A 57,671-nucleotide genomic window follows, 5' to 3' on the forward strand; every position below is an offset into this window, starting at 1 on the left:
GGGAACCGAGCGGGGGATGGCCGAATCATTTGCCGATCTGAACGATTTCGAGTGAATCCATAATCGACTCGGTCGTTCAGGTCGGCGGACAGCGCCAGACAACGCGGTCGGTCCCCTCTCCCTCCGGGAGAGGGAACCGAGCGGGGGATGGCCGAATCATTTGCCGATCTGAACGATTTCGAGTGAATCCATAATCGACTCGGTCGTTCAGGTCGGCGGACAGCGCAAGACAACGCGGTCGGTCCCCTCTCCCTCCGGGAGAGGGCTAGGGTGAGGGGCCCTTGATTTGCAGCGAAAATTTCAGCCCAGCAACTCACTCATGGCAATGATCTGCTCCGCCACCTGAATCAGCTTCTGCTGGCGGCTCATCGCCTGGCGGCGCATCAGCGTATAGGCCTCTTCCTCGTTGCAGTCCTTCATCTTCATCAGCAAACCCTTGGCCAGTTCAATGCGCTTGCGCTCGGCCAGTTGCTGATCGCGCGCCTGCAATTGCGCGCGCAAGGCCTGGTCACTCTCGAAGCGCGCCATCGCCACGTCGAGAATCGGCTGCAACCGTTGTGCGTGAATGCCTTCGACGATGTAGGCACTGACCCCGGACTTGATCGCCTGACGCATCACCCCCGGGTCATGTTCGTCGGTAAACATCACGATCGGCCGGGGCTGGTCGCGGCTGACCAGTACCACTTGCTCCATCACATCGCGGCTCGGTGACTCGGTATCGATCAGGATCACGTCCGGGCGCACCGTTTCGACGCGCGCCGGCAGGTCGATGGTCAGGCCGGACTCGTCGATTACCTCGAAGCCGGCCTCGGTCAGCGCCGCTTTCAGGCGTCCGACTTTTTTCGCGGTGTCGTTGATCAGCAGAATGCGCAACATGTTCGCGGTCTCCTGTCAGCGCTGGGCGAGAAGGGGGGCGGTGTCGCTCAGGGCATGCAGCTTGAAACTGCGCGCATAGCCCGCCGGGTCGCTGCCGTCCCAGACCTTGCCGTCGAGCAACTGGCTGCTGCGCAGGTCTGCGTACGAAGTCGCAACGCCGACCGCGCTGGCGGCCTCGCGATACAGATCCAGACGCTGAACCTGACGGGCGACGGCCAGATAATCCGGATCCTCGCGCAACAGACCCCAGCGACGAAACTGGGTCATGAACCACATGCCGTCGGACAGGTAGGGCAGATTGACCTCGCCATCGCCATGAAAACGCAGCGCATGCGGATCCTGCCAGCGATTACCGAGGCCATCGGCGTAGTCGCCCATAAAACGCGGCTCGATGCACGCGGCGGGGGTGTCGAGGTATTCGGTGGCGCTGAGTAATTGCGCGGTACTGCGGCGGTTTTCCGGGCCTTCTTCGATGAATCGGCTGGCCTCAAGAATGGCCATGACCAGCGCCCGCGCGGTGTTGGGGTATTGCTCGACAAATTCGCGGGTGCAGCCGAGGACTTTTTCCGGGTGATCGGGCCAGATGCTCTGGCTGGTCGCCAGGGTGAAACCGAGATTCTGCTGCACGGCGCTGGCCGCCCACGGTTCGCCGACGCAAAAGCCGTCGATGCGCCCGGCTTGCAGGTGCGCGACCATTTGCGGCGGCGGCACTACCACGCTGTCGACGTCCTGCAACGGATGAATGCCCTGGCTCGCCAGCCAGTAATAAAGCCACATCGCATGGGTGCCGGTGGGGAAGGTCTGGGCGAAGGTCAGTTTTGCGCGGCTTTGGTGCACGTGCCGATCGAGCGCTTCAGGACTGTTCACGCCAGCCTGTTGCAAACCATGGGACAGGTTCAGGCTCTGGCCATTCTGGTTCAGGCCCATCAGCACTGCCATGTCGGTCGGGGCGACGCCGCCGATGCCCAGGTGCACCGCATAAATCAGCCCGTACAGACTGTGCGCGGCATCCAGTTCGCCGCTGACCAGTTTGTCGCGCAGGTTGGCCCATGAGGCCTGACGTTTGAGGTTCAGCGTCAGGCCGTAGGGTTGGGCGAAGCCCTGGGTGGCGGCGACCACCACCGAGGCGCAGTCGCTCAGCGCCATGAATCCGAGATTGATCGCGCTCTTTTCCGGCGCATCGCTGCCATTGACCCAGGCCAGAGGCCCCAAGGACGTTTCGTTCATACCCTACCTCAAAAAAAACGTCGTCCCGGATTCTGCGCAGGCAAAACCCGGGGACGACGCCATTGTCCTGGCCTGCGCGCCGTCATTGGTCGGCAGACTGATGAGCGGGGTGGTGCAAGGCATATGCCAGTCGCCTGATTCGCGCAGGCGCCTCGCGCCGGGGGACGATGCCCGGCTATAATCGCCGCCTCTTTTCGCCGCCCGAGTCATTGCCGCCCATGTACACCCTGGCCCGTCAGCTGTTGTTCAAACTTTCCCCGGAAACCTCCCACGATCTGTCGCTGGATCTGATCGGCGCGGGTGGACGTTTGGGCCTCAACGGCTTGCTGTGCAAGGCACCGGCGAAAATGCCGGTGACCGTCATGGGGCTCGAATTCCCGAACCCGGTAGGGCTGGCGGCAGGTCTGGACAAGAACGGCGCGGCCATCGATGGCTTTGCGCAACTGGGTTTCGGTTTTGTCGAAATCGGCACCGTGACCCCGCGTCCGCAGCCGGGTAACCCGAAACCACGAATCTTCCGCCTGCCGGAAGCCGAGGCGATCATCAACCGCATGGGTTTCAACAACCTTGGCGTGGATAACCTGCTGGCGCGGGTCGCTGCGGCGAAATACCAAGGCGTGCTGGGCATCAACATCGGCAAGAACTTCGATACCCCGGTCGAGCGCGCGGTGGATGATTACCTGATCTGCCTGGACAAGGTCTACGCCCACGCCAGTTACATCACGGTCAACGTCAGCTCGCCGAATACCCCGGGCCTGCGCAGCCTGCAGTTCGGCGACTCGCTCAAACAATTGCTCGCGGACCTGGCCACGCGCCGCGCCGAACTGGCCCTGCGTCACGGCAAGCATGTGCCGCTGGCGATCAAGATCGCGCCGGACATGACCGACGAAGAAACTGCGCAGGTCGCCCAGGCGTTGATCGAAACCGGCATGGATGCGGTGATCGCCACCAATACGACTTTGAGCCGTGTCGGCGTCGAAGGCATGGAGCATGGCGACGAGGCGGGCGGTCTGTCGGGTGCGCCGGTGCGTGAAAAGAGCACCCATACCGTGAAAGTGCTGGCGGGCGAATTGGCCGGGCGTTTGCCGATCATTGCTGCGGGCGGGATTACCGAGGGCAAGCACGCGGCGGAGAAGATCACGGCCGGTGCAAGCCTGGTGCAGATCTATTCGGGCTTCATCTACAAAGGCCCGGCGCTGATTCGTGAATCGGTAGACGCCATCGCCGCGTTGCGCTGAGGATTGCCGAGGCCTTGGGGAGCCTTTGTGGCGAGGGGATTTATCCCCGCTGGGCTGCTCAGCAGCCCCAAACCTTCCACAGTGATATGCCAGGTAGATTGAAGTTCGGACTTCGCGACTGCTGCGCAGCCGAGCGGGGATAAATCCCCTCGCCACGTGGATCCCGGTTAACCCTTTTTGCAGGCATAAAAAAGGGCTCCTCGAAGGAGCCCCTGGGCCGTAGCCCGCCGTCCGGGAGGGACGTGCGTGGTTAATTCAGTGCAGATTCAGATTGTCGTGTCGGAATAAATGCCCTGTGTCAGCCGACGGCGTGAAGTTCGTTGAGTCTGTGGATTCCCGCAGTGCCGGTCATACCGTCCCAGTTGTCGCCGCGTCCTTCTCGCCAGCCGTTGATCCAGGCTTGACGTACCGACGGTAGAGTAAATGGGCAAAGCTCACGGGATTTGCCACCAACGCCATATTGATATCCGCGCAAAAATGCTCTTTCCAACGGATCACGCTTAAGTCTTCTCATAGGGTGTTTCCCTCACTTGTTGACTGTAGTGTCGCGTTGACCTCAATTGAGGTCTGGCAGAAAAAACCTGCCATCGTGCGGCTCGCTGCCGGCGTGGCGAGCCAAGGTGTTGACGCCGTTGCGACGTCAACCTGTGCTCAGTTCTAACCAATGAGTCACACCGAGGGAATGATCGTTTTGTCATAAGCACGTAACGTAAAGGATGCTATGGCGATAAGTAACCGCGTATTTATTCAACGTTCATTGCGCAAACCCCGGTATGATCGGCGCCCCGCTGACTCAGGGGGTTAATCCTTTAGTGAGAATGACCCACGTTTGCGCTTGGGTAATATTCGACGAAGGGTCGCTTTCAGTCTTTTTGTTTCACCAACTTTTTTATCTGTCCCGGCATCTAAGCTCTTTTAACCCGAGCAGCGGGGATGGAACGGCACACCTTCGTGCCACGCGGGCGCTCTTTCAGAAAAGCGCCTGATTGAAAACCGGGTCGGCAATGCGTTGCCGGCCCACTAGCCAAAGGCTCTGGAATTACCATGTCCGATCGTTTCGAACTCTTCCTCACTTGCCCCAAAGGCCTTGAAGGCCTGCTCATCGAGGAAGCCGTCGGGCTTGGCCTTGAAGAAGCGCGCGAGCACACCTCCGCCGTGCGTGGCATGGCGACCATGGAAACCGCTTATCGCCTGTGCCTCTGGTCGCGTCTGGCCAACCGTGTGTTGCTGGTGCTCAAGCGTTTCCCGATGAAGGACGCCGAAGACCTCTACCACGGCGTGCTCGACATCGACTGGCAGGATCACATGCTCAGCGACGGCACCCTGGCCGTCGAATTCAGCGGCCACGGCTCGGGCATCGACAACACCCACTTCGGCGCGCTGAAAGTCAAAGATGCCATCGTCGACAAACTGCGCACGCCACAGGGTGATCGTCCATCCATCGACAAGCTCAACCCGGACCTGCGCATTCACCTGCGTCTGGATCGCGGCGAAGCGATTCTCTCCCTCGACCTCTCCGGCCACAGCCTGCACCAGCGCGGCTATCGCTTGCAGCAGGGCGCGGCGCCGCTGAAGGAAAACCTCGCGGCGGCAATCCTCATCCGTTCCGGCTGGCCGCGAATTGCCGCCGAAGGTGGCGCACTGGCTGACCCGATGTGCGGTGTCGGTACGTTTCTCGTCGAAGCGGGGATGATTGCCGCCGACATGGCGCCGAACCTGCGTCGCGAGCAGTGGGGCTTTACCGCGTGGCTCGGTCATGTGCCGGCACTGTGGAAAAAACTCCACGAAGAAGCCGTCGAGCGTGCTGCCGCCGGTCTGGCCAAACCGCCGCTGTGGATTCGCGGTTACGAAGCCGATCCACGACTGATTCAGCCAGGCCGCAATAACGTTGAGCGCGCCGGCCTCAGCGAGTGGATCAAGATCTACCAGGGCGAAGTGGCGACCTTCGAGCCGCGCCCGGATCAGAACCAGAAAGGTCTGGTCATCTGCAACCCGCCGTACGGCGAGCGTCTCGGTGACGAAGCCAGCCTGCTGTATCTCTACCAGAACCTCGGCGAGCGTCTGCGTCAGGCCTGCCTGAACTGGGAAGCGGCGGTGTTCACCGGCGCCCCGGATCTGGGCAAGCGCATGGGCATTCGCAGCCATAAACAGTATTCGTTCTGGAACGGCGCGCTGCCGTGCAAGCTGCTGCTGATCAAGGTCCTGCCCGATCAGTTCGTCACTGGCGAACGCCGCACTCCGGAACAGCGTCAGGCCGAGCGCGAGCAAGCGGCTTACGACCAGACCCCCGACGAGCCGCAAGAGCGCAAGTTCAACAAGAACGGCAACCCGATCAAGCCGACGCCAGCCCCGGCGCCAGTGATCGAACAACCGCGCCTGAGCGAAGGCGGGCAGATGTTTGCCAACCGCTTGCAGAAAAATCTCAAGGCGATGGGCAAGTGGGTCAAGCGCGAAGGCATCGATTGCTACCGCGTCTATGATGCCGACATGCCTGAATACGCAATGGCCATCGACCTGTACCACGACTGGGTGCACGTTCAGGAATACGCCGCGCCGAAATCCATCGACCCGGAAAAAGCCTCGGCGCGCATGTTCGATGCGCTGGCGGCCATACCGCAGGCGTTGAACGTCGACAAGAACCGCGTGGTGGTCAAGCGCCGCGAGCGGCAGAGCGGCACCAAGCAGTACGAGCGTCAGGCTGCGCAGGGCAAGTTCGTCGAGGTCAATGAAGGTGGCGTGAAGCTGCTGGTCAACCTCACCGATTACCTCGACACCGGCCTGTTCCTCGATCACCGGCCGATGCGCATGCGTATCCAGAAAGAGGCGGCCGGCAAACGCTTCCTCAATCTGTTTTGCTACACCGCGACCGCCAGCGTGCACGCGGCCAAGGGCGGCGCGCGCAGCACCACCAGCGTCGACCTGTCGAAAACCTATCTGGACTGGGCGCGACGCAACCTGTCGCTGAACGGCTTCTCGGACAAGAACCGTCTGGAGCAGGGTGATGTGATGTCGTGGCTGGAAAGCAGCCGTGACGAATACGACCTGATCTTCATCGACCCGCCGACGTTCTCCAACTCCAAGCGCATGGAAGGCATCTTCGACGTACAGCGCGATCAGGTGCAGTTGATCGACTTGGCGATGGCGCGGCTGGCACCGGGTGGCGTGCTGTATTTCTCCAACAACTTCCGCAAGTTCCAGTTGGAGGAAAACCTCGCCGAGCGTTATGCGGTCGAGGAAATCAGTGCGCAGACCATTGATCCGGATTTCGCCCGCAATACCAAGATCCACCGCGCCTGGAAAATCACGGCTCGTTGACGCTTTCACTGGTTGGATCCACAGAGCCTTGATTTTTAACGGCTCGGTGGATCCAGCGGTGCTGGCTAAATTAGTGGCTAATAGCTATAACTCACACACCGCCAATGGGGTTTTCCCGTGAATCTGGCGGAGTGAGTCGTGCTTATGCCGTTGCACCCCGTGCGCCCGAAAATCCTCGGTTTCATCAGTGAAGACGTCTCAGCCTGGCTGGTCGCTTTGCTGGTGTTGCTTGCCGGCGGGATTCTCACCGGGCTGCTCGCGTGGGGCACCTTCAACCAGTTTCAGCAACAATCGCGTCAGCGCTTTCAACTGCTGGCCAACGAACGCTACAGCCGTATCGCCGAACGTTTTCAGGACCAGGAGCAACGTCTCGATGGTCTGCGGCGGTTCTTCGCCAACTCCGAATCGGTGTCCCGCGCCGAATTCGACGGCTACTCCCGCCCTTTATTGCTGCGCACCCAAGCCTATACCTATGCCCCGAGAGTCAGTGGTGCCGAACGCGCCGCGTTCGAACAGCAGGTGCGTGACGAAGGCCTGAGCAACTTCACCATTCGCGAGCTCGACGCCAATGGCGAGCTGCAACTGGCGGCAGCGCGCGACGCATATGTGCCGGTGCTGTACACCCAGACCCAAAGCCGATTGGCGCCACCACTGGGTTATGACTTGCTCGCCCAACCCTTGCGCCGCGAAACCCTGCAACGCGCCGACCAGCTCGGCAGCATGGCGGTGTCGCAACCGATGCATCTTGTCGGGATTGAGCCGTCCTACGCGCGTGGGGTGTTGCTACTGGCGCCGGTCAGTCGCGCCGGAGAATCGCAGCCGTTCGGCTATGTGATGGCGGTGATCAGCATGCGCCAGTTGCTCGCCGACGGTTTGCCCGATGCCCTGCACGATTACCTGTCGGTGCGCATTCTCGACCTGTCGACCCAGGATCAGCACGAGGCGCTGTTCGAATCGAGCAACGAGGCGGTGCCCGGCGATCTGGCAGCGACGCGCTTGCTGCGCATGGCCGACCACGACTATCAGGTCGATATCCTTCCGAGCGAGGCGTTCATGCAGGCCAACCATTCGTCGGTGGGCAGCGTGATCATTCTTGGCGGCTTGCTCAGCGCATTGCTCAGCGCCTTGCTTTACGTGCTGGTCAGCCAGCGCCAGCGCGCGGTGCGGCTGGTCGAGGTGCGCACCCAGGAATTGCACGAGCGCGAGCAGGAACTGCGCGGCACCCACGGTCAGTTGCGCGGCGTGCTGAATGCCGCCACTCAGGTCGCGATCATTGCCACCGACCTGCGCGGCGTGATCAACACTTTCAACCCCGGTGCCGAGCAAATGCTCGGCTACAGCAGCGCCGAAGTGGTCGGGCGCATGACCCTGGAGAACCTGCATTTACCCAGGGAACTGGCGGCGCGTTCGGCCGAGTTGAGTGCGCGCTACGGCAAAAGCATCCCGACTTGCCACGCGATGCTGGTCGAGGGCGGCGAAGTCGGCGGTCATGAAGCACGCGAATGGACCATGGTGCGCAGCGATGGCAGTCATCTGCCGGTGAACATGCTCGCCACGCCGGTGCTTGACGAGCAAGGCCTGTGGGTCGGTCATCTGGCGATCTGCATCGACATCACCGAGCGCAAACGCGTGCACGAAGTGCTGGCAGCACGCGACACGTTGCTGAAGAAGCTCAGCGCCCATGTTCCGGGCGGCATTTACCAATTCAAAATGGAATTCGACGGACGCTTCAGCGTGATCTACGCCAGCGATGGCATCCGCGAAATCTACGAGTTGGAGCCGGATGTGCTGCTGCTCGACTCCGAGGCGATTTTCAGTCGCATTCACCCGCAGGACGCGATTCGCGTGCGCTCATCCATCCGCGAATCGGCGGAAAATCTCAGCCCGTGGCGCGAGGAATACCGCGTGCAACTGCCTGAACGCGGCCTGCGCTGGGTGCGCGGCGAGGCGACACCGGAAGAGCTGCCGGGCGGCGGGGTGCTGTGGCACGGCTACATCTCGGATATCTCCGATCTCAAGCGCGTGGAAGAAGAATTGCGCGCGTTGTCGATCACCGATTCGCTGACCGGCATACACAACCGCCGCTATTTCCAGGAACGCCTGACCACCGAAATGGCCCGGGTCGAGCGTGGCGGCGGTGAGTTGTCGGTGATCATGCTCGACATCGACCACTTCAAACGCATCAACGATCAGTTCGGCCACGCTGTCGGCGACCGCGTGCTGCAAGCAGTTTGCGAACGGATCGGCCATCGCTTGCGCCGCACCGACGTATTCTGCCGTTTGGGCGGCGAAGAATTCATGGTGCTGTGCCCGGACATCGACGGTGAACACGCCTACATGCTGGCGATGGAGTTGTGGGAAGGTTTGCGTAGCGCGCCGGTGGATGTGGTCGGCTTGGTCACCGCGAGTTTCGGCATCGCCAGCTGGCGCCCGGGGGAGGGCGCGGATGCGCTGTTGCTGCGCGCTGACTCAGGGGTTTATGCAGCGAAGCAGAATGGCCGGGATCGGGTTGAGCGGGAGATGAGCTGATTCGAACCTGACACCTGACCCTGTGGGGCAGAGGGGACCTGGCGCTGATTTTCTGTGGGAGCGAGCCTGCTCGCGAAAGCGGTGCGACAGTCACTGAACATGCTGACTGAACCGACGCCTTCGCGAGCAGGCTCGCTCCCACAAATGAATCTGCCGCGCTTACAGCACCGAAGCGGTCTGCGGCAGTTTCGGCTGTTTGTACAGATCCAGCAGCACCTGATCGAGCACCGACGAGGCGCCGAACGGGGCCTTGTCGTTGAGGATCGCTACCACCGCCCAGGTATTGCCATTCACATCACGGCTGAAACCGGCGATCGCGCGCACGGTGTTCAGGGTGCCGGTCTTGACGTGGGCTTCGCCGCGCATCGCCGTGGTTTTCAGACGTTTGCGCATGGTGCCGTCGGTGCCGGCAATCGGCAGCGAGCTGATGTATTCGGCGGCGTACGGGCTGTGCCAGGCGGCCTGCAGCATGTTGGCCATTTCCCGCGCACTGACCCGCTCGGCCCGCGACAGACCAGAACCATTCTCCATCACCAGATGCGGCGCGGTGATGCCTTTCTTCGCCAGCCACTGACGCACCACGCGCTGCGCAGCCCGGGCGTCGTCACCGTCGGCATCGTTGCGGAAACGCTGGCCAAGGCTGAGGAACAGCTGCTGGGCCATGGTGTTGTTACTGTATTTGTTGATGTCGCGGATGATCTCGGCCAGATCCGGCGAGTACGCGCGGGCAAGCAGTTTGGCGCTGCTCGGCGTCGGCGCCAGACGATCCTTGCCCTGAATGCTGCCACCCAGTTCCTTCCAGATCGCCCGCACGGCGCCGGCGGTGTAGGTCGCGTGGTCGAGCAGCGACAGGTAAGTCTGCGAGCTGCAGCCTTCGCCCAACTGGCCGCCAACGGTCACGGTCACGCTGCCATCGGCCTGCGGCACCGGGTTGTAGCGCACGCCGCCGGTGCATTGCTTGGACGGCAGGGCTTTGACGGTGTTTTCGATGCGGATGTTCGCGATCGGCGGCTCCACGGAAATCAACACGCGGCCACCGTCATTACGTGCGACGAAGCGCAGGGCCTTGAGGTTGACCAGCAGCGAGTCGGGCTTGACCAGGAACGGCTTGTTGTCGTCGTTGCCGTCATCGTTGAATTCCGGCAATTGCGGCTGCACGAAGAAGTTGCGGTCGAGGATCAGGTCGCCGGTAATCTGGGTCACGCCATTGGCGCGCAGGTCACGCATCAGCAGCCAGAGTTTTTCCATGTTCAGCTTCGGGTCACCGCCGCCCTTGAGGTAAAGGTTGCCGTTGAGAATGCCGCCGCTCAGGGTGCCATCGGTGTAGAACTCGGTCTTCCACTGATGGTTGGGGCCGAGCATTTCCAGCGCCGCATAAGTGGTGACCAGTTTCATCGTCGAGGCCGGATTGACCGAGACGTCGGCGTTGAACACCGTCGGCGTGCCCGGACCGTCGAGCGGCACCATCACCAGCGACAGCGCAGTGGGCTGCAACTTGCTGGCCTTAAGGGCTTTTTCGACGTTCGGGGTGAGGGAAGTGTTGATGGTGGCAGCGGAGACAGGCAGGGCCAGAGGCAGAAGAAGGCCGGCGAGAAACAGTGGACGCAACGATTTGATCATATGCAATAAAACCCTGCAAAAGAGGGGAAAAAAGACGAGGACATGGATGAAAAGGCCCTCAGTGGTCATGAAAGTGTCGGCATTATGCCCCAAGCTGTAACAGCTTGTGCCGTGTCGGGGCCGGCCAAGTGGTTATTTTTTTACAGGCGGTCGGCCGCAGCGACCAGAGAGTCGGGCAATCGCTGGCTTAAACTGGTAAAGTGCCGGCCGTTATTACTTAAGAGGATTGTTCCAATGGCGACTAACCGTTCCCAGCGTCTGCGCAAAAAACTGTGCGTAGATGAATTTCAAGAGCTGGGTTTCGAACTGAACCTGGACTTCAAAGAAGACTTGTCCGAAGAAGCCATTGACGCTTTCCTCGAAGCATTCATCAAAGAAGCCATGGAAGCCAACGGTCTGGGTTATGTTGGCGGCGACGACTTCGGTCTGGTGTGCCTGCAGAAGCGTGGCTCGGTCAACGAAGAGCAGCGCGCTGCCGTTGAAGCCTGGCTGAAAAACCGCTCCGAGCTGACCAAGTACGAAGTCAGCCCGCTGCTGGATGTGTGGTATCCGGAAAAGCCGATCAACGCGGCTAAGTGATACTGAAAAAAACGGCGACCTGAGGGTCGCCGTTTTTTTTCGTCTGGTGTTTAGGTGATACGGCTTGGATTTGATGGTGGACTCGCCCCTCACCCCAGCCCTCTCCCGAGGGAGAGGGAGCCGATCTGTGGGCTTTTCGGGATGTGAGTTCGACTTGATATCCCTCGTCGGCGTATATCTTCCGAGCACCTTGGTCAGTCCCCTCTCCCTTTGGGAGAGGGTTAGGGTGAGGGGCTTTTGATCTTAAGCTCTGCGCCAATTCAAAATCACCAGCGTCAAAACCCCCGCCACAATCCCCCAAAACGCCGAACCAATGGAATACAGCGTCAGCCCGGACGCCGTGACCATGAAGGTGATCAACGCCGCTTCCCGTTCTTTCACCTCGCTCATGGCAATGCTCAAGCCATTGATGATCGAGCCGAACAGCGCCAGCGCAGCAATCGACAGCACCAGTTCTTTCGGCAACGCGGCAAACAACGCCGCCAATGTGGCACCGAACACCCCGGCAATCCCGTAGAACACCCCGCACCACACCGCTGCGGTGTAACGCTTGTTGCGATCTTCATGGGCATGCGGACCGGTGCAGATCGCCGCGCTGATCGCCGCGAGGTTAATACCGTGTGAGCCGAACGGCGCCAGCAACAGGGAGGCAATGCCGGTGGTGGTGATCAGTGGCGAGGCCGGGACGTTATAGCCATCGGCGCGCAGCACAGCGATGCCGGGCATGTTCTGCGAGGTCATCGCCACCACGAACAGCGGAATGCCGATGCTGATGGTTGCGGCCAGGGAGAAGTGCGGCGTGGTCCACACCGGGGTGGCCACTTCCAGATGAAAACCGTTGAAATCCAGCAGCCCCATGAAGCCCGACAGCGCGGTGCCGATCAGCAGCGCCGCGAGCACCGCATAGCGCGGCGACAGGCGCTTGACCAGCAGATAAGTGAAGAACATCCCCAACACCAGACCGGTACGGTGTTGCGCGGCGACGAAGATTTCGCTGCCGATCTTGAACAGAATCCCTGCCAGCAGAGCTGCCGCCAAAGAGGCCGGGATCTTTTTCACCAGCCGTTCGAAGCTGCCGGTCAGGCCGCAGATCGTCACCAGTACCGCGCACGTGATGTAGGCGCCGATCGCCTCGCCGTAACTGACTCCGCCCAGGCTGGTGATCAGCAACGCCGCGCCGGGTGTCGACCAGGCGATGGTGATCGGTGTGCGATAGCGCAGCGACAGGCCAATCGAACACACCGCCATGCCGATCGAAATCGCCCAGATCCACGAGGAAATCTGCCCGCTGCTCAGGCCGGCCGCTTGCCCGGCCTGGAACATCAGCACCAGCGAACTGGTGTAACCGGTCATCATCGCGATGAAACCGGCGACGATGGCGGAAGGCGAAGTGTCGGCAAGAGGGCGCAGGCGGGCGTGGGTAGCGTCGGTCATGACGGCGGTGTTCCTTATACCAATGGAGATGTCCGCCACAACACAGAACCTCTGTGGGAGCGAGCCTGCTCGCGAAAGCGCTATGTCAGTCAACATTCATAGTGAATGTGAAATGGCTTTCGCGAGCAGGCTCGCTCCCACGGGGGATTGCGGTCATGCAGCGGATTCTGCGATCAAGCCTAAACTCAAACCTGACAAACCGTTGCAATACAGCCGCAGGCGCAAATAGCCGTACAGTCGTGTTGCCACCATTCATTGTGTACAATCGCGCTGTTTTTTACGCGATACTTGCCAGCGACCTACTGTGCCGTATTACAGTCACGGTCTATTCGCCGCAGTTTTCCCGACTCGAGTGCCCATGAACGAACAGTTGCAACCCCTCAAGAAACAACCGCGAGCAGGCAAAGCCGGTCGCAGCGGAACCCAGGACGATATTGTCTACGCGCATATCTTCGAGGCCATCCTCGAACAGCGTCTGGCGCCCGGTACCAAGTTGAGCGAAGAGGCGCTGGGGGAAATCTTCGGGGTCAGCCGCACCATCATTCGCCGCGCGCTGTCGCGTCTGGCCCATGAAGGCGTGGTGCTGTTGCGGCCGAATCGTGGCGCCGTGGTCGCCAGCCCGAGTGTTGAAGAAGCGCGTCAAGTGTTCCTCGCCCGCCGTCTGGTCGAGCGTGCGATCACTGAATTGGCCGTGCAGCACGCCACGGCCGAGCAGATCGCCGAATTGCGGCAGATGGTCAACGATGAGCGGGACAGTTTCTCGCGCGGCGATCGCGGTGCCGGTATTCGTCTGTCAGGCGAATTCCACCTGAAACTGGCGGAAGCGGCGATGAACGCACCGTTGATCAGCTTCCAGCGCAGCCTGGTTTCGCAGACCTCGCTGATCATCGCCCAGTATGAAAGCGGCAACCGCTCGCACTGCTCGTACGATGAACACACGCAGTTGATCGACGCCATTGAAAAGCGCGACGGTGAACTGGCGGTGAACCTGATGATGCATCACATGGATCACATCGACAGCAAGCTCAACCTCGACGAGGAAGGCGCGTCGGATGATCTGCATGCGGTGTTCTCGCACTTGTTGCAGACCAAGAAGCCGGGGCGTCCAGCGGCCAAGCTCTAAGCTGAAACCGAGTCGCGGCTTTCGCGAGCAGGCTCGCTCCCACAGGGGAATGCATTTCAAAGGTGGGAGCGAGCCTGCTCGCGAAGACAACCTGACCGGTAACAAAAATCCTCCGTGGTAAACACCACCGGGGATGATCGTTCCCACGCTCTGCGTGGGAACGCCTCTAGGGACGCTCCGCGTCCAGTGACGCGGAGCGTCACGGGCTGCATTCCCACGCAGAGCGTGGGAACGATCAGTGCGAAGAGGTTAGCGCTGATGCACCAGCGCCCCCGCCGCATACGTCTGCGCCACCGTGCGGTCATCCCCCAGCGTCATCAGTACAAACAACGTCTCGGCAATGTTATTGGACTGCTTCAAGCGATAGCTCAGCAGCGGCGTGGCGTTGTAATCCAGCACCAGGAAGTCGGCATCGGAGCCCGGTTGCAGGTTACCGATCTTGTCTTCCAGGCGCAGCGCCCGCGCACCACCGAGGGTCGCCAGATACAACGATTTGAACGGACTCAGGCGCGCGCCTTGCAGTTGCATCACTTTGTACGCTTCGTTCAGCGTCTGCAGCAGCGAGAAACTGGTACCGCCGCCGACGTCGGTGCCGAGGCCGACATTGAGCTTGTGCTTTTCCGCCATCGGCAGGTTGAACAGGCCGCTGCCGAGGAACAGGTTCGAGGTCGGGCAGAACGAGATCGCCGAGCCGGTTTCCGCCAGTCGCGCGCATTCTTCGTCACACAGGTGCACGCCGTGGGCGAATACCGAGCGTTCGCCAAGCAACTGGTAGTGATCGTAGACGTCGAGGTAACCCTTGCGCTCCGGGAACAGCTCTTTGACCCACTCGATTTCCTTGAGGTTTTCGCTGATGTGGGTCTGCATATACAGATCCGGGTATTCCGTCAGCAATTGCCCGGCCAGGGTCAGTTGTTCCGGGGTGCTGGTGGGGGCGAAGCGCGGCGTCACCGCATAGTGCAAGCGACCCTTGCCGTGCCAGCGCTCGATCAGCGCCTTGCTGTCGACGTAGCTGGATTCGGCGGTATCGACCAGATAGTTCGGGGCATTGCGGTCCATCATCACCTTGCCGGCGATCATGCGCAGATCAAGCTTCTCGGCGGCCTCGAAAAACGAATTCACCGATTGCGGATGCACGCTGCCGAACACCAGCGCCGTGGTGGTGCCGTTGCGCAGCAGTTCCTTGATGAAAATATCGGCCACTTCGTCGGCGTGAGCCTTGTCGCCAAACTGGCTTTCGCAGGGAAAGGTGTAGGTGTTCAGCCAGTCGAGCAGTTGCTCGCCGTAGGAGCCGACCATGCCGGTTTGCGGCAGGTGAATGTGCGTGTCGATAAAGCCGGGGGTGATCAGCGCATCCTGATAATGGTTGATCTCGATATCTGCCGGCAGGGTTGGCAGCAGTTCGCTGGCGTGGCCGAGGGCACTGATCTTGCCGTCGTCGACCACCAGCAGGCCGTCCTCGAAATATTCATAAGAGGCTTCGATGCCGACTTCGGCAGGGTCGGCAATGCTGTGCAGGATGGCGGCGCGGTAGGCTTTGCGAGTCAGAGGCATGAGGTTTCTCTAATCAGTTTGAGGCTTTGAGTTTGGCGGACTGGCTGCGGCGCGAGGCGGGCAGCAGTCGGGCAATCGGTTCGGCGCGGGCGCTGTGCTGGCCGAAATTGGCGTTGTAAGTGGCGATGATTTCGCCGGCGATGGAGATGGCGATTTCCACAGGCAATTTGCCTTTGACTTCGCCGATGCCCATCGGGCAGCGCATGCGCTGCACCACGCTCGGGTCGAAACCACGATCACGCAGACGGTGTTCGAATTTGGCGCGTTTGGTTTTCGAGCCGATCAGGCCGAACCAAGTGAAATCGTTACGCTTGAGAATCGCCGCGGTCAGCTCCAGATCGAGCTGATGGTTGTGGGTCATGACGATGCAGTAGCTGCCGGCGGGCAGATCATCGACTTCGTCCACCGGCTCTTCGCTGACGATTTTACGCACGCCGTGGGGGATGTGTTCAGGGAACTCGGCCGCGCGCGAATCGATCCAGCGCACCCGGCAGGGCAGGCTGGCCAGCAGCGGCACGAGGGCGCGACCAACATGGCCGGCACCGAACACGGCAATCTGCGCCTGGACCTGGCCCATCGGTTCGAACAGCAACACCGTGGCGCCGCCGCAGCACTGGCCGAGACTGGCACCGAGGCTGAAGCGCTCCAGATGGGTGTCCTGCTTGCCGCTGGCGAGCATTTCGCGGGCGATCTGCATGGCTTTGAATTCCAGATGCCCGCCACCAATGGTGTCGAACATGCGGTCGGCACTGACGACCATTTTCGAGCCGGCGTTGCGTGGCGTCGAACCGAGTTCTTCGATGATCGTCACCAGCACACAGGGCTCGCCCTGATTCTGCAGGTCGGCGAGGGCGTCGATCCAGTTGTACATGTTCACCTCGACATCTTCGTTGTCTGTGCCGGCCTCTTCGCGAGCAGGCTCGCTCCCACATTGGCAATGCATTCCAAATGTGGGAGCGAGCCTGCTCGCGAATGGCCGCGCCTCGGTCCTAGAGCGGAGCCAGCTCGGTTTCAGCTTCGACAGCCTTCACCGCTTTGAGCTGACGCATCTGCTCGCAGCCCCACAACACCCGCTCCGGCGTGGCCGGGGCGTCGATTTTCGGCTGATGCTGATAATCACCGAGGCTCGCCACCGCGTCCTTGATTGCGCACCACGCGGCGATCCCGAGCATGAACGGCGGTTCACCGACAGCTTTGGAATGGAACACCGTGTCTTCCGGGTTCTTGCGGTTTTCCACCAGCTTCACTCGCAGATCCAGCGGCATGTCCGCCACCGCCGGGATCTTGTAGCTGGCCGGGCCGTTGGTCATCAGCTTGCCCTTGTTGTTCCATACCAGCTCTTCCATGGTCAGCCAGCCCATGCCTTGCACGAAACCACCCTCGACCTGACCGATGTCGATCGACGGGTTCAGCGAGGCGCCGACGTCATGCAGGATGTCGGTGCGCAGCATCTTGTACTCGCCGGTCAGGGTGTCGACGATCACTTCGCAGCAGGCTGCGCCAAAGGCGAAGTAATAGAACGGACGGCCCCGCGCCTGACTGCGGTCGTAGTAGATTTTCGGGGTCTTGTAGAAGCCGGTGCTCGACAGCGAGACCTGATTGAAATACGCCTGCTGGATCAGCGCTTCGAAGGTCAGGATCTGCTCGCGCACCCGCACGTGGCCGTTGCGGAATTCGACGTCTTCTTCGCTGACCTTGTAGTGCCGCGCGGCGAATTCGACCAGGCGTTGCTTGATGGTCTGTGCTGCGTTCTGCGCGGCTTTGCCGTTCAGGTCAGCACCGCTGGAAGCAGCGGTCGGCGAAGTGTTCGGCACTTTGTCGGTGTTGGTCGCAGTGATCTGCACACGATCGATTTCGACCTGGAACACTTCCGCCACGACCTGAGCGACTTTGGTGTTCAGGCCCTGGCCCATTTCCGTACCGCCGTGGTTCAGGTGGATGCTGCCGTCGGTGTAGATGTGGATCAGCGCACCGGCCTGGTTCAAGAAGCTCGCGGTGAAGGAAATGCCGAATTTCACCGGAGTCAGCGCGAGGCCTTTTTTCAGGATCGGGCTGTTGGCGTTGTAGCGACGGATCGCTTCGCGGCGCTCGGCGTACTGGCTGCTTTCTTCCAGTTCGGCGGTCATCTCTTCGAGCATGTTGTGCTCGACGGTCTGGTAGTAGTGGGTGACGTTGCGCTCGGTCTTGCCGTAGTAGTTGGCCTTGCGCACCGCCAGCGGGTCGAGCTTCAGATGCCGGGCAATCGCGTCCATCACTTCTTCGATGGCGACCATGCCTTGCGGGCCGCCGAAGCCGCGATAAGCGGTGTTCGACGCTGTGTTGGTTTTGCAACGGTGACCGTTGATGGTTGCATCGCCGAGATAGTAAGAGTTGTCCGAGTGGAACATCGCGCGGTCAACGATCGAGGCGGACAAGTCCGGCGAGCAGCCGCAGTTGCCGGCCAGCTCCATGTTGATCCCGTGCAGACGGCCGCTGCTGTCGAAGCCGACGTCGTATTCAACGTAGAACGGGTGGCGCTTGCCCGTCATCAGCATGTCTTCGACACGCGGCAGGCGCATCTTGGTCGGTTGGCCGGTGAGGTGCGCGACCACTGCGCACAGGCACGCCGGGCTCGCGGCCTGGGTTTCCTTGCCGCCGAAACCACCGCCCATGCGGCGCATGTCGACGACGATTTTGTTCATCGACACGTCGAGCACTTCGGCGACCAGTTTCTGCACTTCGGTCGGGTTCTGCGTCGAGCAGTAGACGATCATCCCGCCGTCTTCAGTAGGCATCACCGAGGAGATCTGTGTCTCCAGATAGAAGTGCTCCTGGCCGCCGATGTGCAGCGTGCCCTGAATACGGTGTTCAGCCGTGGCCAGCGCCGAAGCCGAGTCGCCGCGCTGATGGGTGTGGCTGTCGAGCACGAAATGGCGCTTGCGCAGGGCTTCGACGACGTCGAGCACCGGTTCCAGATCTTCGTATTCGATGATCGCCGCCATCGCTGCCTTGCGCGCGGTTTCCAGATCTTTCGCCGCGACTGCCAGCACTGGCTGGCCGACGAACTGCACGTCATCGATGGCCAGCAGCGGGTCACCCGGCATCAGCGGGCCGATGTCCTTCAGGCCCGGCACGTCTTCGTGGGTGATGACGATGCGCACGCCTTCGAAGGCGTAGCACGGCGACGTGTCGATGCTGAGGATTTTCGCGTGGGCACGGTCCGACAGGCGCGCATACAGGTGCAATTGGTTGGGGAATTCCAGCCGATCATCGATGTACTGCGCTTCACCGGACACATGCTTGGCGGCGCTGTCGTGCTTGACGCTGCGGCCGACACCGGTGGTCAGATCCTTGGCGAACAGTTCGGCCAATTCAGCTTGAGTCTTCTCTACGGCGTGATGGTTAGACATAAGCGGTCACCCGAGTCTCGATGTGCGGTGTTTGCAGTTCGATGAAGTATTTGCGCAGCAGATTCTGCGCGCTGAGCAGGCGATATTCCTTGCTGGCGCGGAAGTCCGAGAGTGGCGTGAAGTCTTCGGCCAGCGCGGCGCAGGCGCGTTCGATCACGGCGTTATTGAACGGCTGACCAAGCAGCACGGCTTCGCAATGCGCAGCGCGTTTGGGGATTGCCGCCATGCCGCCGAAGGCCACCCGGGCGTCGCTGATCACGCCATTTTCCACGCGCAGATTGAACGCAGCACAGACGGCGGAGATGTCGTCGTCCAGTCGCTTCGACACTTTATAGGCGCGGAACAACTGCTCGGCGCTGGCGCGCGGGACGATGATTTTTTCAATGAACTCGCTTTCCTGCCGCGCGGTGACGCGGTAGTCGATGAAGTAATCTTCCAGGTTCAAGGTGCGGCGGGTTTCGCCTTTGCACAGCACGATCTGCGCGCCAAGGGCGATCAGCAGCGGTGGCGAGTCACCGATCGGCGAGGCGTTGCCGATGTTGCCGCCGAGGGTGCCTTGATTGCGGATCTGCAACGAGGCGAAGCGGTGCAGCAGTTCGCCGAAGTCCGGGTACTCGGCATTCAACGCCTCGTAGCAGTCGGAGAGGGCAGTGGCGGCGCCGATTTCGATGCGGTCATCGAAGGTTTCGATGCGCTTCATCTCGGCGACGTTGCCGACATAGATCATCACCGGCAGAGTGCGGTGGAACTGGGTGACTTCCAGCGCCAGATCGGTGCCGCCGGCGAGCAGCCGCGCTTGTGGATAAGCGTCGTAGAGGTCGGCCAGGTCAGCGACGGTCAGCGGCACCAGGCAGCGTTTGTCGCCGCTGTTGAGTTCACCGATATCGGTCGGCGCGATGGCCTTGAGGCGGGCAATGGTTTCGGCTTCGCGGGCGTCGAACTGATCCGCTGGCTTGGCGCAGCAGGATTGTTCGGCAGCGGCGAGAATAGGGCGGTAGCCGGTGCAGCGGCAGAGGTTGCCGGCCAGCGCTTCGTGGGCCTTGGCCTGATCCGGCGCATCGCTGTTCTTTTGCAGGGCGAACAACGACATCACAAAACCGGGGGTGCAGAAACCGCACTGCGAACCGTGGCACTCGACCATGGCTTTCTGCACGCTGTGCAGTTCGCCCTTGTGCTTGAGGTCTTCGACGCTGATCAGTTGTTTGCCGTGCAACGACGAAACGAAGGTCAGGCACGAGTTGAGGCTGCGATAGCGAATATGTTCACGCCCGGTGTCATCGGTCTGCAACTCGCCAACCACCACGGTGCAGGCGCCGCAGTCGCCACTGGCACAACCTTCTTTGGTGCCGGGCTTGCCCACGTGTTCACGCAGGTAATTGAGCACAGTCAGATTCGGGTCCAGGGCGTGCTCGCTACGGAGTTCCTGGTTAAGTAAAAACTGGATCACGGAAGGCCTCGCAGACTCATTATTGTTGTTAACCGACGTGAACCGAATTTAGCAGGTCTGACTTTTCGGTCAATGGTTTTCTGACTTAAAGGTCAGGAAAATCCGTTTCGTCGATCAACAGCGTGTCTATTCAGTATTGACCTTCATCGGTCACCGCGCTTTTTTGCGGGATTCGTGCCAAAAACCGCTGAGTGGGCACTCCGCCATGACCGTGCATTTGCGCTACACTGCGCCGCTTGTGCAGATCGATAGAGTTTGAAGGACAACCATGACGTTCAAGGCGCCGGACAGCCTCGCCGAGCAAATCGCTCACCACCTCGCCGAACGCATCATTCGTGGCGAAATGAAGCCAGGAGAGCGCATCCAGGAGCAGAAGGTCACGCTGGCGCTCAACGTCAGCCGCGGTTCGGTCCGCGAAGCCTTGCTGATCCTCGAGCGCCGTCACCTGATCGCGATCCTGCCGCGTCGTGGCGCCCACGTTACCGAGCTGACGCCGCACAAGGTGCAGAGCCTGTGCACGCTGATGAGCGAGCTGTACATCCTGCTCGGCAATTCCGTGGCCAACGGCTGGCAAGTGCAGTCGGACATGGCGCCCTTCGTGCAGATCCAGCAGCGCCTGACCGCCAATTACGAACGCGGCGATATCCGCAGCTTCGTCGATGACAGCTTCGCGGTGATGCGCGCCGCCTATCCGTTTGCCAACAATCCGTACCTGCAAGAAACCGTCGAGAACCTCCAGCCGGCGATGAGCCGTGCGTATTTCCTCGCCCTCGAACAGCGCAAGGCGGAAATGAGCGAGTTCCTCGAACTGTTCGAACGCTTGCTCGCCGCCGTACTCGCCCGTGATTTGCCGCAGATCCGCATCGTGCTCACGGCGTATGCCCAGCGCAGCTGCGATCTGGTGGTGTCTGCGCTGACGGTTGCCTGAGCGTGCGGCTGAAGTGCATCAAACTGGCGGGGTTCAAATCCTTCGTCGACCCGACCACGGTGAACTTCCCCAGTAACATGGCGGCGGTCGTCGGGCCGAACGGTTGCGGCAAGTCGAACATCATCGACGCCGTGCGCTGGGTGATGGGCGAAAGTTCGGCGAAGAACCTCCGTGGCGAGTCGATGACCGATGTCATCTTCAACGGCTCGACCAGCCGCAAACCGGTGAGCCAGGCCAGCATCGAGCTGGTGTTCGACAACTCCGACGGCACGCTGCTCGGCGAATACGCCGCCTACGCGGAAATTTCCATCCGCCGCAAAGTCACCCGCGACAGCCAGACCACGTATTACCTCAACGGCACCAAATGCCGTCGGCGCGACATCACCGATATTTTCCTCGGCACCGGCCTCGGTCCGCGCAGCTACTCGATCATCGAACAGGGGATGATCTCCAAGCTGATCGAATCCAAGCCCGAAGACCTGCGTAACTTCATCGAAGAAGCCGCCGGCATCTCGAAATATAAAGAGCGCCGCCGCGAGACCGAGAACCGCATCCGCCGCACCCACGAAAACCTCGCCCGACTCACCGACCTGCGCGAAGAACTGGAGCGCCAGCTCGAACGACTGCACCGTCAGGCCGAGGCGGCGAAAAAGTATCAGGAACTCAAGGCCGAAGAGCGTCAGCTCAAGGCGCAACTGTCGGCGCTGCGCTGGCAGGACCTCAACGAGCAGGTCGGCCAGCGCGAGTCGATCATCGGCAACCAGGAAGTCAGCTTCGAAGCGTTGGTCGCTGAACAGCGTAACGCTGACGCCGCCATCGAACGCCTGCGTGACGGTCACCACGACCTGTCCGAGCGCTTCAATCTGGTGCAGGGCCGCTTCTATTCGGTCGGCGGCGACATCGCCCGGGTCGAGCAGAGCATCCAGCACGGCCAGCAGCGTTTGCGTCAGTTGCAGGACGATCTGAAAGAAGCCGAGCGCGCGCGTCTGGAAACCGAATCGCACCTGGGCCACGACCGCACGTTGCTGCTGACTCTCGGCGAAGAACTGGACATGCTCACCCCCGAGCAGGAAGTCACCAGCGCCGCCGCCGAGGAAGCCGCCGCTGCGCTTGAAGAAGCCGAAACCACCATGCACGGCTGGCAGGAGCAGTGGGACGCTTTCAACCTGACCGCTGCCGAACCGCGCCGTCAGGCTGAAGTCCAGCAATCGCGGATCCAGCAGTTGGAAAGCAGCATGGAGCGTCTGGCTGACCGACAGAAGCGCCTCGCTGAAGAGCGCGGGTTGCTGTCCGCCGACCCGGAAGACGCGGCGATCATGGCGCTCAATGAGCAGCTCGCCGAGTCTGAAGCGACCCTGGAAGATTTACAGACCAGCGAAGAAGCGCAGGTCGAAAAGCTCGAACAACTGCGTCAGGAATTACAGCAGGCGTTGACTGCGCAGCAGCAGGCGCAGGGCGATCTGCAGCGGCTCAACGGTCGTTTGGCGTCGCTGGAAGCCTTGCAACAGGCCGCGCTCGACCCGGGCACCGGCACCGCCGAATGGTTGAAGGAACACAATCTCGCCGAGCGTCCGCGCCTGGCCGAAGGCCTTAAGGTCGAGGCCGGTTGGGAGCTGGCGGTGGAAACCGTGCTCGGCGCCGATCTGCAAGCGGTGCTGGTCGACGATTTCAGCGGCTTCGATCTGTCCGGTTTCACCCAAGGCGATTTGCGCCTGCTCAGCCCGGCCAGTGATGGCGTGCGGGTGGCGGGCAGCCTGCTGGACAAGGTCGAGGCGCAGATCGATCTGTCGCCGTGGCTTGGTCAGGTCAAACCGGTCGACAGCCTTGAACAGGCGCTGGCGTTGCGCGGTCAGTTGAGCGCCGGGCAGAGCCTGATCAGCCGCGATGGCTATTGGGTCGGACGACACTTTTTACGCGTACGTCGCGCCAGCGAAGCGGAAAGCGGCATGCTCGCCCGTGGCCAGGAAATCGAAGACTTGCAGCTTGAACGCGAAGAGCGCGAAGCCACCGTCGAGGCCATGGAAACCCGCCTGCAAACCTTGCGCGCGCAACAGCGCCAGCAGGAAAACGGCCGCGAACATCTGCGCCGCTTGCTGCAGGACGAAGCGCGCCAGCAAGGCGAACTGAAAGCGCAGTTGTCCGCCGGTAAGGCCAAAGCCGAACAGCTGACATTGCGCCGCACCCGTCTCGATGAAGAACTGGTCGAACTCGCCGAACAGCGCGAGCTTGAGCACGAACAGGTCGGCGAAGCGCGCATGCAATTGCAGGAAGCGCTGGACGCCATGGCGCTCGACACCGAGCAGCGCGAGTTGCTGCTGGCCCAGCGCGACAGCCTGCGCGAGCGCCTTGATCGCGTGCGTCAGGAAGCCCGGCAGCACAAGGATCACGCCCATCAATTGGCCGTGCGTCTCGGCTCGCTGCGTGCCCAGCACGATTCCACCCGGCAGGCGCTGGAGCGTCTGGAAATGCAGGCCGAACGCCTGACTGAAAAGCGCGAACAGTTGAGTCTGAATCTGGAGGAGGGCGAGGCACCGCTGGAAGAGTTGCGCCTCAAGCTCGAAGAGTTGCTCGACAAGCGCATGACCGTCGATGAAGAACTCAAGACTGCGCAGATCGCCCTGGAAGACGCCGATCGTGAATTGCGCGACGCGGAAAAACGCCGCACCCAGGCCGAGCAGCAATCGCAGTTGATTCGCGGCCAGCTCGAACAGCAACGCATGGAATGGCAGGCGCTGACCGTACGGCGCAAGGCTTTGCAGGATCAATTGCTCGAAGATGGCTACGATCTCAACGGCGTGCTCGCCACATTGACCGCACAAGCCAGTGAACGCGAAGCCGAAGAAGAACTCGAACGCATCAACGCGCGGATTCAGCGCCTGGGTGCGATCAACCTCGCGGCCATCGACGAATACACGCAACAATCGGAGCGTAAACGTTATCTGGATGCGCAGGACGCCGATCTGGTCGAGGCGCTGGAGACCCTGGAAAACGTCATCCGCAAGATCGACAAGGAAACCCGCAACCGTTTCAAAGATACCTTTGATCAGATCAACGGCGGTTTGCAGGCACTTTTCCCGAAAGTTTTCGGTGGCGGGCGCGCGTATTTGGAACTGACGGGCGAAGATCTACTCGATACAGGGGTGACGATCATGGCGCAGCCGCCCGGGAAGAAGAACAGCACCATCCATTTGCTTTCCGGCGGCGAAAAAGCCTTGACTGCACTGGCCCTGGTTTTTGCCATCTTCAAGTTGAACCCGGCGCCGTTCTGCATGCTCGATGAGGTTGACGCGCCACTGGATGACGCTAACGTTGGACGCTACGCACGCCTGGTCAAAGAGATGTCGCAGACCGTGCAGTTCATCTACATCACCCACAACAAGATCGCCATGGAAATGGCCGAGCAGTTGATGGGTGTGACGATGCATGAACCGGGCTGCTCGCGACTGGTGGCGGTGGATGTCGAGGAGGCGATGGCGATGGTGGACGCCTGAGTCGGTGTGGTGTCGGAATAGTTTTGGAGGTCTGTAGGACTTTTTACTGACATCGGCCGGATGGCCAATCGACATATTCGCGCAAGCCAAATGAGACAGACGGTGTAAAGTTGTCTTTGGTCGTGCTAGTTTAATGTCAATTTTTCGTATACGTGGGCAAAACGCCTGTCAGAACATAGAGTTGGCGCCACGTTTTAAAGCGGTTTACGCAGTGTAAACCCCTTATTTTTCAGCATTTTTTATAGAGGCACGGGATTACATGGAAATCGGTCTGCGCGAGTGGCTGATCGTCATCGGCATCATTGTGATAGCCGGTATTCTTTTCGATGGCTGGCGCCGTATGCGCGGCGGCAAGGGAAAGCTGAAATTCCGTCTCGACCGGAGCCTGTCCAATCTGCCGGACGAGGACACCAGCGCCGAGCTGTTGGGCCCGGCCCGCGTGCTGGACACGCACAAAGAGCCACAACTGGACGAGCACGATCTGCCGTCGGTGAGCATGCCCAACCGCGAAGCCCGCGAGCCGCGTGAATCCGGTTCGAAACGTGGCAAGCGCGGCAGCAACGGCCCGGCGCAGGGCGACCTCAACCTCGACCTCGATCTGGACGGCGGCCCGAGCTTCAGCAGCCGTGACGACGATTTCGCCGAAGACAGTAAGCCTGCAGCGGCCGTGGCGGAAAAAGATCAGCCGCAAGCCGAAGAAGTCCTGGTGATCAGCGTGATCTGCCGCGACCCGGCCGGCTTCAAAGGCCCGGCGCTGTTGCAGAACATTCTCGAAAGCGGCCTGCGTTTCGGCGAGATGGACATTTTTCACCGCCACGAAAGCATGGCCGGCAACGGCGAAGTGCTGTTCTCCATGGCCAACGCGGTCAAGCCGGGTATCTTCGATCTGGACGACATTGACCACTTCAGCACTCCGGCGGTGAGCTTCTTCCTCGGTCTGCCAGGCCCGCGTCATCCGAAGCAGGCCTTCGACGTGATGGTCGCGGCAGCCCGCAAGCTGTCCCAGGAATTGAACGGCGAATTGAAAGACGATCAGCGCAGCGTACTGACCGCGCAGACGATTGAGCATTACCGTCAGCGCATCGTCGAATTCGAACGCCGCGCATTGACCCAGAAGCGCTAAGGCCAGATCAAAAGATCGCAGCCTTCGGCAGCTCCTACAGAGGATCGCGATACTGTAGGAGCTGACGAGTGCAACGAGGCTGCGATCTTCTGGCCCCGCCGCCGATAATGGAATAAAACTGGAGCAGCCTCGGCTGCTCTTTTGCTTTATGAGAGAACACCCATGACCGCCGCCAAAACCCGCATTCTAGAGCTGCGCGCTGAGCTGGATCAGCACAACTATCGCTATCACGTTCTCGACGAGCCGAGCATTCCCGATGCCGAATACGACCGCTTGTTTCACGAGCTCAAGGCACTGGAAGCGGCCAACCCGGAACTCATCACCAGCGATTCGCCGACCCAGCGCGTCGGTAGCATGGCGTTGACCGCGTTCACTCAGGTGCGTCACGAAATCCCGATGCTCAGTCTCGGCAACGCCTTCGAAGAATCCGACATGCGCGAGTTCGATCGCCGCGTCAACGAAGGCCTCGACGTGCCGGCCGGCGATCTGTTTGGTGGCGGCGCGGCGGTGGAATACAGCTGCGAGCCGAAGCTTGATGGCCTGGCGGTCAGCTTGCTGTATAAGGACGGTCTGCTGGTGCGCGGCGCCACCCGGGGCGATGGCACCACCGGCGAGGACATCAGCGTCAACGTGCGCACTGTGCGCAATATTCCGCTGAAGCTGCATGGCGAAGGCTGGCCGGCGACGCTGGAAGTGCGCGGTGAAGTGTTCATGTCCAAGGCCGGTTTCGAGCGCCTCAATGCTTCGCAGCTGGAAATCGGCGGCAAGACCTTTGCCAACCCGCGCAACGCGGCAGCAGGCAGCCTGCGCCAGCTCGACTCGAAGATCACCGCCAACCGGCCGCTGGAATTCTGCTGCTATGGCATCGGCCAGGTGTCTCACGATATCGCCGACACCCACATCGGTAACCTCAAGCAGTTGCAGAAGTGGGGCATGCCGATCAGTCACGAACTGAAGCTGGCCAAGGGCATCGACGAGTGCCTGGAGTATTACCGCGACATCGGCGCGCGCCGTAACTCGCTGGCCTATGAAATCGATGGCGTGGTGTTCAAGGTCAACAGCATTGCCGACCAGCGTGAACTGGGCTTTCGTGCGCGCGAGCCGCGCTGGGCGATCGCGCACAAATTCCCGGCGATGGAAGAACTCACCGAGCTGCTCGACGTGGAATTCCAGGTCGGCCGCACCGGTGCGGTAACTCCCGTGGCGCGCCTGAAACCGGTGAAAGTCGCCGGCGTCACCGTGGCCAACGCCACGTTGCACAACATGGACGAAGTCGCGCGTCTGGGCCTGATGATCGGCGACACGGTGATCATTCGCCGCGCCGGCGATGTGATTCCGCAAGTGGTGCAGGTAGTTACCGAGCGTCGCCCCGATGACGCGCGCCCGGTGGCCATTCCTGAAAGTTGCCCGGTGTGCGGCTCCCACGTTGAACGCACGCAACTGGTCAAGCGCAGCAAGGGCAAGGAAACCTTCAGCGAAGGCGCGGTGTATCGCTGCGTCGGCCGACTGGCCTGCGGTGCGCAACTGAAACAGGCGATCATTCACTTCGTCTCGCGCCGGGCCATGGACATCGAAGGCTTGGGCGACAAGAGCGTCGAACAACTGGTCGACGAAGGCCTGGTCAGCTCGCCGGCCGATCTGTATGCGCTGAAGTTCGACGACATCGTCGATCTGGAAGGCTTCGCCGAGGTATCGAGCAACAAGCTTCTCAAAGCCATTGAAGACAGCAAGCAACCGAGCCTGGCACGTTTCATCTACGCCCTCGGCATTCCCGATGTCGGCGAAGAGACGGCGAAGGTGCTGGCGCGTTCGCTGGGTTCACTGGAGCGCGTGCAACAGGCTTTGCCGCATGTGCTGACCTATCTGCCGGATGTCGGCCTGGAAGTGGCGCACGAGATTCACAGTTTCTTTGAGGATGCGCACAACCAGCAGGTCATCAGCGAATTGCTCGGCCATGGTTTGCAGATTCAGGATCAAGGCGAGTTGGGCGCCGAATTCGCCGCCAGTACCACGCTGGGCGGCTTGCTCGACAAACTGCACATTCCTTTCGTCGGCCCCGGTGGTGCGCAAAAACTCGCCGACCGCTTTGGCTCGCTGGAAGCGGTGATGAACGCTGACTGGCTGGATATGCGCCAGGCATTGCCAGAGAAGCAGGCCAACTCCGTGCGCGAGTTCTTCGCCTCGCCTGAGCATCGGCAACTGGCCGAGCGGGCCGAGCAGCAGTTGCGCGATTTCGGCATGCATTGGCAGAGCGAGAAGAAAGTCGTCGAAGGTCTGCCGCTGTCCGGGGAAACCTGGGTGCTGACCGGCAAGGTCGAACTGATGAGCCGGGATGTGGCCAAGGATCATCTCGAAAGCCTGGGTGCCAAGGTCGCCGGTTCGGTGTCGGCGAAAACCCATTGCGTGGTCGCAGGCCCGGGTGCCGGCTCGAAACTGACCAAGGCCAACGAGCTGGGTGTGAAGGTCATGGACGAGGAAGCGTTTATCGCCTTCCTCAAAACCCACGGCGTCGCTGTCTGACCGGATGAACCCCTGTGGTGAGGGGATTTATCCCTGTCCGGATGGACACCTGTGGCGAGGGGATTTATTCCCGCTGGGTTGCGCAGCGACCCCAGAACCCTGCGGCCGATCATTTTATCTGTATCGCGTGTACGGTTTTTTGCGACTGCTGCGCAGTCGAGCGGGGATAAATCCCCTCACCACAATGCTGCTATCACCCGGCTGCGCGGTTATGGGTGGGAACGATGTTGTCTTCCGGATGATCTAGTCTTGGCCAGTCCCAGGGAGAGATCGCCATGCACCGCTTTTTCGAGCAGCTCAGTTCCCGCATCATCGCGCCGTTCGTGGCCGGATCCTCGCGCAACAGCAAAGTCTGGCCGTGCCGTTGCGGCCAGTCGCTGTTCTTTCGCAACAGTCAGTGCCTGGCCTGTAACGCCTTGCTTGGTTATCAACCTGAACAAAGTCGCCTGACCTCGCTGCAGCCGGGGCCGGAAGAGGGCACCTGGACGCTCGACGCCGATCCCGACGCCGGACTGTTCCGCCGCTGCGCCAACCTCGACATGCCCGCCGCGTGCAACTGGCTGCTGCCGGCCAACGATCACGACACCTTGTGCATCGCTTGCAGCCTCAACCGCACCATTCCCGACCTGTCCGTCGCGGAAAATCCCGAACGCTGGCGCAAGGTCGAAATCGCCAAGCGTCGACTGGTCGCGCAACTGATCACCCTCGGCTTGCCGGTCATCCCGAAAACCGTCGACGAAGAAACCGGATTGGCTTTCGACTTCATCGGTGTCGACCTTGAAGGCAACGCGCCGATGACCGGCCACGCCAATGGCCTGATCACCCTCGATATCAAAGAGGCCGACGATGCGCACCGTGAACAGGTCAGGGCGGCGATGCACGAACCTTACCGCACGCTGCTCGGGCATTTTCGCCATGAGGTCGGCCACTACTACTGGGATCGCCTCATCGCCAACGGCCCTTGGCTGGAGGCGTTCCGTAACCTGTTCGGCGACGAGCGCGCCAGTTACGCCGACGCGCTGGACCGGCATTACCAGCAAGGCGCACCGCTGGACTGGCCGCAGCACTACGTCAGTGCCTACGCGACCATGCACCCGTGGGAAGACTGGGCGGAAACCTGGGCGCACTACCTGCACATGATGGACGCCGTGGATACTGCGCTGGGCTTCGGCATGAGCGCGCGGGAAATGGACTTCGACTATCAGCCGTTTCCGACCAGCACCCTGTACGACCCGGAGCACCCCGGCGGTGGCGCTTTCCTGTCATTCGTCAATGCGTGGATCGAGCTGGCGGGCATGCTCAACGAACTGTCGCGCAGCATGGGCCAGCCGGATTTCTATCCGTTCGTACTGCCGGCAGCGGCGATCGCCAAGCTGCACTTCATTCATCTGGTGATCCAGGATGCGGGCGGTCGCGCAGACGAAGTCCTGGCCCTGTAGAAGCTGGCGCAGGCTGCGATCTTTTGGCGTCACCGCATGTCCTTGAACCTGTTGGTATTTTTTATCTGCAACCAACGGTTGTAACTTCATCTCAGACAGGTACAATGGCGCGGCTCGCCGACAGGCAAGCGTCGTTATGGTGACCCCATCGGTCCCCCCGCAACGATTACCCGTGAACCTGGTCAGATCCGGAAGGAAGCAGCCACAGCGGGAACATTGTGTGCCGGGGTGTGGCTGGTGGGGGCACCACCTTAACGAACCTACCGAGAATTCAGAGAACTGCATGGGTTTGCCCACTGCGGTTTTTTTATGCCTGCGATTTGGCTAGTGGCGTTGATCCGCCAGCAAAAATGCTCGGATCAGCCGGGCAGCTTCCAGTGCCCGTGCGGCTGTCGACAGCGAACAGTGGCATACTCCCCCGCCTGGCAACGAGAGGTAAGGCAAGTGGGTGAAATTGACGATCTGACCCGGGAAAAGCTGCGCGAATGGCAGTTGCGTCGTCTGGAAGTCAAAGCACAGATGCAGGATCAGCCCGCGCGCACGCTGGAACTGTCGCGAGTGCTCGACCTGATGGATGAAGAACACGCTGCGATTCTGGCGGCATCTGCTGTTTTCAACGCGGCAGACGAGCCTGAACAGTCGGTCCCGGTCGAGGCACAATCGGCGATCGTCGAGCACGCATCAGCCTCGCCGACCGCAAAGTACGACCTGCAACTGCAAGCCACCGCTCATAGCCCTGAACACCTGCGCAAACTGCTCGAAATGGCGCTCTACGAAGTGCAGGCGCAGATCGATGCGGCGGCGGTGGCCAGCGGCACTGAACGACGCGGCATGTCCGGCACGCTCGGCGGTTACTCCTTCGAGCTGCGCATCAGCCCCGAGGCCGGCAGTGAAGGAAACTTGCCGCAGTCTCATGAAATGCCCGACGAGAATGACCAGGACTGATCTGGTGTTGTATTAAAGCCCAGGCGGCGAGGTTGTATGCACCCGGAACATTTTGATTTGGCCACCCCGGTATTTCTGCCCATCACCCATGATGTGTGTACGGCGCTGTTGCAGCCCGAGGGTGACGCGACACTCGCCAACCTGAGCGACCCGGAACTGGCGGCGGTGCTGGTCATCCAGAACCTTGCCCAGGCCACGGAAAAGGACCTGAGCGCCAGCGCAGCGGAGAAAATTCTCGCCAGACTCATTGACTGGTCTGTCACCTCCCGGCGCTCCGGATCGGCGGGACTGCTTGCAGAGGCGCGGCGTCTTTTCGATTCGCGCAAATTGTACTTCGGCCTCAATGCGCTCAAAGCCCTGAACCTGCGGTTTCTCATGGCCGATGAAGTCGCCGCACAGGAATATCTGTTGCCCGGCGGGCAGTGGGATGTGGACTACAAAGTCCGCCACCAGCAACAGAACAACCCGTTTCGGCAGCAAATGGTCACGCCACGCGAGCGCGAGCACTGGTTGAGCGCGGCGCAGGACAAGCTGCTGCGAACCTTTCGCGCCAACCTCGACGAAGACCTGCACGTGCAGGGTTATGCGGGCATCGGCAAGAGTTACATGCTCAGCGCGCTGATCGAATGCCTGCGCTCGAAACGCACCCTGGTGCTGGCGCGCACCCCGGCGAAACTGGCGACGTTGCGCAAGCACATCGTGCAAGTGCACGACACGGAAATTGGCCAGACCTTCTACGATTTTGCCCAGGCCCAGTTGCTTGGCCCCCGATCGCACATGGCCAGGACGCCAGCGCGTATCCCGAGCAGGCAGGCGCTGGCGCAGGAACTGAATATGTTCGGCTTTCGCCACCACGATGGGCAGGGCACTCTGGAGGTTTGTCTGCGCGTGCTGGAGCTGTATTGCGCCTCAAGAGATCACACGCTATCCGCCAGGCACCTGCCGCATTTTCAGCAGCCGTTGAGCGGCGCAGACTCACAGGCGCTGCTGGAATATTCCAGTCGCCTGTGGGTGTATCTGGAAGCCAATCCGGCCTGGGCCAGCCAGAGCGGTTTTCCGACGTTGCTCATGATCAAGCGCGCCAGTCTGGCCGGTTGCCGCGTCCCGCCGCGCTACACCCATGTGATCATCGACGAAAGCCAGGACGTGCCGGCGTCGCTGCTGCAAATCATCGAGCGCGGGCAGCAGGTGCTGATCACCCTCGGCGATGAATATCAGCAGGCCACGGGCGAGGCGCCCAAGCGCAAGCGTGAAGTCCGTCAGAGCGATATCTGCTATTCGGTGCGTTCGGGGCGCAATGTCGAGCGCCTGGTCAATCCGCTGATCTCGCGCCACACGCACAAGAGCAAAGTGCCGTTCGAAGGCGCTCGTCACGCCGACGTCGATATCGAGTACTACCCGCAAGCCTTCGTGCCGCCCGAAGGTTGCGTGGTGCTGACCGCGTCACCCTGGGACACGATGATGTGGGCCATCCATCTGCACGACTCCAGTTGCGCCTTCAGTTTTCCCGACCGGGAAGCGCAGGACGACATCAAGCATTTCATGACCACCGCCATCGAGCTGTTCCGCCGCGATTTCTACAACGCCGGGTCCAGCGAGAAAGGACCGCACCCGTATTTCAGCGACATGGCTGATTGGCAGCAGGTGCGTGAGGCCAACCGTTTCGACGAGGCGTTTTTGTGGATCGAAGCGCAACTGCAAAACGGCTTCATGATTGCCGACCTGACTCGCCTGAGCCAAAAGATCATCGAGCCAGGCAAAGCCTGTCTGTTGATGATGGCCGAGCGGGCTGGCGGCATGGAGTTCAAGCGCGTGCTGTTGACCCGGACGTTGCTCAGTAACGAGAAATTCAAGGATGCCTACGAGTTCGATCAGCGCATCTGTGCCGTGTACATCGCCGTGTCCCGTGCCCGGCAGCAGCTCTATCTGCCTTACGACGTGGTCGAGTGGATCGATTATCACCACAGCCGCGAGCCGAAATTCCGCGAATCGCACGGTTATTGACCCGGCCAACCCTGTGGGAGCTAGGGTGTGGTTGAAGAGGCGCCGGTGTACAACCTGATTATGTCGTCGATCTCGCCGGACATTTTCATGCGCAGCAACGTTCGTAAAATCCGCTGCACCGGCACGTTCGGGTCGTTCCTCACATAGCAGCCGATATTCTGTTCCTGCAGCACCGCGACCCCTTGCAACTGCTGCTCCGGCAGCAGGCGTTGATTGATCCAGTCCAGTGTCCACTGATTGCTCACCGCATAGCGGTATCGCCCGGCCAGCAGCTTTTCCAGTACCTGTTCCTGATTGCGCGCGTCTTCGCGTTGCAACTGGTCGGCGTCGAACAGCGGTTGCAGGGTAGGGTAGCTGTAACCGAGGACGGTGCCGATGGCCTGGCGCGGCAACTGGGCGGGATTGATCTGCGCCGGTTGTTCCTTGCGGCTGATCAGCAGGTCGCGCTGAAACCACAACGGCACGCTCCAGATGTAATCGCCGGACTGATTCGGCAGCCACGACTGTGCGGCATAGCAGCGCACGTCGATGTCGCCGTGTTCCATGGCGCTCTGTACCCGCGCGCGCGGCAGGACGACGAACTGTGCCGGCGCGCCAACCTGGGTCGCCAGGCTGAGCAGGACGTCGTGCAGTATCCCCTGGGTCGGTCTGCCGCCTTGCAGTTGCACCATCGGCATCGCCCAACTGTCCGGCACGGCGAAACGCAACGGTGCCTGCGTTGCCATCGCGTTGAGGCTGATTCCCAGCAATGCCGCCACGGCCCACCGCATAAACGCTCCGGTAATTCCTCGTCCCGAGCCGATAAAAGCCTCTGCTGATGCAGCTTAGCCATATTAGACGAGGACACCGGATGCAATTTTGCCCTTGCTCCGCTAGCATTAGCCGCTTCTGCTTCCTTCGCTGCGACGGTTTTCGATGAGTTATCAGGTTCTTGCACGTAAATGGCGTCCGCGCTCGTTCCGCGAAATGGTCGGCCAGACCCATGTGCTCAAGGCTCTGATCAATGCCTTGGACAGCCAGCGGCTGCACCACGCTTACCTGTTCACCGGGACGCGCGGGGTCGGCAAGACCACCATCGCGCGGATCATTGCCAAGTGCCTGAACTGCGAGACAGGTATCACCTCCAGCCCCTGCGGCGAGTGCTCGGTGTGCCGCGAGATCGATGAAGGCCGTTTTGTCGACCTGATCGAGATCGACGCCGCCAGCCGCACCAAGGTCGAAGACACCCGCGAACTGCTCGATAACGTGCAGTACGCGCCAAGCCGTGGGCGCTTCAAGGTCTACCTGATCGACGAAGTGCACATGCTTTCCAGCCATTCCTTCAATGCGCTGTTGAAAACCCTCGAAGAGCCGCCGCCCTACGTCAAGTTCATCCTGGCGACCACCGATCCGCAGAAACTTCCGGCAACGATTCTTTCGCGCTGCCTGCAGTTCTCCCTGAAGAACATGACGCCCGAGCGTGTGGTCGAGCATTTGACCCACGTCCTGACCGCAGAAAACGTACCGTTCGAAGACGATGCACTGTGGCTGCTTGGTCGCGCTGCTGACGGCTCGATGCGCGACGCCATGAGCCTGACCGATCAGGCCATCGCGTTCGGTGAAGGCAAGGTCCTCGCGACCGACGTGCGCGCGATGCTCGGCACGCTGGATCACGGTCAGGTCTATGACGTGCTGCATGCGCTGATCGAAGGCGATGCCAAGGCGCTGCTCGAAGCCGTGCGGCATCTGGCCGAGCAAGGCCCGGACTGGAACGGCGTGCTCTCGGAAATTCTCAACGTGCTGCACCGCGTGGCCATCGCTCAGGCGTTGCCGGAAGGCGTCGACAATGGCCACGGCGACCGTGATCGCGTATTGGCCCTGGCTCAGGCGCTGCCGGCCGAAGACGTGCAGTTCTATTACCAGATGGGCCTGATCGGTCGCCGCGACTTGCCGCTCGCGCCGGACCCGCGTGGCGGTTTCGAGATGGTCTTGCTGCGGATGCTCGCGTTCCGACCGGCGGATACGGCGGACGCGCCGAGGCAACCGCTAAAGCCAGTGGGGATCAGCCAGGCCACAGTTGATTCCGCAAACTCAGTGGCTGCCGCGCCGAAGCCTGCGCCGGTGGTCGCTGCGGCTGCTGCGCCAGCACCCGCGCCCGCACCGGTAGCAGCGCCGGCTGCCGAGCCAGAACCGGATGTGCCGGTTGTCGAAGCGCACCCGGAGCCTGAGCCAGTCGCCGTCGAAACCGTGGTCGATCTGCCATGGAACGACCCGGTGGAAGCCGAGGCCGAGCCGGCGCCAGTTCAGCAACCCGCCGTCGAACCGGTGCTGGAAACTGCTGGCGAGCAGCCTGAATTGCCGCCGATGCCGCTGCCGACCCCGGACAGCGTGGTCCCGGATGCGCCGGAGTGGGCCGCTGCGCCGATTCCCGAGCCTTCCGTCGCCGAGGTCGATGCCGCTACGCCGGGCATGGACATGGACGACGAACCGCCGCTGGATGAAGACTACATCGAGCCGGACATGGATTCGGCCTACAGCTACCTCGACGAACTGGCCAGCGAACACGCCGCCGATCCCGAGCCTGAGCCCGAGCCGGAGCCTGCTGCCGCGCCGGCCACCGGCCTGGCCCTGCAATGGCTGGAGCTGTTCCCGAAGCTGCCGATTTCCGGCATGACCGGCAGCATCGCCGCCAACTGCACGTTGATTGCGGTCGACGGCGATCATTGGTTGATGCACCTCGATCCGGCCCACAGCGCGCTGTTCAACGCCACGCAACAGCGTCGTCTCAACGACGCGTTGAACCAGTTCCACGGGCGCACGCTGACGCTGACCATCGAGCTGATCAAGCCCGAGCAGGAAACCCCGGCCCAGGCCGCCTCCCGCCGCCGCGCCAATCGCCAGCGTGAGGCGGAGGAATCGATCCATGGTGATCCGTTCATCCAGCAGATGGTTCAGCAGTTCGGCGCGGTGGTGCGAAGCGATACTATTGAACCTGTCGACGCCTTGGTCACCCAAGGCTAATAACTGAAGGTGCTCGGCCAAGATGGCCGGGCGCTGTTTTATCCAAGTACGTTTGAGGTGATTCCCATGATGAAAGGTGGCATGGCCGGCCTGATGAAGCAGGCGCAGCAGATGCAGGAAAAAATGGCCAAGATGCAGGAAGAACTGGCCAACGCCGAAGTCACCGGTAAGGCCGGCGGCGACATGGTCACCGTGGTGATGACCGGTCGTCACGACGTCAAGAGCGTGAGCATCGACCCAAGCCTGGTCGAAGGCCTGAGCGAAGACGACAAAGAAATGCTGGAAGCCGTGGTCGCTGCCGCCGTCAACGACGCCGTGCGCAAGATCGAAGCCAACAGCCAGGAAAAAATGGGCAGCATGACCGCCGGCATGAACCTGCCAGCGGGTATGAAACTGCCATTCTGATTCGCCTTTGGGCGGCAGATGAGCTACACAAAATGCCAGGCATTGTGCCTGGCATTTTTGTTTCTGCCTGATGGGCATGTGCCGCAGACTGACGCTTTCGCGAGCAGGCTCGCTCCCACAGGGATTGCATTTCCAAGTGTGGGAGCGAGCCTGCTCGCGAATGAAGTCACCTCGGTCAAAACTGCAGAAACATCGAACACACCACCGCTACCAAGGTCTGCTCCCTATACACCGAATTCCCCATTCACAGGAGACGCTGACATGTCCGACCCTCTCACCCTCAATCAACGCTTCGTCCTCGCCTCGCGCCCGAGCGGCGCGCCGACCCCGGAGAACTTCCGTCTGGAGCGCGAGGCGCTGCCGGACCTGCGGGACGGTCAGGTATTGCTGAAAACCCTGTACCTGTCGCTTGACCCGTACATGCGCGGACGTATGAGCGACGCACCGTCCTACGCTGCGCCAGTGCAAATCGGCGAAGTCATGACCGGTGGTGCGGTCAGCCGGGTCGAGCAGTCCAATCATCCGAAATTCCACGTAGGTGATCTGGTGGTTGGCGCCACCGGTTGGCAGAGCCACAGCATCAGCGACGGTCGCAACATCATGCCGATCCCGGCCGGCCTGCCGAGCCCGTCGATGGCCCTCGGCGTACTGGGCATGCCGGGCATGACCGCGTACATGGGCCTGATGGACATCGGCCAGCCGAAAGAGGGCGAAACCCTGGTAGTGGCTGCAGCGTCCGGTGCCGTCGGCTCGGTGGTCGGGCAAGTGGCGAAGATCAAAGGCCTGCGCGCGGTCGGCGTGGCCGGTGGTGCCGAGAAGTGCAAATACGTGGTCGAGGAGCTGGGTTTTGATGCCTGCATCGACCACAAGGCCGATGACTTCGCCGAGCAACTTGCCAAGGCCTGTCCGAACGGCATCGACATTTACTACGAGAACGTCGGCGGCCATGTCTTCGATGCCGTCGTGCCGTTGCTCAATCCCAAGGCGCGCATCCCGTTGTGCGGCCTGATCGCCGGCTACAACGCCGCCGAGGCGCCGACCGGACCGGATCGTTTGCCGATGCTGCAACGCACTTTGCTCACCAAGCGTGTGCGGATTCAGGGCTTCATCGTCTTCGACGATTACGGTGATCGTCAGCCGGAATTCATCAGCCACATGGTGCCGTGGGTTCGCGACGGCAAAGTGAAATTCCGTGAGGACGTGGTCGAAGGCCTGGAGCAGGCGCCCGAGGCGTTCATCGGTCTGCTGGAAGGGCGCAACTTCGGCAAACTGGTGGTCCGGGTCGCCCAGGACTGAGGATTTGACGCTGGCCAGAGGCGCGGGTATAAACCGCGTCTCGTTGTTTAGTCGGACTGTTTACCCATGAGCTTCAGCCCTTTGATTCGCCAACTGATCGACGCTCTGCGCACCTTGCCGGGCGTGGGTCAGAAAACCGCTCAGCGCATGGCGTTGCAGTTGCTCGAACGTGATCGCAGCGGCGGTACGCGTCTGGCCCAGGCCTTGAGCCAGGCCATGGAAGGCGTTGGCCATTGCCGCCAGTGCCGCACGCTGACCGAAGACGACCTCTGCCCGCAATGCGCCGACCCGCGCCGCGATGACACGCTGCTCTGCGTGGTCGAAGGGCCGATGGACGTTTATGCGGTGGAGCAGACCGGCTTCCGTGGCCGCTATTTCGTGCTCAAGGGGCACTTGTCGCCGCTGGATGGCCTGGGGCCGGAAGCGATCGGCATTCCGCAACTGATGGCGCGGATTGAAGAGGCGGGGACCTTTACTGAAGTCATCCTCGCCACCAACCCGACGGTGGAAGGCGAAGCGACGGCGCACTACATCGCGCAGTTGCTCAACAACAAAGGCCTGGTCGCCTCGCGGATTGCCCACGGCGTACCGCTGGGCGGTGAGCTGGAGCTGGTCGACGGCGGCACGCTGGCGCATTCGTTTGCCGGGCGTAAACCTATCTCCCTGTAAGTCTCTATCGCCCTTTCGGGCCACATCGCTGGCAAGCCAGCTCCCACAGTGTTGGATGTGACCCACAGCATATGTGTCCACACCGAACCCTGTGGGAGCTGGCTTGCCAGCGATGGCCGCGCTGCGGTCGATCTGATTCACACAATTTCATTGATAACCAAGCAAGCGCTCGGTTAACGTCGGCGAACCCTTCCGTGGAGCTCGCCCATGCCTGCCTTTCAGGAATACTTCGACCCCAGCCACCAATTGGTCCGCGACAGCGTCAGACGTTTCGTCGAACGCGAGATTCTGCCGGGCATCGATCAGTGGGAAGAAGCCGAAAGCTTTCCCCGTGACCTGTACCTCAAGGCCGGTGCGGCGGGCATTCTCGGTATCGGCTATCCCGAAGCGCTCGGCGGCAGCCATGAGGGCGATCTGTTCGCCAAGGTCGCCGCCAGTGAAGAGCTGATGCGCTGTGGCTCTGGTGGCCTGGTGGCGGGGTTGGGTTCGCTGGATATCGGCCTGCCACCGATCGTCAAATGGGCGCGGCCAGAAGTTCGCGAGCGGGTGGTACCGCTGGTGCTCAGCGGCGAGAAAATCAGCGCGCTGGCAGTCACCGAACCCGGCGGCGGTTCCGACGTCGCCAACTTGCAAACCCGCGCGGTGCGTGACGGCGACTTCTACCGGGTCAGTGGCAGCAAAACTTTCATCACCAGCGGTGTGCGCGCGGATTTCTACACCGTCGCGGTGCGTACCGGTGCGCCGGGGTTCGGCGGTATCAGTCTGTTGCTGATCGAGAAGGGCACGCCGGGGTTCAGTGTCGGTAGGCAATTGAAGAAAATGGGCTGGTGGGCCTCTGACACCGCTGAATTGTTCTTCGACGATTGCCGCGTGCCTGTAGGAAACCTCATCGGCGCCGAGAACATGGGCTTCGCCTGCATCATGGGCAATTTTCAGAGCGAACGCCTGGCGCTGGCGCTGATGGCCAACATGACGGCGCAATTGGCGCTGGAGGAGAGCCTGAAGTGGGCGCGCGAGCGTGAGGCATTTGGCAAACCCATCGGCAAGTTTCAGGTAATCAAACATCGGCTCGCCGAAATGGCCACGGCGCTGGAAGTGTCGCGGGAGTTCACTTACCGGCAAGCGGCAAAAATGGCGGCGGGGCAGAGCGTGATCAAGGAGATTTCCATGGCGAAGAACTTCGCCACCGACACCTCCGACCGGATCACCACCGAGGCCGTGCAGATTCTTGGCGGGCTCGGTTACATGCGTGAAAGCCTGGTGGAGCGGCTGTATCGGGATAATCGCATTCTGTCGATTGGCGGCGGAACGCGGGAAGTGATGAACGAAATCATCAGCAAGCAGATGGGGCTCTAAGTCCTGCGGTGTAGCTGCCGGCCCCTTCGCGAGCAGGCTCGCTCCCACAGTTGTAATGCATTGCCCTGTGGGAGCGAGCCTGCTCGCGAAAGCGGCCTGTCAGACGCTGCTTATTTATCGGTCAAAGCAAACTGCGTCAGGCAAAAGGTAGGAATGCCCATATCCTGCAAGCGCTGCGAGCCTTGCAGCTCTGGCAAATCAATGATCGCCGCCGCTTCATGCACCCGCGCGCCCATGCGGCGAATCAGGTTGGCTGCTGCGATCAGCGTGCCGCCGGTAGCGATCAGGTCATCGAACATCACCACCGAATCGCCTTCACACAGGCTGTCGGCGTGCACTTCCAGAAACGCTTCGCCGTACTCGGTGGCGTAACCTTCGGCCAGTACGTCCGCCGGCAGTTTGCCTTGCTTGCGGAACAGCACCAGCGGCTTGTTCAACTGATAGGCCAGTACCGAACCGATCAGAAAACCACGGGCATCCATGGCGCCGATGTGGGTAAAGTCGGCTTCGACGTAGCGATGGGCGAAGCTGTCCATCACCAGGCGCAGGGCCGTCGGCGACTGGAACAGCGGGGTGATGTCGCGAAAGATCACGCCCGGTTTCGGGAAGTCGATCACGGGGCGGATCAGGGATTTGATGTCGAAGGAGTCGAAGACCATCGGGGTGTCCTGGCAGGGCTGCAAACGGCGCAGTATACCCGCGGCTGAAACGATTCGCTCAACCGCGGGTCGTGATCAGCCTTCGATCGAACCGCCGGCCAGCGCGCACAGCTGAATCGGGTCGAGGATATGGATCTCCTTGCCCTCGGCGGCAATCAGCTCGTTCTGCTGGAAACGGGTGAACACACGCGACACGGTTTCCACCGCCAGGCCCAGGTAATTGCCGATTTCATTGCGCGACATGCTCAGGCGGAACTGGTTGGCCGAGAAGCCGCGAGCGCGGAAGCGTGCCGACAGGTTGACCAGGAAAGTAGCGATGCGCTCGTCAGCGGTTTTCTTCGACAGCAGCAGCATCATTTGCTGGTCGTCACGAATCTCGCGGCTCATCACCCGCATCAACTGGCGGCGCAGTTGTGGCAATTGCAGCGCGAGTTCATCGAGGCGCTCGAAGGGGATTTCGCAAACCGAAGTGGTTTCCAACGCCTGGGCCGAGACCGGGTGTTTTTCGGTGTCCATGCCCGACAGTCCGACCAGTTCGCTCGGCAGGTGGAAGCCGGTCAGCTGTTCTTCGCCGGCATCGCTCAGGCTGAAAGTCTTCAGCGCGCCGGAGCGGACTGCATAAACAGAATCGAAGGTGTCGCCCTGGCGGAACAGGAATTCGCCTTTCTTCAGCGGGCGGCCGCGTTTAACGATTTCGTCGAGCGCATCCATGTCTTCCAGATTCAGAGAAAGTGGCAGGCAGAGCGGGGCCAGGCTGCAATCCTTGCAGTGGGCCTGGTTGTGAGCGCGCAGTTTGACTGGCTCGGACATTTCTTCAATCCTTGTGGGAAAACACACATAAGCCGTAAGGGTAACCCACGGGAGGACATTCAGGCCAGCACGTGGCGGCGTTGTCCTACAGACATAAAGCCGCAGCACCGGCGGCCGATAACCCGCTATCAGCACTCAACCAAGGAAGGCCCCGATGACCGCCATTGGTACGCTAAGCCCCGGCAGCAGCGGCGTTGCCGCTTCGCCGGAGATGACCAGCACCGACGCTGCAATCGATCGCGATGAAGACTTGTCGCACACGGCAACCCCGACCTTGGTCGAGGGCGTCAAAGTGTCGCTGTCCGGCGCGGCCATCGCCAAATCCGCCGCTGTCGGTGGCGAGAACAGCGACATCGACAACAGTGGCTTACCGGAGAACATCCAACAGTTGCTGAAGATGATTCGCAAGATTCAAAAAGAAATCATCGAGAAAAAAGCGCGCATGGCGGCGGTCATGTCAGACAGAACCCTCTCCAACGAGGAAAAGATCAACAAGCTCGCCGCACTGCGGGGCGCCATCGCCGCCCTCAACAGTGGCCTGATCACCGCCAACCTCGCCCTGTCGAAAGTCATGAACCAGTCGGCGCTCAATCCTGACCAGAACCTCAAAGTCGGCTCGTTGCTGACCAAGCCTTAAATCACCCGCGAGAAACGCTGGCGGTTCTGCTGCTCCAGGTACGCATCGAAAACCATGCACACCGAGCGCACCAGCAATCGGCCCGCTGGCAACACCTCGATGCGCTCGCGCTCGAGTCTGATCAGGCCATCCTCGGCCATGCCTTGCAACTGCGGCCAGAGCGCGCCGAAATAGCCTTGAAAATCGATGTTGAACTGCTGCTCGATCTCGGCGAATTCGAGTTTGAAATTGCAGATCAGCTGCTGAATCACTGCGCGGCGCAAGCGGTCGTCGGCGTTACACACCAGACCGCGACTGGTCGCCAGTTGTGTGCTGGCGAGGCTGTTCTGATACGCGTTGAGGTCGCTGCTGTTCTGGCAGTACAGATCGCCGATCTGGCTGATCGCCGACACGCCCAGGCCAATCAGGTCGCAATGGCCATGGGTGGTGTAACCCTGGAAGTTGCGTTGCAGGGTGTGCTCTTCCTGGGCAATCGCCAGTTCGTCATCAGGCAGGGCGAAGTGGTCCATGCCGATGTAGCGGTAGCCGGCAGCGGTCAGTTGCTCGATGGTGCGCTGGAGCATTTCCAGCTTGTGCGCCGGGCTCGGCAGTTCGCTGCTGTTGATTCGCCGCTGGGGCATGAAGCGTTCCGGCAGGTGCGCATAGTTGAACACCGACAGGCGATCCGGTTGCAGGCTGATCACTTCCTCGACGGTGCGAGCGAAATTGTCGGGCGTCTGCTTGGGCAGGCCATAAATCAGATCGATGTTGATCGAGCGAAATTGCAGGGTTCGCGCCGCATCGATCACCGCGCGGGTTTCTTCCAGGCTTTGCAGGCGATTGACCGCGCGCTGCACCGCCGGGTCAAGATCCTGCAGGCCAATGCTGACCCGGTTGAAACCCAATTCACGCAACAGGCCCATGGTCGACCAGTCGGCTTCGCGCGGGTCGATTTCAATGCCGTAATCGCCCGAGTCATCGTTGAGCAAATTGAAATGCTTGCGCAGGTGCGCCATCAGCTGGCGCAATTCGTCGTGGCTGAGAAAAGTCGGCGTGCCGCCACCGAAATGCAGCTGCTCGACGGTTTGCGCCGGGTCGAGGTGGCAGGCAATCAACTGGATTTCCTGCTCGAGCCGTTGCAGATACGGCTGCGCGCGACCGCGATCCTTGGTGATGACCTTATTGCAGGCGCAGTAGTAGCAAATGTTCGCGCAGAACGGCACATGCACGTACAGCGACAACGGCCGCTGCGCCTTGCGGCTGTCGCGCAGGGCGTGGAACAGGTCGAAAGTGCCGACCTGACCGTGAAATTGCACGGCGGTCGGATATGAGGTGTAGCGTGGCCCCGCCAGATCGTAGCGGCGGATCAGATCAGAGTCCCAACGAATGGCGTCGAGCATGCGGGCATTCCCCCGGATAGGCTGGCAGTGTGGCGAGTCTAGGGGAGTGCGTTACAGGGCATCTTGATTTGCATCAACGGCGAGGATTTGTGTTGTTCGTGCGGGCGTCTTCGCGAGCAGGCTCGCTCCCACATTGGATTTGCAGCGTACTCAAGACCTGTGGGAGCGAGCCTGCTCGCGAAGGCCGCGCCACACATTTAATGGCCCATAAGCCAATGCTGATGCGGGCCGGGAAGGGTCCACAGGCCAAACAGGATCACCAGCAAGCCACCCGCCATGCGCACGCTGCGTTTGCGCAAGATCGCGGTCACCCGTTCAGCCGCCAGCCCGGTGGCCAGCAGCACCGGCCAGGTGCCGAGGCCGAAAGCGAGCATCAGCAATGCACTGTCCAGCGCATTGCCCTGACTCGCGCTCCACAGCAAGGTGCTGTAAACCAGCCCGCACGGCAGCCACCCCCACAGCGCACCGAGCAGCAAGGCACGCGGCAGGCTGGAAACCGGCAGCAAGCGATTCGCCACGGGTTGAATAAAACGCCACAAGCCACGCCCGAGCGCTTCGATACGGGTGAGCCCGCTCCACCAGCCGGCCAGGTACAAACCCATGGCGATCAGCAGCAAACCGGCCAGCACGCGCATGAACAGCGCCGCCGGGCTGTTGGCGACTGCCCAGCCGGCCAGACCGATGAGCAGTCCCGCCGTGGCATAACTGAGAATCCGCCCGAGGTTGTACGCCAGTAACAGGCGAAAGCGCCGGCTGCGCTGCTCCTTGGGGATCGCCAGGGTCAGCGCGCCCATCAGGCCGCCGCACATGCCCAGACAGTGGCCGCCACCGAGCAGGCCGAGGATCAGCGCCGAGACCAGCAGGGGCGCCAGTTCAAGCATGGGGTGGCGCCTTGTCGTCCGGTTTGCCGGCGTTGGCTTCGTCCACCGCAGCGGTGTGGTTGGGATCCTGATCGTCAAAAAGGATGCTGTGCGCCGGGCCGTCGAGGTCGTCGTACTGACCGCTGTCCACCGCCCAGAAGAAGATGTACACGGCGATGGCGACGATGAGCAAGGCAGCGGGAATCATCACATAGAGAGCTGGCATCGGTAACTCCAGGCCCGCGCGGCTCAGGCCGGCAGCGGGCGGGTTTGGGTCGGGCTGCCGGCGGCCGGCGCGCTCGGCAGGCGAGTCAGGCGCAGGGCGTTGAGCACCACGGTCAGCGAACTGATCGACATGCCGACCGCCGCCCACACCGGAGTGATCCAGCCGAGGGCGGCGAACGGCAACATGAGGCCATTGTACAGCGCCGCCCACAGCAGGTTTTCGATGATTACCCGGCGCGTGCGTCGCGCCAGCGTGAAGGCTTGCACCAGAGCGTCAAGGCGATTGGACAGCAACACTGCATCGGCGCTGGTTTTCGCCAGATCGGTGGCCGAGCCCATGGCCACGCTGATATCGGCCGCGGCCAGCACCGGCACGTCGTTGACGCCGTCGCCGAGCATCAGCACCTTGCGCCCTTCCTTGTGCAGTTGTTGCAGCACTTGCAGTTTGTCATCGGGGCGCAAACCGCCACGGGCCTCGTCGATGCCCAGTTCGGCGGCGACACTGGCGACCATCGGCGAACTGTCGCCGGACAACAGCAAGGTGCGCCAGCCCCGCGCTTTGCAGGCCGCGAGCAGGGCGGGAGCGTCGTCACGCAGACGATCATCGAGCACTAGCCACGCCAGCGGCCCGTGGGTGTCAGCGAGCAGCAACCATTGTCCGGCTTCATCAGGCATTGACGGCAGTGCCGCGCCGCTCAGGGCGCAGGCAAATTCGGCCTGACCGATGCGCAAGCGTTGCTCACCGACCACGCCTTCCAGGCCCAGCCCCGGTGTGCTGTGCACGTCCTCAGCGGCCAGCGGCGCACGGCCGAAAGCGCGGGCAATCGGGTGTTCCGAACGGTTTTCCAGCGCAGCGGCAAGGCTCAGGCATTGCTCGCTGTCGAGCGCGCCGAGCGGGCGAATCGAGCGCAGCACCAGCCGGCCTTCGGTGAGCGTACCGGTCTTGTCGAAAATCACCGTGTCGATCTGGTTCAAGCCTTCCAGCACATGGCCACGGGTCAGCAGCAGCCCGAGTTTGTGCAGGGTGCCGGTGGCGGCGGTGAGGGCGGTCGGCGTCGCCAATGACAGCGCGCACGGGCAGGTCGCCACCAGCATGGCGAGGACGATCCAGAACGCCCGCGCTGAGTCCAGCTGCCACCACAGCAGGCCGATCACTGCCGCCGCAATCAGCGACAGCAGCAAAAACCATTGCGCGGCGCGGTCGGCGATTTCCGCCAGACGCGGTTTCTCCGCCTGAGCGCGATCGAGCAGGCGCACGATCGCGGAGAGACGCGTGTCCTGTCCCAGCGCCTGCACTTGCACGGTCAATGCGCCTTCGACGTTGAGCGTGCCCGCAGTGACCGCATCACCGAGCGTGCGCGGCTGTGGCAGGTATTCGCCGGTCAGCAGCGATTCGTCGATGCTCGACTGGCCATCGATGATCTTGCCGTCAGCCGGCAGAATCGAACCCGGCTGCACCAGAATCCGCTCGCCCACACGCAACTCGCTGAGCAGGATGCGTTCGCTCTGACCGTCGATATCCAGGCGCAGGCACGAGGCCGGTAACAGGTTGACCAGTTGCGCGGTGGCGGCAGCGGTGCGTTCGCGGGCGCGGCGTTCCAGATAACGCCCGGCGAGCAGAAACAGCGCGAACATGCCGACCGCATCGAAGTACAGCTCGCCGACGCCAGTGATCGACGTCCAGATTCCGGCGATGTAGGCACTGCCGATCGCCAGCGATACCGACACGTCCATGGTCAGGTGGCGGGTGCGCAAATCGCGCATCGCGCCTTTGAAGAACGGCGCGCAGCTGTAGAACACGATCGGTGTGGTCAGAAACAGCGCGACCCAGCGCAGGATCGTGTGCAGCTCGGGACTGAGGTCGATGTTGAATTCCGGCCAGGTAGCCATGGTCGCCATCATCGCCTGAAACCACAGCAACCCGGCGACGCCGAGCTGGCGCAGGGCCAGGCGATTCTCGCTGGCCAGCTGTTCGCTGGCGCGGTCGGCCTGGTACGGGTGGGCGGCGTAACCGATGTGGCGCAGCTCGGCGAGGATCTGGCTCAGCGGCAATTGTGCGTCGGCCCAACGCACGTGCAGGCGATGGTTGGACAGGTTCAACCGCGCTTCGGCGACGGCGGGCAGGGTGCGCAGGTGTTTCTCGATCAACCAGCCGCAGGCGGCGCAACTGATGCCTTCCATCAACAGCGTGGTTTCAGCCAGATCGCCTTCGTGGCGCACGAAGGGCTGCTGCACGTCGGCGCGGTCGTACAGCGCCAGTTCATCAGTCAGTTGCACCGGCAGCGCTTCGGGATTGGCCGACGCTTCGCTGCGATGCTGGTAATAACTTTCCAGCCCCCCGGCGACGATGGCTTCGGCTACCGCCTGACAGCCCGGGCAGCAGAACTCGCGGGCCTGCCCGAGGACGACGGCGGTGAAGCGGCTGCCGGACGGGACGGGCAGGGCGCAGTGGTAGCAGGGAACTGGGGTGGTCATGGCATTGATGAGGGTATGAGCCCTTGCATTGGGGGTGTTCGCTTGCCCTCACCCCAGCCCTCTCCCGGAGGGAGAGGGAGCCGATCGGTGTAAGCCTGAAGAGCGGCTTCAGTCGCTGACATTGTCACTGTCATACGCCCCGCTTCCAAGCAACCGAGATCAGTCCCCTCGCCCTCCGGGAGAGGGCTAGGGTGAGGGGCTCTTGATTTTGATTCACTTCTTCAGGTCTTCGGCACCCTGCAATGGCTCATCACCCAGCAGCAGTTCCTTGTCATGGCTGACCAGCTCTTCTTCAAACATGCGCCACACGTGCTCGTCCTGGCTGCCGAGCAACTCGACAAAGCGCCGCCCTTCGACCTTGTCGCTCAACTGGCCGATGTAGCGCCCGCTCTCGCTGCCACTGCGGGTCAGAACGATCTTGCGATCCTTCTCCGGCTGGGTCGGCGAGATCAGGTTCAGCTCCAGCGTTTGCGGCTGGCTGTCACCGTTCAAGCGCAAGTCGACTTCCCCGGTCACATCATCCAGATGCACCGCTGCACGCAGCTTCAGGGTTTGCGCCAGCAGCTCGCGATCCAGTGAACGGTTGATGCCTTTGCCTGCTTCGTAATAGTTGTCGTTGACCAGATTGTCCGGGTTGTTCACCGCGATGGTCACCATCGACAGGGTCAAGGCCACCGAGCAGGCGAGAATCGCGATGATGATCCACGGCCAGAGGTGCTTGTACCAAGGACTTGCGGCGTTTGCAGCGGGCATGTTCAAAATTCTCTCAACGGATTTGTGGGCCGATGAATCGGCTCTTGGCTTCAACGTGGACGCTGTCGTCATCGGCATCCTTGAGGATGAATTTCACCTCGTTGGTGCTCGATGGCAGTTGTTCCGGTGCGCTGGACAACTCGACCGGCATGCTGACGATATCCCCGGCGGCAACCTTGATCTCGCGCTTGCCTTGCAGGCGCAGGTCCGGCAGGCCCTCGGCTTGCAGCAGGTAAGTGTGGTCGCGCTGATCCTTGTTCATGATCTTCAGGCTGTAGACGTTTTCGATCCGGCCTTCAGCGTTTTCGCGGTACAGCACGCGGTCTTTGCTGACGTCGAAGCCGACCAGTGAACGCATGAGGAACGCGGCGACCAACAGGCTGATCATCGCCAGCAGCACCACGGCGTAGCCGATCAGGCGCGGTCGCAGTTTATGGGTTTTCTGCCCGGAGAGGTTGTGTTCGGTGGTGTAGCTGATCAGCCCGCGCGGGTAATCCATCTTGTCCATGATGCTGTCGCAAGCGTCGATGCACGCCGCGCAGCCGATGCATTCGATCTGCAGGCCATCGCGGATGTCGATGCCGGTCGGGCAGACCTGCACGCACATCGTGCAGTCGATGCAATCGCCCAGCCCCAGGGCTTTGTAGTCGATGCCTTTCTTGCGCGGCCCACGGCTTTCGCCACGGCGCGGGTCGTAGGAAACGATCAGCGTGTCCTTGTCGAACATCACGCTCTGGAAGCGCGCATACGGGCACATGTAGATGCACACCTGCTCACGCAACCAACCGGCATTGCCGTACGTGGCGAGGGTGAAAAAACCGACCCAGAAATACGACCAGCCATCGGCCTGACCGGTGAAAAATTCGATGACCAGTTCGCGGATCGGCGAGAAGTAGCCGACAAAGGTCATGCCGGTGACAAAACCGATCAACAGCCACAGCGAGTGCTTGGCCAGTTTGCGCAGGAATTTGTTGGCGCTCATCGGCGCCTTGTCGAGCTTGATGCGCTGGTTGCGGTCGCCTTCGGTGACCTTTTCGCACCACATGAAAATCCACGTCCACACGCTCTGCGGGCAGGTATAACCGCACCAGACACGCCCGGCATAGACAGTGATGAAGAACAGGCCGAACGCGGCAATGATCAACAGGCCCGAGAGCAGGATGAAATCCTGTGGCCAGAAAGTCGCGCCGAAGATGAAGAACTTGCGCTCCGGCAGGTTCCACCACACCGCCTGATGACCGCCCCAGTTCAGCCACACCGTGCCGAAATACAGCAGAAACAACGCCGCACCGCCGAGCATCCGCAGATTGCGGAACAGGCCGGTGAAAGCCCGGGTGTAGATTTTTTCTCGTGAGGCATAAAGATCGACGCTGTTGTTCGCGTTCTTGCTCGGTGGCGTGACGTCGTGTACCGGAATCTGATTGCTCATCATTGCATCCCACGGCAGTGGAAAAATGCCTCGGTCGATACGTGCCAACCGAGGTCAAAAAGGCTGTTGCAGTAGCGCGATGATACGCCTGCCGCTCTGGCTCAAGGGTGCGACCTTTGGTCGCGTTGGGTAAAAAATGCGGATGGTGTAGCGATTGCGCAAAAGCCTGACGCAGATCAATTGACTTGTTGAGTATGGACGTTTTTGCCGAAGTGGCTAGTTCATCCTTTCAATTGTTTGTTCACGCCACTGCCGTTGATTTCGCAAGTTGAATAACACCCGTGATTGTTTTCGTCCAGGCGACAACTCAGGCCGGACGCTACGGGCTTCTATTGATTCGTATGTTGTAAGTTGTTGGGTCTGAAATATATTCACTCGATTGTTGTAGGTGAAGGCTTTGAAGTTTTCGCGGTATTCGAATAAGTTCTGTTCGCGCGAAACTTCTTTTGCGTACCGAAAATTAATTGAAATGGAATTTCAAGCATGGCTTTGAATAAATTCATGAGCATCTTTATGGGTGCTTGTCTGGTAGCTTCGGCTATTACCGCTCAGGCTACAACTGGCATGCCGAAACATATGGTCTTTGCTTCGGATACTCAATATCCGTGGACAGACAAGACCGATATCCGCGAGCCCGAATCGGATTCAGAATTCACGGCGCGCTCGAAATGGCTGATTGAAACCCAACTTGCGAGCATTGCCGAATTCAGAAATCAACACGGCTCTCAAGCGCAGGTTCCTTTGATGATCAATGGCGACATAACCGCTTTTGGTCATGGCTGGCAGCGCTCGTTCATGAAGGATTCGCTGAACAGGCACTTCAAGGGTGAATATCTTTACGGCTTGGGTAATCACGACTATGAAAACAATGTTGATGATTGCTTTACCAATAACTGTGCTGCAGGAAGTATTGTCGAGTTCAAAGAGCATCATGAAGGTAAAGTCGATAACTTTGATCTGAAAATCACTGACGGTTTTCTGAGCAGGACGTATTCCGGTAGCCTCGCCTATTCGAAAAATATCGGCGAAGTGCATATGGTTCAGCTCAATAATGAGCCGACCTATACCGCCCGGATTGCTCATCCGTTCAACCCGACGACGTTCGAAATCAACGACGCACTGGACTGGCTCGAGACCGATCTGCGACTGGCGCGAGCGTCGGGCTACGCCATCATTATCAATATGCATAAACCCTTGCGGCACCAGGGCAGCCCCGAGCAGAAGAAGCGTTTCCATGACATGGTCAACAAGTACCAGGTGACGGCCATTTTCGCCGGCCACCTGCATACCGAGGGAGGAAGTTCCTACTGGGAAGGCAGCGTCCCCATGTATCTCAGCGGAAGCACCTCTCAGCAAACCTACCTGACTGCGAATTTCACCGAGGATCGCAAGCATTTGCAGATCTATCTGGTGAAGAACAACCAGTGGCGTGAGCGGACGCTGATCGATACCACGGTTGTGCATTCAATCTTTGCCCAACGCCCATGAAAAAAGCCCCGCCGGTGATAGGGCGGGGTGTTCAGCAGTCAGTTATTGGCAGCGATCCATGGGTTGATCAGATTGACGCCGCTGAGTTGAAAGTCCGCAATGTTGCGAGTAACCAGCGTAAGCCCGTGCACAAGCGCGGTGGCGGCGATCAAGGCGTCGCATTCACTGCTGCGGTCGGGAACATGCAATCGTGCGCACCGGGTGGCGACGCTGGTATCGACAGGCAGGATTCTTCCAGAGAACGCCGGTTTGACGTGATGTTCCAGCCAGTTGCGCAGCAACTGGCCTTGTGAAGGGCCACGACGTTCGATACGCAGGACGCCCGTTTCCAGTTCCAGCACAGTGATTGCAGATAGATACAGGCTGGCTGGGGAAACGCTGTTTGCCCATTTCACCACATGCCTGTCGGCTTGTTTTTTGCGCAGCTCGGAAACTACATTGGTATCCAGTAGGAACATCAGGAAAGGTCCACGCTGCGAGGAGTGATTACAGCGCGCTCGGGTCCGAATTCGATTTCAAGCGCATTCGGCATCGCCAGCAGCTCAACGATGCTGGTCTCGCAACCGGTCAGTTTCTGGTACTCCTCAATGCTGAGCAATACGTGGGCAGGCCTGCCTCGGTCAGTAATGATTACTGGACCTTGACGCGTGGCTTTTTTGGCTGCACTGGTGTCCTGATTGAACTCGCGGCTGGAAATGGTGGTGATGGCCATCATGTTTGGCCTCCAGAAATTCTGATGTAGGAACGTTTCTATTTTGAGGTTTTCACCGCAATCGGAAAGGCAGGTCGGGGTCGATCGGTTTGTCAATTTCATAAGGGCACCGGCGAAGGCGCCTCCCGCCAAGGCGTGAGGCACTGGATACAGGGCGTAAATTCGGTGTTTTTGCTGCCCTTGTCAGAGCAATCTACCGCCCCCGAGGCCGTCGAGTCCGCCACCGTTACCGGGGCTGTTCATGGTTTGCTGCGATACCTCGAGTAACGGTTTCACAGATGTTCGTTCGAACCCTGCCCTATGGGTAGAGCCGGGTTGAGGCTGATTTTGCAGTGTGCTTTGGTGATCTTTCGACATTGGGGCTTCATCCTTGAAGTAGTCCCGATATGGCTTATCGGGGCGAAAAAACCTACCGTGCATCTCAGCTCAGGTCCATCGAGCAACCGTTTCGAATCGTGAATGCCAGCATGAAAAAAGGCCCCGCCAATTCCCATTGGCGGGGCCTTTTTTGCTTCAAGCGTTGGCCTTACTCAGCCTTCGCCTCCGGTGCTTTTTCACCGTGAGACAGGCTGTAAACATACGCCGCCAGCAGGTGCACCTTGTCATTGCCCTGCAGTTGTTCCTGCGCAGGCATCTGGCCCTGACGACCGTAACGGATGGTCTGCTGCAGTTGCGCGAAGCTCGAGCCGTAGATGAATGCGCCCGGATGGGTCAGGTCAGGCGCACCCATGGCCGGGGTGCCTTTACCGGCAGGGCCGTGACAAGCCACGCAGTTGGCGGCGAAGAGTTTCTGGCCGTTGGCCGGGTCGGCCTTGGTGCCTTCCGGCAATTTACGGCCGTCGAGATTGGTCACCACGTAAGCAGCCACATCGGCCACGCCTTGCTCACCGATCACTTCCGCCCACGCCGGCATCACCGCGTGGCGGCCGCCCATGATGGTGGTCTTGATGGTTTCCGGCTCACCGCCCCAGCGCCAGTCGGCGTCGGTCAGGTTAGGGAAGCCATAGGCACCCTTGGCGTCGGAACCGTGGCACACCGAGCAGTTGGAGGCGAACAGACGGCCACCCATTTTCAGTGCTTGCGGATCCTTGGCGACTTCTTCGATCGGCATCGCTGCAAACTTGGCGAAGATCGGACCGAAGCGCGCGTCCGAACGGGCCATTTCCTTTTCCCACTCGTGGACGCCGGTCCAGCCAGTCTGGCCGTTGGCGAACGCGGTCTGTTTCTCGGTATCCAGATAGTTGTAGCCCGGCAGCAGACCTTTCCAGTTGCCCAGACCTGGGTACAGCACCAGATAACCCAGGGCAAAAATGATGGTGCCGACGAACAGCATGAACCACCATTTCGGCAGCGGGTTGTCGTACTCCTCGATCCCGTCGAAGGAGTGGCCGACCGTCTCGTCCGTCTGTTCGCTGCGCTGGCCCTTGCGGGTCGACAGCAGCAGCCAGGTCAGGGCGAAGATCGTACCGAGACTGAGGACTGTGACGTACAGACTCCAGAATGTAGTCATTCTTTGTTACTCCTAGAAGCTTGCTCGACGTGCTTGATGGCTTCGGGATCATCGGCAAAAGGCAGCATGGTCGCGTCGTCAAACTCTGACTTGCGCTTGGGGCTGAACACCCACAAGGCCAGACCGATGAAGGCCACCATCACGACCACGGTGCCCAGGCCTCGAATCATCCCGATATCCATCAGATTCACCGTTTGCTTTTGATGATGGTGCCCAGGCCTTGCAGATAGGCCACCAGCGCGTCCATTTCGGTTTTGCCCTTCACGGCATCCTGTGCACCGGCGATGTCTTCGTCGGTGTACGGCACGCCGAGGGTGCGCAAGACTTCCATTTTTTTCGCGGTTTCCTTGCCGACGAGCTTGTTTTCCACGAGGAACGGGTAAGCCGGCATTTTCGACTCGGGGACCACGTTGCGCGGGTTGTACAAGTGCGCACGTTGCCAGTCATCGGAGTAACGACCGCCCACGCGGGCCAGGTCCGGACCGGTACGTTTGGAACCCCACAGGAACGGGTGGTCCCAGACGCTTTCACCGGCGACCGAATAGTGGCCATAGCGTTCGGTTTCAGCGCGGAACGGGCGGATCATCTGCGAGTGGCAGCCGACACAACCGTTGGCGATGTACACGTCGCGGCCTTCCAGTTCCAGCGCCGAGCGCGGCTTCATGCCCTCGACCGGCTTGTTGGTGACGTCCTGGAAGAACAGCGGAACAATTTGGGTCAGGCCACCGACGCTGACGGCGATGACCATGAAGAAGGCCAGCAGGCCAATATTCTTCTCGACAGCTTCATGCTTCATCAGTGAGCTCCAACGACGGCAATCTTGGCGGCGGCTTCGGCTTCAACCGGATCCGACGCACGGACAGTGCGGTACACGTTGTAAGCCATCAGCAGCATGCCGCTGGCAAAGAAAGCACCGCCCAGCGCGCGGACGATGAAGCCCGGGTGGCTGGCCTGCAGCGCTTCGACGAACGAGTAGGTGAGGGTGCCGTCATCGTTGATTGCACGCCACATCAGGCCCTGGGTGATGCCGTTGACCCACATCGACGCGATGTAGAGCACGGTGCCGATGGTGGCGAGCCAGAAGTGCGCGTTGATCAGCCCGGTGCTGTGCATCTGCGCCCGGCCGAACAGTTTCGGGATCATGTGGTAGATCGCGCCGATCGAGATCATCGCTACCCAACCGAGGGCGCCGGCGTGGACGTGGCCAATGGTCCAGTCGGTGTAGTGCGAGAGCGAGTTTACGGTCTTGATCGCCATCATCGGCCCTTCGAAGGTCGACATGCCGTAGAACGCCAGCGATACCACGAGGAAGCGCAGGATCGGGTCGGTGCGCAACTTATGCCAGGCGCCAGACAGGGTCATCATGCCGTTGATCATGCCGCCCCAGCTTGGCGCCAGGAGGATGATCGACATCGCCATGCCCAGCGATTGCGCCCAGTCCGGCAGGGCGGTGTAGTGCAGGTGATGCGGGCCGGCCCAGATATACAGGGTGATCAGCGCCCAGAAGTGCACGATCGACAGACGATAGGAGTAGATCGGGCGTTCGGCCTGTTTCGGCACGAAGTAGTACATCATCCCGAGGAAACCGGTGGTCAGGAAGAAACCCACCGCGTTGTGGCCGTACCACCACTGGATCATCGCGTCAGTGGCGCCGGAGTAGGCCGAGTACGACTTGAACAGGCTGACCGGCAGCGACATGTGGTTGACGATGTGCAGCATCGCGGTGACCACGATGAACGCGCCGTAGAACCAGTTGCCCACATAGATGTGCTTGGTTTTGCGCTTGGTGATGGTGCCGAAGAACACCAGACCGTAAGTGACCCAGACAATCGCCAGCAGAATCGCGATCGGCCATTCCAGTTCGGCGTATTCCTTGGTGGTGGTGTAACCCAGCGGCAAGGTAATGATTGCGCCGACGATGACCGCTTGCCAGCCCCAGAAGGTGAAGGCCGCGAGGCTGTCGGAAATCAGTCGCGTCTGGCAGGTTCGCTGCACGACATAGTAGGAAGTGGCAAACAGTGCACAACCGCCGAAGGCGAAAATCACCAGGTTTGTGTGCAACGGGCGCAAGCGTCCAAAGCTCGTCCACGGCAGACCGAAGTTCAGTTCCGGCCAGACCAGTTGCGAGGCGATGAAGACACCGAGCCCCATGCCAAGGATCCCCCAGACCACCGTCATGATGGCGAACTGGCGGACTACCTTATAGTTATAAGCAGTCGGACTGATTGCTGTGCTCATTCTAAGGTTCCACGGTTTGGGTATTTTTATAGGGATAAAATCGGCCGCAAGTATGTATAAAGCAGGGGGTCATTGCAACGCGCCATGACCTGGGTCAATGCTTTCCAACGCTGATTCTGCGGCCTTTCCATGCGCCGCGTAGGGTCAAAAATGGCCTCTGACAAAATGTCGCAGTGCGCGTTAAAAGCTCGCAATCCGGATCGCCGTCAACGGTGCCCGTTCACAGGTCGTGATCGGGAAATTGCGGGCAATCGGCGCAACAGCCGTTATCTACCTGCGTTTGCGGCGAATCCATCAACCGGTTCACGGCGCGCATCGTTCGGGATTGATCTGGAAACCGACTTCAGCCGGTCCGCTTCGATGAAGCGTAGACCCGAATCCGGGGTTCCGAAAGGAGAGGATCCAAGGGGTGCGACAATGCGTCGCAAAGGGGCGGGAAACTGCCGCAGCGAGAAAGCTGCGGCAGCGGTGTACGCAATTGCTATTTCTTGCTGTCTTCAGTTATCAGTTTTTCTGTGTTCAATCCGTGGCTCAGGCTGTACACATAAGCGGCGAGCAATTGCACTTTGTCGTTGCCCAACATCTCGTTCTGCGCCGGCATATGCCCCTGACGACCATGGCGAATGGTCTGTTCCAGTTGGGTCAGGCTGGTGCCATAAATGAAGCCGGCCGGGTGAGTAAGATTCGGTGCGCCCATGGCAGGGGTGCCTTGGCCAGTTGCGCCGTGGCAAGCCACGCAGGTGGTGCTGAACGCCTGCTGTCCGGCTTGCAGATCCGCCTTGCTGTCGGCAGGTAGCGGCAGACCGGCCAGTTCGTGGCGCACATAAGCGGCAACGTCTTTCACCCCGGCCTCACCGAGCACTTCGCCCCAGGCCGGCATTGCCGCCATCCGCCCACCCATGATGGTGGTTTTGATCGTCTCGGCATCGCCGCCCCAGCGCCAGTCGCTGTCAGCAAGGTTAGGGAAGCCGAACGCGCCCTTGGCATCCGAGCCGTGGCACACCGAGCAATTGGAGGCGAACAGACGACCGCCCATTTTCAGCGCCTGCGGATCCTTGGCCACTTCTTCCAGGGGCATGGCGGCGAATTTGGCGAAGATCGGCCCGAACCGGGCGTCCGCCTTGTTCATTTCCTTTTCCCACTCATGCACGCCGGTCCAGCCATCCTCGTAACCGGGCAGGATGCCTTTCCAGTTGCCCAGGCCCGGATAGAGAATCAGATAACCCACCGAGAACACCAGCGTGCCGGCGAACAGCATGAACCACCACTGCGGCAGCGGGTTGTCGTACTCCTCGATGCCGTCGAAGCTGTGGCCCATGGTCTGGTCGACGCTGCCCTTGGTCTCGCCCCGACGGGTGCCGATCAGCAGCCAGGTCAGGCCGATCAGGCTGCCAATGGTCAGTACGCAGATCCACGTACTCCAGAAGGTGGTCATGGCCGGGTACTCCTTGTTTCAGGGGCTGAAATTGTTTCGGGTAGTGGCTCGTCGGCGAACGGCAGCAGGCGTGCTTCGGCGAACTCCGGGGTGCGTTTGCGGTTGAACACCCACAAGGTCAAACCGACGAAGGCGACGAACACCACGACCGTGCCGAGGCCGCGAATCAGGCCAGCACTCATTTCAATGACCATGGTTCACCTCTTGCTCTTGATTGCAGTGCCGAGCACTTGCAGATAGGAAACGAGGGCGTCCATTTCGGTCTTGCCCTTGAGGCTGGCGACTGCGCCGCTGATGTCGTCATCGGTATACGGCACGCCGAGGGTACGCATGGTTTTGAGCTTGGTTTCGGTGTGGCTGCTGTCGACCGCTTGGGTGACCAGCCACGGGTAGGCCGGCATCTTCGACTCCGGCACGACGTTGCGCGGGTTGTACAAGTGCGCGCGGTGCCAGTCATCCGAGTAACGCGCGCCGACCCGGGCCAGATCCGGACCGGTACGTTTCGAGCCCCACAGGAACGGGTGATCCCAAACGCTTTCGCCCGCAACCGAGTAGTGCCCGTAGCGTTCGGTTTCGGCGCGGAACGGACGGATCATCTGCGAGTGGCAACCGACGCAGCCTTCGCGGATGTAGATATCGCGACCTTCCAGTTGCAGCGCGGTGTATGGCTTCATGCCCTCCACCGGTTTGTTGGTGACGTCCTGGAAGAACAGCGGGACGATCTGGGTCAGGCCGCCAATGCTCACGGCGAACACCATCAGCAGCATCAGCAGGCCGACGTTCTTTTCAATCGTTTCGTGTTTCATGGCGGACTCCTCAGGCCATCTGCGCGGCAGCGACGACGTCGGCAGGCTGCGAGGCCCGCACGGTGCGCCAGGTGTTGTAAGCCATCAGCAACATGCCGCTGAGGAAAATCGCCCCGCCGATCAGCCGCACGACAAAGCCCGGATGGCTGGCCACCAAGGTTTCGACGAAGGAGTAAGTCAGCGTGCCGTCCTCGTTGACCGCGCGCCACATCAGGCCCTGGGCGATGCCGTTGACCCACATCGAGGCGATGTAGAGCACGGTGCCGATGGTCGCGAGCCAGAAATGCGCGTTGATCAGTCCGACGCTGTGCATCTGCGCTTTGCCGAAGATTTTCGGGATCATGTGGTACAGCGCGCCGATCGAGATCATCGCTACCCAGCCGAGGGCGCCGGCGTGAACGTGGCCGATGGTCCAGTCGGTGTAGTGGGAGAGGGCGTTGACAGTCTTGATGGCCATCATCGGCCCTTCGAAGGTCGACATGCCGTAGAACGCCAGCGACACCACGAGGAAGCGCAGGATCGGGTCGCTGCGCAACTTATGCCAGGCGCCCGAGAGGGTCATCATGCCGTTGATCATGCCGCCCCAGCTCGGTGCCAGCAGGATCAGCGACATCACCATGCCCAGTGACTGTGCCCAGTCCGGCAGCGCGGTGTAGTGCAAGTGGTGCGGGCCGGCCCAGATGTACAGGGTGATCAAGGCCCAGAAGTGCACGATTGACAGGCGATACGAATACACCGGACGTTCGGC

47 protein-coding genes and 1 other RNA gene (1 of these 48 running past the window's edge) are annotated in these 57,671 nt (G+C 60.9%); 20 read left to right on the forward strand and 28 right to left on the reverse strand.

The annotated features are described in order from the left end of the window. Positions 1-300: 300 nt before the first annotated feature. Entirely contained in the window at positions 301-876 is a 576-nt protein-coding gene (locus AC0Z5Z_RS11590; protein WP_007916390.1) for an ANTAR domain-containing response regulator, read from the reverse strand. A gap of 15 nt (positions 877-891) precedes the next feature. Further along, positions 892-2,103 carry an ABC transporter substrate-binding protein gene (locus AC0Z5Z_RS11595; protein WP_476249081.1) on the reverse strand — a complete coding sequence of 404 codons (1,212 nt, stop codon included), beginning with the start codon at positions 2,101-2,103 and terminating at the stop codon, positions 892-894. A gap of 218 nt (positions 2,104-2,321) precedes the next feature. On the opposite strand from AC0Z5Z_RS11595, the gene AC0Z5Z_RS11600 reads away from it, so the two are divergent. Next, complete coding sequence (locus AC0Z5Z_RS11600) at positions 2,322-3,341, forward strand: quinone-dependent dihydroorotate dehydrogenase (RefSeq protein ID WP_476249082.1); 1,020 nt, start codon at positions 2,322-2,324, stop codon at positions 3,339-3,341. A gap of 298 nt (positions 3,342-3,639) precedes the next feature. Here AC0Z5Z_RS11600 and rmf read toward each other — a convergent pair whose 3' ends face one another. Then, positions 3,640-3,855, reverse strand: a complete 216-nt coding sequence (rmf, locus tag AC0Z5Z_RS11605) for a ribosome modulation factor (RefSeq protein WP_003223300.1) — start codon at positions 3,853-3,855, stop codon at positions 3,640-3,642. 530 nt (positions 3,856-4,385) lie between these two features. Between rmf and rlmKL the strand changes: the two genes are divergently transcribed. Further along, complete coding sequence (gene rlmKL, locus AC0Z5Z_RS11610) at positions 4,386-6,656, forward strand: bifunctional 23S rRNA (guanine(2069)-N(7))-methyltransferase RlmK/23S rRNA (guanine(2445)-N(2))-methyltransferase RlmL (protein ID WP_150741382.1); 2,271 nt, start codon at positions 4,386-4,388, stop codon at positions 6,654-6,656. A gap of 144 nt (positions 6,657-6,800) precedes the next feature. After that, positions 6,801-9,185, forward strand: a complete 2,385-nt coding sequence (locus tag AC0Z5Z_RS11615; protein ID WP_485611109.1) for a sensor domain-containing diguanylate cyclase — start codon at positions 6,801-6,803, stop codon at positions 9,183-9,185. Positions 9,186-9,344: 159 nt separating this feature from the next. Here the strand turns inward: AC0Z5Z_RS11615 and dacB are convergent, their stop codons facing one another. After that, complete coding sequence (gene dacB / locus AC0Z5Z_RS11620; RefSeq protein ID WP_041479117.1) at positions 9,345-10,805, reverse strand: D-alanyl-D-alanine carboxypeptidase/D-alanyl-D-alanine endopeptidase; 1,461 nt, start codon at positions 10,803-10,805, stop codon at positions 9,345-9,347. A gap of 234 nt (positions 10,806-11,039) precedes the next feature. Between dacB and AC0Z5Z_RS11625 the strand changes: the two genes are divergently transcribed. Beyond that, positions 11,040-11,384, forward strand: a complete 345-nt coding sequence (locus tag AC0Z5Z_RS11625) for a YggL family protein (RefSeq protein ID WP_016773843.1) — start codon at positions 11,040-11,042, stop codon at positions 11,382-11,384. Positions 11,385-11,627: 243 nt separating this feature from the next. Here AC0Z5Z_RS11625 and AC0Z5Z_RS11630 read toward each other — a convergent pair whose 3' ends face one another. After that, positions 11,628-12,818, reverse strand: coding sequence for a benzoate/H(+) symporter BenE family transporter (locus AC0Z5Z_RS11630; RefSeq protein ID WP_252869082.1), 1,191 nt, complete (start codon positions 12,816-12,818; stop codon positions 11,628-11,630). A gap of 358 nt (positions 12,819-13,176) precedes the next feature. Between AC0Z5Z_RS11630 and AC0Z5Z_RS11635 the strand changes: the two genes are divergently transcribed. Next, on the forward strand, positions 13,177-13,941 hold the full coding sequence (locus tag AC0Z5Z_RS11635) for a GntR family transcriptional regulator (protein ID WP_007918375.1): 765 nt from the start codon (positions 13,177-13,179) through the stop codon (positions 13,939-13,941). A 249-nt stretch (positions 13,942-14,190) separates the two neighbouring features. Here the strand turns inward: AC0Z5Z_RS11635 and guaD are convergent, their stop codons facing one another. The 4 genes from guaD to xdhA all read right to left on the reverse strand — a co-directional run bounded on the left by guaD (position 14,191) and on the right by xdhA (position 20,331). Further along, complete coding sequence (gene guaD, locus AC0Z5Z_RS11640; protein WP_122602798.1) at positions 14,191-15,495, reverse strand: guanine deaminase; 1,305 nt, start codon at positions 15,493-15,495, stop codon at positions 14,191-14,193. A 13-nt stretch (positions 15,496-15,508) separates the two neighbouring features. Beyond that, positions 15,509-16,366, reverse strand: coding sequence for a xanthine dehydrogenase accessory protein XdhC (gene xdhC, locus AC0Z5Z_RS11645; RefSeq protein ID WP_485611110.1), 858 nt, complete (start codon positions 16,364-16,366; stop codon positions 15,509-15,511). Between the two features lie 118 nt (positions 16,367-16,484). Then, positions 16,485-18,884 carry a xanthine dehydrogenase molybdopterin binding subunit gene (gene xdhB / locus AC0Z5Z_RS11650; RefSeq protein ID WP_122692165.1) on the reverse strand — a complete coding sequence of 800 codons (2,400 nt, stop codon included), beginning with the start codon at positions 18,882-18,884 and terminating at the stop codon, positions 16,485-16,487. Continuing rightward, entirely contained in the window at positions 18,877-20,331 is a 1,455-nt protein-coding gene (gene xdhA / locus AC0Z5Z_RS11655; RefSeq protein ID WP_252879755.1) for a xanthine dehydrogenase small subunit, read from the reverse strand. The genes xdhB and xdhA overlap by 8 nt, the downstream gene beginning before the upstream one ends. Positions 20,332-20,599: 268 nt before the next feature. Between xdhA and AC0Z5Z_RS11660 the strand changes: the two genes are divergently transcribed. The 8 genes from AC0Z5Z_RS11660 (at position 20,600) to AC0Z5Z_RS11695 (ending at position 32,781) form a co-directional block, all read left to right on the forward strand. Beyond that, positions 20,600-21,259 (forward strand): GntR family transcriptional regulator, encoded by a 660-nt coding sequence (locus AC0Z5Z_RS11660; RefSeq protein WP_039763015.1) that lies wholly within the window; start codon positions 20,600-20,602, stop codon positions 21,257-21,259. 2 nt (positions 21,260-21,261) lie between these two features. Continuing rightward, entirely contained in the window at positions 21,262-24,750 is a 3,489-nt protein-coding gene (gene smc, locus AC0Z5Z_RS11665; protein ID WP_457263806.1) for a chromosome segregation protein SMC, read from the forward strand. Between the two features lie 259 nt (positions 24,751-25,009). After that, on the forward strand, positions 25,010-25,873 hold the full coding sequence (zipA, locus tag AC0Z5Z_RS11670; RefSeq protein ID WP_016773851.1) for a cell division protein ZipA: 864 nt from the start codon (positions 25,010-25,012) through the stop codon (positions 25,871-25,873). A 162-nt stretch (positions 25,874-26,035) separates the two neighbouring features. Next, complete coding sequence (ligA, locus tag AC0Z5Z_RS11675; protein ID WP_485611111.1) at positions 26,036-28,393, forward strand: NAD-dependent DNA ligase LigA; 2,358 nt, start codon at positions 26,036-26,038, stop codon at positions 28,391-28,393. Between the two features lie 275 nt (positions 28,394-28,668). After that, positions 28,669-29,832, forward strand: coding sequence for a zinc-binding metallopeptidase family protein (locus tag AC0Z5Z_RS11680; RefSeq protein WP_485611112.1), 1,164 nt, complete (start codon positions 28,669-28,671; stop codon positions 29,830-29,832). A gap of 146 nt (positions 29,833-29,978) precedes the next feature. After that, positions 29,979-30,075: signal recognition particle sRNA small type (gene ffs, locus AC0Z5Z_RS11685), an RNA gene on the forward strand. Positions 30,076-30,276: 201 nt separating this feature from the next. Then, complete coding sequence (locus AC0Z5Z_RS11690; protein ID WP_485611113.1) at positions 30,277-30,777, forward strand: hypothetical protein; 501 nt, start codon at positions 30,277-30,279, stop codon at positions 30,775-30,777. A 36-nt stretch (positions 30,778-30,813) separates the two neighbouring features. Beyond that, on the forward strand, positions 30,814-32,781 hold the full coding sequence (locus AC0Z5Z_RS11695) for a hypothetical protein (RefSeq protein ID WP_485611114.1): 1,968 nt from the start codon (positions 30,814-30,816) through the stop codon (positions 32,779-32,781). A gap of 20 nt (positions 32,782-32,801) precedes the next feature. Here the strand turns inward: AC0Z5Z_RS11695 and AC0Z5Z_RS11700 are convergent, their stop codons facing one another. Beyond that, a complete protein-coding gene (locus AC0Z5Z_RS11700; RefSeq protein ID WP_485611115.1) occupies positions 32,802-33,551 on the reverse strand; it encodes a substrate-binding periplasmic protein in 750 nt (249 codons plus the stop codon). A 145-nt stretch (positions 33,552-33,696) separates the two neighbouring features. On the opposite strand from AC0Z5Z_RS11700, the gene dnaX reads away from it, so the two are divergent. From dnaX to AC0Z5Z_RS11725, 5 genes are all read left to right on the forward strand, one after another. After that, positions 33,697-35,781 (forward strand): DNA polymerase III subunit gamma/tau, encoded by a 2,085-nt coding sequence (gene dnaX, locus AC0Z5Z_RS11705; protein WP_485611116.1) that lies wholly within the window; start codon positions 33,697-33,699, stop codon positions 35,779-35,781. 66 nt (positions 35,782-35,847) lie between these two features. Beyond that, complete coding sequence (locus tag AC0Z5Z_RS11710; protein ID WP_003223337.1) at positions 35,848-36,186, forward strand: YbaB/EbfC family nucleoid-associated protein; 339 nt, start codon at positions 35,848-35,850, stop codon at positions 36,184-36,186. Positions 36,187-36,447: 261 nt separating this feature from the next. Further along, positions 36,448-37,482, forward strand: coding sequence for an NADP-dependent oxidoreductase (locus AC0Z5Z_RS11715; protein WP_485611117.1), 1,035 nt, complete (start codon positions 36,448-36,450; stop codon positions 37,480-37,482). A gap of 66 nt (positions 37,483-37,548) precedes the next feature. Then, positions 37,549-38,151 carry a recombination mediator RecR gene (recR, locus tag AC0Z5Z_RS11720; RefSeq protein ID WP_016773861.1) on the forward strand — a complete coding sequence of 201 codons (603 nt, stop codon included), beginning with the start codon at positions 37,549-37,551 and terminating at the stop codon, positions 38,149-38,151. A gap of 207 nt (positions 38,152-38,358) precedes the next feature. After that, positions 38,359-39,507 (forward strand): acyl-CoA dehydrogenase family protein, encoded by a 1,149-nt coding sequence (locus tag AC0Z5Z_RS11725; RefSeq protein WP_485611118.1) that lies wholly within the window; start codon positions 38,359-38,361, stop codon positions 39,505-39,507. A gap of 110 nt (positions 39,508-39,617) precedes the next feature. Here the strand turns inward: AC0Z5Z_RS11725 and AC0Z5Z_RS11730 are convergent, their stop codons facing one another. Both AC0Z5Z_RS11730 and fnr read right to left on the reverse strand, forming a co-directional pair. Further along, positions 39,618-40,166 carry an adenine phosphoribosyltransferase gene (locus tag AC0Z5Z_RS11730; RefSeq protein ID WP_024012326.1) on the reverse strand — a complete coding sequence of 183 codons (549 nt, stop codon included), beginning with the start codon at positions 40,164-40,166 and terminating at the stop codon, positions 39,618-39,620. Positions 40,167-40,241: 75 nt separating this feature from the next. Further along, positions 40,242-40,976 carry a fumarate/nitrate reduction transcriptional regulator Fnr gene (gene fnr / locus AC0Z5Z_RS11735; RefSeq protein WP_016773865.1) on the reverse strand — a complete coding sequence of 245 codons (735 nt, stop codon included), beginning with the start codon at positions 40,974-40,976 and terminating at the stop codon, positions 40,242-40,244. A gap of 154 nt (positions 40,977-41,130) precedes the next feature. Here fnr and AC0Z5Z_RS11740 point away from each other — a divergent pair, with 154 nt between their 5' ends. Then, positions 41,131-41,613: a hypothetical protein gene (locus AC0Z5Z_RS11740; protein WP_076566956.1), complete on the forward strand. Its 483-nt coding sequence runs from the start codon at positions 41,131-41,133 to the stop codon at positions 41,611-41,613. Here AC0Z5Z_RS11740 and hemN read toward each other — a convergent pair. The 6 genes from hemN to ccoG form a co-directional block, all read right to left on the reverse strand. Continuing rightward, positions 41,610-42,992: an oxygen-independent coproporphyrinogen III oxidase gene (gene hemN / locus AC0Z5Z_RS11745; RefSeq protein ID WP_476249092.1), complete on the reverse strand. Its 1,383-nt coding sequence runs from the start codon at positions 42,990-42,992 to the stop codon at positions 41,610-41,612. The genes AC0Z5Z_RS11740 and hemN overlap by 4 nt on opposite strands. 197 nt (positions 42,993-43,189) lie before the next feature. Next, positions 43,190-43,873 (reverse strand): sulfite exporter TauE/SafE family protein, encoded by a 684-nt coding sequence (locus AC0Z5Z_RS11750; protein WP_041479091.1) that lies wholly within the window; start codon positions 43,871-43,873, stop codon positions 43,190-43,192. Beyond that, complete coding sequence (gene ccoS / locus AC0Z5Z_RS11755; RefSeq protein ID WP_039763029.1) at positions 43,866-44,078, reverse strand: cbb3-type cytochrome oxidase assembly protein CcoS; 213 nt, start codon at positions 44,076-44,078, stop codon at positions 43,866-43,868. The genes AC0Z5Z_RS11750 and ccoS overlap by 8 nt, the downstream gene beginning before the upstream one ends. A 23-nt stretch (positions 44,079-44,101) precedes the next feature. Then, positions 44,102-46,552: a heavy metal translocating P-type ATPase gene (locus AC0Z5Z_RS11760; RefSeq protein ID WP_485611119.1), complete on the reverse strand. Its 2,451-nt coding sequence runs from the start codon at positions 46,550-46,552 to the stop codon at positions 44,102-44,104. Between the two features lie 213 nt (positions 46,553-46,765). After that, positions 46,766-47,305 carry a FixH family protein gene (locus AC0Z5Z_RS11765; protein ID WP_056784237.1) on the reverse strand — a complete coding sequence of 180 codons (540 nt, stop codon included), beginning with the start codon at positions 47,303-47,305 and terminating at the stop codon, positions 46,766-46,768. A 13-nt stretch (positions 47,306-47,318) separates the two neighbouring features. Further along, the gene (gene ccoG, locus AC0Z5Z_RS11770; RefSeq protein ID WP_150635818.1) at positions 47,319-48,734 is read right to left on the reverse strand and encodes a cytochrome c oxidase accessory protein CcoG; all 1,416 of its coding nucleotides are present in this window, start codon (positions 48,732-48,734) and stop codon (positions 47,319-47,321) included. A gap of 483 nt (positions 48,735-49,217) precedes the next feature. On the opposite strand from ccoG, the gene AC0Z5Z_RS11775 reads away from it, so the two are divergent. After that, positions 49,218-50,222, forward strand: a complete 1,005-nt coding sequence (locus AC0Z5Z_RS11775; RefSeq protein WP_485611120.1) for a metallophosphoesterase family protein — start codon at positions 49,218-49,220, stop codon at positions 50,220-50,222. 38 nt (positions 50,223-50,260) lie between these two features. Here AC0Z5Z_RS11775 and AC0Z5Z_RS11780 read toward each other — a convergent pair whose 3' ends face one another. The 10 genes from AC0Z5Z_RS11780 to ccoN (AC0Z5Z_RS11825) all read right to left on the reverse strand — a co-directional run. Next, positions 50,261-50,680 (reverse strand): type II toxin-antitoxin system VapC family toxin, encoded by a 420-nt coding sequence (locus tag AC0Z5Z_RS11780; protein ID WP_315435797.1) that lies wholly within the window; start codon positions 50,678-50,680, stop codon positions 50,261-50,263. Next, positions 50,680-50,934, reverse strand: coding sequence for a type II toxin-antitoxin system Phd/YefM family antitoxin (locus AC0Z5Z_RS11785; RefSeq protein WP_315435821.1), 255 nt, complete (start codon positions 50,932-50,934; stop codon positions 50,680-50,682). The genes AC0Z5Z_RS11780 and AC0Z5Z_RS11785 overlap by 1 nt, the downstream gene beginning before the upstream one ends. A 526-nt stretch (positions 50,935-51,460) precedes the next feature. Continuing rightward, entirely contained in the window at positions 51,461-52,444 is a 984-nt protein-coding gene (gene ccoP, locus AC0Z5Z_RS11790; RefSeq protein WP_071171608.1) for a cytochrome-c oxidase, cbb3-type subunit III, read from the reverse strand. Then, positions 52,441-52,626 carry a CcoQ/FixQ family Cbb3-type cytochrome c oxidase assembly chaperone gene (locus AC0Z5Z_RS11795; protein WP_016775513.1) on the reverse strand — a complete coding sequence of 62 codons (186 nt, stop codon included), beginning with the start codon at positions 52,624-52,626 and terminating at the stop codon, positions 52,441-52,443. The genes ccoP (AC0Z5Z_RS11790) and AC0Z5Z_RS11795 overlap by 4 nt, the downstream gene beginning before the upstream one ends. A 5-nt stretch (positions 52,627-52,631) precedes the next feature. Beyond that, a complete protein-coding gene (ccoO, locus tag AC0Z5Z_RS11800) occupies positions 52,632-53,240 on the reverse strand; it encodes a cytochrome-c oxidase, cbb3-type subunit II (protein WP_485611121.1) in 609 nt (202 codons plus the stop codon). Continuing rightward, positions 53,240-54,682, reverse strand: a complete 1,443-nt coding sequence (ccoN, locus tag AC0Z5Z_RS11805; RefSeq protein WP_024012334.1) for a cytochrome-c oxidase, cbb3-type subunit I — start codon at positions 54,680-54,682, stop codon at positions 53,240-53,242. The genes ccoO (AC0Z5Z_RS11800) and ccoN (AC0Z5Z_RS11805) overlap by 1 nt, the downstream gene beginning before the upstream one ends. Positions 54,683-55,163: 481 nt before the next feature. Next, entirely contained in the window at positions 55,164-56,117 is a 954-nt protein-coding gene (gene ccoP / locus AC0Z5Z_RS11810; protein ID WP_485611122.1) for a cytochrome-c oxidase, cbb3-type subunit III, read from the reverse strand. Further along, the gene (locus tag AC0Z5Z_RS11815) at positions 56,114-56,311 is read right to left on the reverse strand and encodes a cbb3-type cytochrome oxidase subunit 3 (protein WP_016773878.1); all 198 of its coding nucleotides are present in this window, start codon (positions 56,309-56,311) and stop codon (positions 56,114-56,116) included. Before AC0Z5Z_RS11815 ends, ccoP (AC0Z5Z_RS11810) begins: the two co-directional genes overlap by 4 nt. A 3-nt stretch (positions 56,312-56,314) precedes the next feature. Further along, on the reverse strand, positions 56,315-56,923 hold the full coding sequence (ccoO, locus tag AC0Z5Z_RS11820; protein ID WP_003223389.1) for a cytochrome-c oxidase, cbb3-type subunit II: 609 nt from the start codon (positions 56,921-56,923) through the stop codon (positions 56,315-56,317). Between the two features lie 10 nt (positions 56,924-56,933). Next, positions 56,934-57,671: the 3' portion of a cytochrome-c oxidase, cbb3-type subunit I gene (gene ccoN / locus AC0Z5Z_RS11825; protein ID WP_024012337.1), read on the reverse strand. The gene runs 687 nt beyond the window's last position; the window shows 738 of its 1,425 coding nt (coding positions 688-1,425); the start codon falls outside the window, past its right edge; it ends in the stop codon at positions 56,934-56,936.

This window comes from Pseudomonas sp. 1L-E-NC-VB-C3, from assembly GCF_057291535.1.

Coding starts and splice junctions, on each gene's coding strand:
- AC0Z5Z_RS11695 (WP_485611114.1), top strand. CDS start 30,814: ATGCACCCGGAACATTTTGATTTGGCCACCCCGGTATTTCTGCCCATC.
- hemN (WP_476249092.1), bottom strand. CDS start 42,992: ATGCTCGACGCCATTCGTTGGGACTCTGATCTGATCCGCCGCTACGAT.
- AC0Z5Z_RS11725 (WP_485611118.1), top strand. CDS start 38,359: ATGCCTGCCTTTCAGGAATACTTCGACCCCAGCCACCAATTGGTCCGC.
- AC0Z5Z_RS11680 (WP_485611112.1), top strand. CDS start 28,669: ATGCACCGCTTTTTCGAGCAGCTCAGTTCCCGCATCATCGCGCCGTTC.
- AC0Z5Z_RS11630 (WP_252869082.1), bottom strand. CDS start 12,818: ATGACCGACGCTACCCACGCCCGCCTGCGCCCTCTTGCCGACACTTCG.
- dacB (WP_041479117.1), bottom strand. CDS start 10,805: ATGATCAAATCGTTGCGTCCACTGTTTCTCGCCGGCCTTCTTCTGCCT.
- AC0Z5Z_RS11600 (WP_476249082.1), top strand. CDS start 2,322: ATGTACACCCTGGCCCGTCAGCTGTTGTTCAAACTTTCCCCGGAAACC.
- xdhC (WP_485611110.1), bottom strand. CDS start 16,366: ATGTACAACTGGATCGACGCCCTCGCCGACCTGCAGAATCAGGGCGAG.
- AC0Z5Z_RS11700 (WP_485611115.1), bottom strand. CDS start 33,551: ATGCGGTGGGCCGTGGCGGCATTGCTGGGAATCAGCCTCAACGCGATG.
- recR (WP_016773861.1), top strand. CDS start 37,549: ATGAGCTTCAGCCCTTTGATTCGCCAACTGATCGACGCTCTGCGCACC.
- AC0Z5Z_RS11715 (WP_485611117.1), top strand. CDS start 36,448: ATGTCCGACCCTCTCACCCTCAATCAACGCTTCGTCCTCGCCTCGCGC.
- AC0Z5Z_RS11635 (WP_007918375.1), top strand. CDS start 13,177: ATGAACGAACAGTTGCAACCCCTCAAGAAACAACCGCGAGCAGGCAAA.
- AC0Z5Z_RS11795 (WP_016775513.1), bottom strand. CDS start 52,626: ATGGATATCGGGATGATTCGAGGCCTGGGCACCGTGGTCGTGATGGTG.
- AC0Z5Z_RS11780 (WP_315435797.1), bottom strand. CDS start 50,680: ATGTTCCTACTGGATACCAATGTAGTTTCCGAGCTGCGCAAAAAACAA.
- dnaX (WP_485611116.1), top strand. CDS start 33,697: ATGAGTTATCAGGTTCTTGCACGTAAATGGCGTCCGCGCTCGTTCCGC.
- AC0Z5Z_RS11785 (WP_315435821.1), bottom strand. CDS start 50,934: ATGGCCATCACCACCATTTCCAGCCGCGAGTTCAATCAGGACACCAGT.
- AC0Z5Z_RS11815 (WP_016773878.1), bottom strand. CDS start 56,311: ATGGTCATTGAAATGAGTGCTGGCCTGATTCGCGGCCTCGGCACGGTC.
- AC0Z5Z_RS11760 (WP_485611119.1), bottom strand. CDS start 46,552: ATGACCACCCCAGTTCCCTGCTACCACTGCGCCCTGCCCGTCCCGTCC.
- AC0Z5Z_RS11660 (WP_039763015.1), top strand. CDS start 20,600: ATGACGTTCAAGGCGCCGGACAGCCTCGCCGAGCAAATCGCTCACCAC.
- xdhB (WP_122692165.1), bottom strand. CDS start 18,884: ATGTCTAACCATCACGCCGTAGAGAAGACTCAAGCTGAATTGGCCGAA.
- ccoP (WP_485611122.1), bottom strand. CDS start 56,117: ATGACCACCTTCTGGAGTACGTGGATCTGCGTACTGACCATTGGCAGC.
- ligA (WP_485611111.1), top strand. CDS start 26,036: ATGACCGCCGCCAAAACCCGCATTCTAGAGCTGCGCGCTGAGCTGGAT.
- AC0Z5Z_RS11615 (WP_485611109.1), top strand. CDS start 6,801: ATGCCGTTGCACCCCGTGCGCCCGAAAATCCTCGGTTTCATCAGTGAA.
- AC0Z5Z_RS11625 (WP_016773843.1), top strand. CDS start 11,040: ATGGCGACTAACCGTTCCCAGCGTCTGCGCAAAAAACTGTGCGTAGAT.
- ccoP (WP_071171608.1), bottom strand. CDS start 52,444: ATGACTACATTCTGGAGTCTGTACGTCACAGTCCTCAGTCTCGGTACG.
- guaD (WP_122602798.1), bottom strand. CDS start 15,495: ATGCCTCTGACTCGCAAAGCCTACCGCGCCGCCATCCTGCACAGCATT.
- AC0Z5Z_RS11740 (WP_076566956.1), top strand. CDS start 41,131: ATGACCGCCATTGGTACGCTAAGCCCCGGCAGCAGCGGCGTTGCCGCT.
- AC0Z5Z_RS11730 (WP_024012326.1), bottom strand. CDS start 40,166: ATGGTCTTCGACTCCTTCGACATCAAATCCCTGATCCGCCCCGTGATC.
- ccoG (WP_150635818.1), bottom strand. CDS start 48,734: ATGAGCAATCAGATTCCGGTACACGACGTCACGCCACCGAGCAAGAAC.
- ccoS (WP_039763029.1), bottom strand. CDS start 44,078: ATGCCAGCTCTCTATGTGATGATTCCCGCTGCCTTGCTCATCGTCGCC.
- rlmKL (WP_150741382.1), top strand. CDS start 4,386: ATGTCCGATCGTTTCGAACTCTTCCTCACTTGCCCCAAAGGCCTTGAA.
- AC0Z5Z_RS11765 (WP_056784237.1), bottom strand. CDS start 47,305: ATGCCCGCTGCAAACGCCGCAAGTCCTTGGTACAAGCACCTCTGGCCG.
- AC0Z5Z_RS11750 (WP_041479091.1), bottom strand. CDS start 43,873: ATGCTTGAACTGGCGCCCCTGCTGGTCTCGGCGCTGATCCTCGGCCTG.
- ccoN (WP_024012334.1), bottom strand. CDS start 54,682: ATGAGCACAGCAATCAGTCCGACTGCTTATAACTATAAGGTAGTCCGC.
- AC0Z5Z_RS11775 (WP_485611120.1), top strand. CDS start 49,218: ATGGCTTTGAATAAATTCATGAGCATCTTTATGGGTGCTTGTCTGGTA.
- ccoO (WP_485611121.1), bottom strand. CDS start 53,240: ATGAAGCATGAAGCTGTCGAGAAGAATATTGGCCTGCTGGCCTTCTTC.
- ccoO (WP_003223389.1), bottom strand. CDS start 56,923: ATGAAACACGAAACGATTGAAAAGAACGTCGGCCTGCTGATGCTGCTG.
- AC0Z5Z_RS11710 (WP_003223337.1), top strand. CDS start 35,848: ATGATGAAAGGTGGCATGGCCGGCCTGATGAAGCAGGCGCAGCAGATG.
- rmf (WP_003223300.1), bottom strand. CDS start 3,855: ATGAGAAGACTTAAGCGTGATCCGTTGGAAAGAGCATTTTTGCGCGGA.
- AC0Z5Z_RS11590 (WP_007916390.1), bottom strand. CDS start 876: ATGTTGCGCATTCTGCTGATCAACGACACCGCGAAAAAAGTCGGACGC.
- zipA (WP_016773851.1), top strand. CDS start 25,010: ATGGAAATCGGTCTGCGCGAGTGGCTGATCGTCATCGGCATCATTGTG.
- fnr (WP_016773865.1), bottom strand. CDS start 40,976: ATGTCCGAGCCAGTCAAACTGCGCGCTCACAACCAGGCCCACTGCAAG.
- AC0Z5Z_RS11595 (WP_476249081.1), bottom strand. CDS start 2,103: ATGAACGAAACGTCCTTGGGGCCTCTGGCCTGGGTCAATGGCAGCGAT.